At 37.0% G+C, this 41,392-nt stretch carries 32 protein-coding genes; 12 read left to right on the top strand and 20 right to left on the bottom strand.

Annotated features, from left to right (window positions below):
* Positions 1-900: 900 nt before the first annotated feature.
* From FW781_RS10515 to FW781_RS10470, 10 genes are all read right to left on the bottom strand, one after another.
* Entirely contained in the window at positions 901-1,470 is a 570-nt protein-coding gene (locus FW781_RS10515; protein WP_149387321.1) for a hypothetical protein, read from the bottom strand.
* 9 nt (positions 1,471-1,479) lie between these two features.
* On the bottom strand, positions 1,480-2,004 hold the full coding sequence (locus FW781_RS10510) for a hypothetical protein (RefSeq protein WP_149387320.1): 525 nt from the start codon (positions 2,002-2,004) through the stop codon (positions 1,480-1,482).
* The gene (locus FW781_RS10505; RefSeq protein WP_149387319.1) at positions 2,001-4,754 is read right to left on the bottom strand and encodes a COG1470 family protein; all 2,754 of its coding nucleotides are present in this window, start codon (positions 4,752-4,754) and stop codon (positions 2,001-2,003) included. The genes FW781_RS10510 and FW781_RS10505 overlap by 4 nt, the downstream gene beginning before the upstream one ends.
* Positions 4,747-5,547, bottom strand: a complete 801-nt coding sequence (locus FW781_RS10500; protein ID WP_149387318.1) for a WxL protein host-binding domain-containing protein — start codon at positions 5,545-5,547, stop codon at positions 4,747-4,749. The genes FW781_RS10505 and FW781_RS10500 overlap by 8 nt, the downstream gene beginning before the upstream one ends.
* A 104-nt stretch (positions 5,548-5,651) precedes the next feature.
* Positions 5,652-6,230 (bottom strand): hypothetical protein, encoded by a 579-nt coding sequence (locus FW781_RS10495; protein WP_149387317.1) that lies wholly within the window; start codon positions 6,228-6,230, stop codon positions 5,652-5,654.
* Between the two features lie 176 nt (positions 6,231-6,406).
* The gene (locus FW781_RS10490) at positions 6,407-8,746 is read right to left on the bottom strand and encodes a phosphocholine-specific phospholipase C (RefSeq protein WP_149387316.1); all 2,340 of its coding nucleotides are present in this window, start codon (positions 8,744-8,746) and stop codon (positions 6,407-6,409) included.
* Positions 8,747-8,828: 82 nt separating this feature from the next.
* Complete coding sequence (locus FW781_RS10485) at positions 8,829-10,349, bottom strand: SusD/RagB family nutrient-binding outer membrane lipoprotein (protein ID WP_228720172.1); 1,521 nt, start codon at positions 10,347-10,349, stop codon at positions 8,829-8,831.
* An 18-nt stretch (positions 10,350-10,367) separates the two neighbouring features.
* Entirely contained in the window at positions 10,368-13,526 is a 3,159-nt protein-coding gene (locus tag FW781_RS10480) for a SusC/RagA family TonB-linked outer membrane protein (RefSeq protein WP_149387315.1), read from the bottom strand.
* A 316-nt stretch (positions 13,527-13,842) separates the two neighbouring features.
* Complete coding sequence (locus tag FW781_RS10475) at positions 13,843-15,447, bottom strand: BamA/TamA family outer membrane protein (RefSeq protein ID WP_228720171.1); 1,605 nt, start codon at positions 15,445-15,447, stop codon at positions 13,843-13,845.
* Positions 15,448-15,597: 150 nt separating this feature from the next.
* Entirely contained in the window at positions 15,598-16,386 is a 789-nt protein-coding gene (locus FW781_RS10470; RefSeq protein ID WP_149387313.1) for an SDR family oxidoreductase, read from the bottom strand.
* A 396-nt stretch (positions 16,387-16,782) separates the two neighbouring features.
* On the opposite strand from FW781_RS10470, the gene FW781_RS10465 reads away from it, so the two are divergent.
* The 3 genes from FW781_RS10465 (at position 16,783) to FW781_RS10455 (ending at position 23,112) form a co-directional block, all read left to right on the top strand.
* On the top strand, positions 16,783-19,671 hold the full coding sequence (locus tag FW781_RS10465; protein WP_149387312.1) for a SusC/RagA family TonB-linked outer membrane protein: 2,889 nt from the start codon (positions 16,783-16,785) through the stop codon (positions 19,669-19,671).
* A 25-nt stretch (positions 19,672-19,696) separates the two neighbouring features.
* Positions 19,697-21,205 carry a RagB/SusD family nutrient uptake outer membrane protein gene (locus FW781_RS10460; RefSeq protein ID WP_149387311.1) on the top strand — a complete coding sequence of 503 codons (1,509 nt, stop codon included), beginning with the start codon at positions 19,697-19,699 and terminating at the stop codon, positions 21,203-21,205.
* 74 nt (positions 21,206-21,279) lie between these two features.
* Positions 21,280-23,112, top strand: a complete 1,833-nt coding sequence (locus FW781_RS10455; RefSeq protein ID WP_149387310.1) for an alkaline phosphatase — start codon at positions 21,280-21,282, stop codon at positions 23,110-23,112.
* Positions 23,113-23,338: 226 nt separating this feature from the next.
* On the opposite strand, the gene FW781_RS10450 is transcribed toward FW781_RS10455, so the two are convergent.
* From FW781_RS10450 to FW781_RS10430, 5 genes are all read right to left on the bottom strand, one after another.
* Complete coding sequence (locus tag FW781_RS10450) at positions 23,339-24,322, bottom strand: phosphatidylinositol-specific phospholipase C (protein WP_228720170.1); 984 nt, start codon at positions 24,320-24,322, stop codon at positions 23,339-23,341.
* 237 nt (positions 24,323-24,559) lie between these two features.
* Positions 24,560-25,243, bottom strand: coding sequence for a hypothetical protein (locus FW781_RS10445; protein WP_149387308.1), 684 nt, complete (start codon positions 25,241-25,243; stop codon positions 24,560-24,562).
* 80 nt (positions 25,244-25,323) lie between these two features.
* A complete protein-coding gene (locus tag FW781_RS10440; RefSeq protein WP_149387307.1) occupies positions 25,324-26,547 on the bottom strand; it encodes a 3-phosphoshikimate 1-carboxyvinyltransferase in 1,224 nt (407 codons plus the stop codon).
* 71 nt (positions 26,548-26,618) lie between these two features.
* Positions 26,619-26,945: a nucleotide pyrophosphohydrolase gene (locus tag FW781_RS10435; RefSeq protein WP_047385875.1), complete on the bottom strand. Its 327-nt coding sequence runs from the start codon at positions 26,943-26,945 to the stop codon at positions 26,619-26,621.
* Positions 26,945-28,354: a hypothetical protein gene (locus tag FW781_RS10430; RefSeq protein WP_149387306.1), complete on the bottom strand. Its 1,410-nt coding sequence runs from the start codon at positions 28,352-28,354 to the stop codon at positions 26,945-26,947. The genes FW781_RS10435 and FW781_RS10430 overlap by 1 nt, the downstream gene beginning before the upstream one ends.
* A 184-nt stretch (positions 28,355-28,538) precedes the next feature.
* Here FW781_RS10430 and FW781_RS10425 point away from each other — a divergent pair, with 184 nt between their 5' ends.
* The 9 genes from FW781_RS10425 (at position 28,539) to FW781_RS10385 (ending at position 37,738) form a co-directional block, all read left to right on the top strand.
* Entirely contained in the window at positions 28,539-28,790 is a 252-nt protein-coding gene (locus FW781_RS10425; RefSeq protein WP_027375398.1) for a type B 50S ribosomal protein L31, read from the top strand.
* 104 nt (positions 28,791-28,894) lie between these two features.
* A complete protein-coding gene (locus FW781_RS10420; protein WP_149387305.1) occupies positions 28,895-30,055 on the top strand; it encodes a putative sugar nucleotidyl transferase in 1,161 nt (386 codons plus the stop codon).
* Between the two features lie 100 nt (positions 30,056-30,155).
* Positions 30,156-30,665, top strand: a complete 510-nt coding sequence (locus tag FW781_RS10415; RefSeq protein WP_047385893.1) for an RNA polymerase sigma factor — start codon at positions 30,156-30,158, stop codon at positions 30,663-30,665.
* Positions 30,640-31,317, top strand: coding sequence for a hypothetical protein (locus tag FW781_RS10410; RefSeq protein WP_149387304.1), 678 nt, complete (start codon positions 30,640-30,642; stop codon positions 31,315-31,317). The genes FW781_RS10415 and FW781_RS10410 overlap by 26 nt, the downstream gene beginning before the upstream one ends.
* 16 nt (positions 31,318-31,333) lie before the next feature.
* Positions 31,334-32,620 carry a DUF4252 domain-containing protein gene (locus tag FW781_RS10405; protein ID WP_228720169.1) on the top strand — a complete coding sequence of 429 codons (1,287 nt, stop codon included), beginning with the start codon at positions 31,334-31,336 and terminating at the stop codon, positions 32,618-32,620.
* Positions 32,621-32,631: 11 nt separating this feature from the next.
* Entirely contained in the window at positions 32,632-33,135 is a 504-nt protein-coding gene (locus FW781_RS10400) for a DUF4252 domain-containing protein (RefSeq protein ID WP_149387303.1), read from the top strand.
* A 36-nt stretch (positions 33,136-33,171) separates the two neighbouring features.
* Complete coding sequence (locus FW781_RS10395) at positions 33,172-33,876, top strand: hypothetical protein (RefSeq protein ID WP_149387302.1); 705 nt, start codon at positions 33,172-33,174, stop codon at positions 33,874-33,876.
* Positions 33,877-34,064: 188 nt separating this feature from the next.
* The gene (gene guaB, locus FW781_RS10390) at positions 34,065-35,525 is read left to right on the top strand and encodes an IMP dehydrogenase (RefSeq protein WP_149387301.1); all 1,461 of its coding nucleotides are present in this window, start codon (positions 34,065-34,067) and stop codon (positions 35,523-35,525) included.
* A gap of 347 nt (positions 35,526-35,872) precedes the next feature.
* Positions 35,873-37,738: a GEVED domain-containing protein gene (locus tag FW781_RS10385; protein WP_149387300.1), complete on the top strand. Its 1,866-nt coding sequence runs from the start codon at positions 35,873-35,875 to the stop codon at positions 37,736-37,738.
* Between the two features lie 53 nt (positions 37,739-37,791).
* Here the strand turns inward: FW781_RS10385 and FW781_RS10380 are convergent, their stop codons facing one another.
* The 5 genes from FW781_RS10380 to ruvC form a co-directional block, all read right to left on the bottom strand.
* Positions 37,792-38,001 carry a KTSC domain-containing protein gene (locus FW781_RS10380; protein WP_228720168.1) on the bottom strand — a complete coding sequence of 70 codons (210 nt, stop codon included), beginning with the start codon at positions 37,999-38,001 and terminating at the stop codon, positions 37,792-37,794.
* A gap of 83 nt (positions 38,002-38,084) precedes the next feature.
* Positions 38,085-38,777: a T9SS type A sorting domain-containing protein gene (locus tag FW781_RS10375; RefSeq protein WP_149387299.1), complete on the bottom strand. Its 693-nt coding sequence runs from the start codon at positions 38,775-38,777 to the stop codon at positions 38,085-38,087.
* Between the two features lie 5 nt (positions 38,778-38,782).
* The gene (locus tag FW781_RS10370; RefSeq protein ID WP_149387298.1) at positions 38,783-39,376 is read right to left on the bottom strand and encodes a phage tail protein; all 594 of its coding nucleotides are present in this window, start codon (positions 39,374-39,376) and stop codon (positions 38,783-38,785) included.
* Positions 39,377-39,549: 173 nt separating this feature from the next.
* Positions 39,550-40,620, bottom strand: coding sequence for a DUF4407 domain-containing protein (locus FW781_RS10365; protein ID WP_149387297.1), 1,071 nt, complete (start codon positions 40,618-40,620; stop codon positions 39,550-39,552).
* A gap of 151 nt (positions 40,621-40,771) precedes the next feature.
* The gene (gene ruvC / locus FW781_RS10360) at positions 40,772-41,326 is read right to left on the bottom strand and encodes a crossover junction endodeoxyribonuclease RuvC (protein ID WP_103291755.1); all 555 of its coding nucleotides are present in this window, start codon (positions 41,324-41,326) and stop codon (positions 40,772-40,774) included.
* Positions 41,327-41,392: the final 66 nt, after the last annotated feature.

Here is a 41,392-nt window from a genome sequence, read left to right as displayed (position 1 = left end):
GAGTAGGCCGCCGCCAGTTTTTATTTTATTTTTAAAAAATCCTTTATCATCAGATAAAGGATTTTTTTTGCTTTATAGCTATATATCTATATACCTACAGCTTGTATACTTAACAGGACAGAGCATACAGTACAGCTGAACACAGGGACTCATAAATAATGGGTAATCAGTAATGATAGATGCTATTGATTATTCATCCTTAGTGCTGATATTTTTCTTTGCTGTCACTATTACCGTTTACCATCCCCCCAATTGTCACTCCGCAGGAGTCTCAACAATACCTTTTAAATTTTATAAAGATGCATCAACTCTAAGTTTGGGCTGAAGCCATATGGAAATATTGCTTTTACATGAGAACGGGCTAAAGCCCGCTCCTATTGAATAAATATTAGTTTAACCGCAGAGGACGCGGATTTTCGCAGATGATCATGGAGAGCTTTTGATGAAAAAAGGATAAATCATTTCTATTGAATATAATGAATCTGTATTAAGCAGAACTCAAGAAAACGTAATGCAAACCCCCGGAACTCGCAACACGCAACCCGAATCTCGGATCCCACCACTCATAATTCATAACGCATCATTCATAATCCGTCTCGTCCCCTAGCCCCGATAGTAATGGTTACCCCGCAGCTTGCGTAGGAGAGTTGCAGGTTGGAGAGTTGGAGAGCTTTAGCGTGAGGTGTATGAATGGATAGCGGGAAAAGGCTCCTGAAATATTATTATTCTTAAGCTCATACACCGCCTATCTTATATAAAATATAGTCTACCTACGATCATAAGATAAAAGCAGCCGGAATCTGTCTTATTATACTCATATAGAAACAAAAAACCGCTTCAGTAAAGAAACGGTTTCCATTTATGGCATTTTGATTTTTTAATACTATTTAAAAACAGTTATTAATTGGGACCTATCGTGAAAACTACCTGTGTGTTATAAGTTGTTGCAGGAACTATTACAGAAACACCACTTATTTGAAGCTGCCCGTTGATAGCCGAATAAGTGACACTATTACCCAATCCCAAAACTCCCGAAAAATTTATTGTAAAGAATGCTGTAGCTACAGCTTGTGGTATTTCTACATAGGTTGTGCCACCATTGATAGTTGCAGTACAGCCAAGACAAAGTCCGCTGATATTAGTTGTCCCGCCACTCCTTTTGGCATAAAGGTGTAAATTGCTGTTCCATGTGGTAGGAGTATGGTGCACACTTACTCTGGCTGCTCCACTTGTGAGTAGATTTAGGAAAGACCCGGGTAATGTACCGGATAACGTGATCAAATTAGTTGCACTTTCATACGTTCCGGCATAGTTGGTTCCGGCTTCTGTAATAGTTGGTACACTTACAGTCCAATTACTGCCGCCCACATTTATAGTTTGTGCACCAATGAAGCTGCCAATCGTTAAAAGGATGCTGCTTACATATTTTTTTAAGCGTATTTTTCTGAAAAAGCAACTAATGATTTTCATTTTTCAATTTTATTCTGTGATAGTGTAGACAATTACAACAGCCGTATTAGCTTGTGCAATTAAGTTAGCATAAGTATTGGTCGTTAAAGAAATGGTGAGAGCATGGCCATTATTGGCTCCATTGCCTGTATAGGCACCTCCGATCCCGCTAATAATTGTAACAGGAGTTGTGGTAAGAGTAACCTGCCCTGAGGAAGTTCCCCGAGTTCCTGCTCCTGCTCCGGAAGCGGCGGCAGCCTGTAATCTTATATTAACCCCTGCAATAACTTTATTGACAGATGCTGTAATTCTTCTGGTAAGCCCTCCGGGTGCAATAGCGGAAGTGTAGTTTATCCATTTTGAGGTATTGGGAGTCGGATTACCAATGGCATTTCCTGCTTCGGTGGGGGAAGTGAAATTGAGCGTAAAATTTCCTGTGGGCTCTATATCCATTAAAGTTACGACAGGTAAAGTCATAGTGACAGTAGTCTGGGAATAGATTAGTCCTGACAAGATAAAAGACGCTAATAACAATAGGGAACGGATTAAAATCATTTTTTCTTTTTTATTTCATTATATCCTACCTTTAAGGATTCCTGCTGGTATTTTATTTCTATTTGTTGTTTGACAATATGAATATTTAATTTTTTTGTTTCTGAAGGATTAAGCGTAAATTGAAATTTGTCGTTCGAGACTTTATAACGTTTATCAAGACCATTGCGATAGACTTTAACCGTCCAGTCTCCAGGTCTGAGATAAGTAAAATCAAAATCCTCACCAATAAAGCATATTTTGCGGTAGGTCTGATCCTTGCCTGTAGCTTCTATAATAATACTTTCTTTTTTCTTTTTCTCTTTTTTAGCGAGCAGTTCAATAAGTCCGGTCTGATCTTTATCTTCTGTTTCTATAAACTGAATATGACCTTGAACACTAGCCGCTGTCGTTAATCCGAAATTAAAAATATTTTCTTTGTTACTCAGAGAAAGCGCTGCCGGAAAAGCCAATGTGGGAATATCATTGATCTCTGTTGTTGAACGGTCGATCTCCAGAAAATAATTGCCTGGAATCACATTTTTGAATACATAATTTCCTTCCTGATCGGTAACTGACAAATAACTTCCCAGCATTAATCTTATCCCTTCTGTCTTTTTTATCCCAAGATTACTGATATTTCCGGATAACGAAATATATTCAGCTGTTTTCTGTACCGGAACATTGGGACGCCATGTATAGCGCATGGAGAATATAAAATCTTTATCCCCAATTTCTCCTCTCTGTAATGAATATCTGCCGGAAAGATCAATTTCATTTCCGGGAAATAGCTGCTGGTGGAAGAGAAGTTCAAATAAATTTCTGTCTTTAAAATATTCTTCAGGCATATAATTGTTCTGATAGAAAATACTTAAAGTAGTCTGATCAGAAAAACGGCTGTAAATTCTTGCTCCATAATAAAGCTGTTTCTGGTTCTGCAGCTGGTATCTCGAACTGATGGCATAGCTTCCGAATACATTAAAATAGGTTCTGAATTTTTGAAATGAAAGATTCGCAGAATAAAAACTTGAATTACCACTAAATCCTGTCAGATAATTGTCTGTTTTGCCAAACTGCCCTTCAACATTCACTTGAAACATTCCGATCTGCTGATCAATACTTACCTTGAAAAAGCGCTCATAGTAATCAAACTGTTTGGGTTCTAAACGATCCTGGTACTTTTGATAACCGCTGTTAAGGATAACGGACCCATTGGAGCGGTATTTATATTGTACGCCATATTGTAAATACTGTCTGTAGGGAGCTGCTAAAAACAGAGTATCTCTCTGAAAATTTTTCACATCCTGTGTATAGTTGACAAAAGCACTGAGCTTTCTGGAAATTTTGTAATTAATGTTTCCGTTAAAAGTATTTGTATTCGTAAAATATCCTGCAAATTCAGGACTTGCTTTTACATACATTAAACTTCCGCTGAACTTTTCAAAAATAGCATCAGCCTGCAGCATATAAGCGGTTCCATCCGTTTTTTTTGTTTTACTGTAGGCCAATTCTCCGGAAATATTAAGGTTTCTTGAGATCTTGAATTTTCCTTTGGCATAAGGAAGATGAGCATCAGAATCAAGCCTCAGATCTCCATATCGGATTTCCTCTTTTCTTGGAGTCTTGTAAAGATATCCGACCGAAAGTTCTGATTCTTTCCGGATTTTGAAGGTGGAATACATATTAAATTCATCCTTAATATCTCTGAAAAACCTGGGATGATTATAAAAACCGCCCAGACTCACTTTATTAAAATCATACCGGATTTCTGCCCCGCGGCCATATCTTGCGAACTCTGTTAAATAAGATGAAGAATACGTTTTATCACCAAGATGAATAAAGAAGTTATCCCGTTTATAATTTACAAAATATTCTTCATACTGGGTAAATGTATTGAGATCTACAGGGTTGTGGGTAACCGCCCGGAATTCAATCTGGTTTTTGTTGTCTTTATCCAGTGTTCCTTTACCATAAATTTCTCCCTGAAAACCATCATTGTAAACCCCCATATTCTGCATTCCTATGAAAGATAATGAAAGAGCAACAGGAAGTCTGTGATAAATATCGTTTTCAGATGGTTTTACTGATATCACCTGAGTACTTACATAAACACTTTGAGTTTCTTTAAGATTACCTTTTGAGTATACCGAAAGATTAAGGTTCTGGAATTCATTTTGACTGAGTTCAGGGTTTGTTACTTTGTGTATCGTAATGATTTTTGACTCATTGGGTTCCAGTACTAATGAAGCCTCATTGTCAAGAATGGCATTTTTACTTTCAAGATGAATATCCTCTGTTATATTGCCATTATTTTTTAAAAGAAAAGAAGCTCGGATCGTTTCTCCGGCCCTTACAAACTCGGGTGAATTCAGAGCAGTAAGGGAAATATTTCTGTTTCCTGAAACTGTTATTTTTGATGTTTTCGTAAAGGATATCCCGTTATTCCGGTCAGTAATGCTCAGTGATACAGAATAACTGCCCTGGCTTGTTTCTGTTGCAATACGCAAAGGGACCAGATAAGCTGATATTTCATGGGCAGCGATCTGAAATTCTCCTTTTGCTAAAATGGGTGTTATAGAAGGACTTGAAGTAGTAACTGATATCTCATAAGTCCTGTTTTCATCCGAATTATTTTCTAATGTAAAAGGAATAGAAGTTGACATTCCCGGTAATATGCTATCTTTTTTACTGGACAATCGGTTGGATTGCTGTTGAGAAAAAATAAATATCGGGAATAATAAGATGATAATAAATAAAGTCCAAGTTCTAATCATTTTTTACTTCTAATTCCACATTGAGTGCAAATGCATTCTCCTCTTCATCCGTAGCTATTATGGCGGCTTTGTATTTGTCCGGTGGTATTTTACTGATATCGATGTAAAATGTTTTGGAGGTATCAGGCAGCAGTCCCATTGTTAAACTTGAATACGTTCCTATTTTTTCACCCGTTTTACGGTTATAGATTTCTATGGCTGTTGTCGGTTTGCAGTAAAGATTCCCATTATTGGCTATGGCAATCTTCACAGTTTGCTTTCCCTCCTGTTTTTCTACTTTTACACTTTCAAACTTAAGGTCCGGTTTGGCCTTTTCTGTTTCAAAATCTGTAATGACCTGGATAGCGTAGCGTATCACAGAAGTGATGTTCACTCCTGCTTTATTGTCGCTGGGCTTTATATCCTCTACTGGTTCTACAATAATGACACTCCAATAGCTTCCGGAATCTCTGGCTTGATTGGGTACCGTAATCTCATAAAAGACCTCTGTTTTCTCCTTACCTTTCAGAGTAACCAGGTTGGTATTGAGTTTTATCCATTCTCCATTCGTCCGTTTATTTGTATGCAAAGCCGAATAATTGATCGTTCCGTCAGCATGGTAAGCAAAGTCCTGTAAAAATAATTTTACACTCTGGGGAGTATTGCTTGTGTTTTCAATGGCTACCTTTCCTTTGTAAACCTTTCCGTTTTCAATTTTGTAAGAATGCGTAAGCCCGTTGAGAATCACAATGCCCGCATGTAAAAAGCTAAACTGCAAAATCAAGATGATCAAGAGAAGAATACGCTTTATCATTATATAAAGTTTGGAGTTAAATGATGAGTAATACAAAAACAGGAAGAAACTGAATGACAATTTCTTCTTGTTTTTGAAATAGAGAATAAAATGTATTTTAAATTCTAATTATCTGATATTGTATAAGTAACGGTAGCTGCTACAGTGGCTGTCGCCTGTAAATCTGCATAGGCTGCTACCCCTCCAGGGCCACTTCCTGCAGCAATTGCATACGTAAGATTGTGTCCGTTGTTGGCACCATTTCCTGTATAAGCACTTCCGATTCCTGAAATGATAGTCTGGTTGGCAGCACTTAATGTCAACAGACCAGCAGATGTTCCCAATGTTCCTGCTCCTGCTCCGGTAGCTGCTGCTGCTGTTACCTGAAGATCAACTCCGGGAATGATAGCATTCATTGTTACACTTATATTACGGGTAGGATCTGCAACAGATTTAATGGATGAATAATTAAGCCATAAAGTAGTGTTGGCTGTTGCCGGAACGATAGGATTTCCTGCTTCTGTAGGCGCTGTAAATCCAAGAGTAATGTTTTTTGTGGCAGACGGCTCAATATCTACCAGTGCAACTTCAGGAATAGAAATTGTGACTGTATGATTGTCTGTATTGGTATCCTGCGCGCTCAGATTTACAGACAGAGCAATCGCAAATAAAGACATTGCAATAGTTAAATTTAATTTTTTCATGATGCTAATAATTAGTTAAGTGAATATAACAAAATTCAGCATATTGTGAAAAAAATATATTATAATTTTTATATTGATGATTATTTACGTTATGTAATGCATTATATTTAAAAAATAACTCAAAAAAATCCTGTACCAATATGTACAGGATTTTTATCAATATTTTAAACATTTTTTTATGCCCAATGTGGATCAGAAACAGAAACTTTTCCGGTCTCTATTCTTCCGGCAAAATGCCATAGATATTCATTAAATGTTAATTTCAAATCATACCAGCCTTTATATTTATCGAGATCGATAATGATTTTTTCCTCCGGCTTTTGCACCGTGATTATTTTTTGAGTTTTTCCGTATAAGTCTTCCAAATGGATAGATTTATTTTTATTATTTCTGATAATAAGCTCCACCTGATTTTTTGAGGTCATATTTATCAGAATGATCTCCAGCTCGGGAATATTATTCCCCTTGAACTTCCTGAAAAAGCCATTGGGACCAAAAATTTCGTAATCATAAGCTCCGGAATGTACAGGATGGGACAATTCTTGTTTTGAATATAGGGCATATGAAAAATGATAATGGGTACTATTGAATTGAGTTCTGTCATAGATTAATAATGGAACTCCATTCTCTTTTAAATTGGTCATTTTAATCTGCTCACCTTCCAAATTGACGTGGAAATGATACGGAAGCGGATTTGAAGGTTTTAAACCCCTTTCCTGAATCTCAAGTAAATTACCGTTAAGTTCATTTTCAGAATACCATTTCAGATCCGGGACAGGTTTGTTTTTAGCCGCATTGATGGTCTTGGCATACTCTTTCTGATCCAGGTAATTCATCTGTGGAGCTTTTACATTGGAAGAATTGAAGGCGGATGTAAGATCTCCGCATACTGCTCTTCTCCAGTCACTGATATTGTCAACATGAACATTTTTCTTATATTTTTTCATGATGAAATTTTCCAGGAACTGCAGAACGGAAGTATGATCTGATACTTCAGAATTTACAAAACCTCCTTTTGTCCATGGTGAAGCAATAATCATTGGGACTCTGTAGCCTAATCCAACCGTTCCTTCGATCTTTTCATAATTTTTTAGAGAAGGATTCGACATATATTCCTGGGACTGATCCACATATTCCACCCCTTCTTTTCCGTTCATATCAATAGGCTGGCTCGGATTTACAGGCGGTGCAAAAGGCAGTACGTGATCAAAATATCCGTCGTTTTCATCATAATTGATGATAAATATTGTTTTTTTCCAGGTTTCAGGATCTTTGGTAAGAATATTCAAAACCTCAGAAATATACCATGCACCGTACCATGGTGATCCCGGGTGGTCTGAGAAATGTTCAGGAGCTACCAGCCAGGAAACCAGCGGGAGTTTCTTCTCTTCCACATCTTTTCGGAACTGGAACAGGACATCACCTTCCGGAACAACCAGCCTTTCCCCGTTTTCATCCTTCCCGATTTCCAGTTTCCAGTAATCCGGATCATTGGAGTTGGTGGTGAAGGCTTTTTCGTGAAGGTTTTTTTCTTCTTTTGAAAGTTTTGAATAATTGTCCGGATGATATTTCACCTGATCTTCCTGAACTTCAGCGAGCATAGTTTCCAGCCTTTCTTTCTGTTTAGGATTTTTTTCAATTTCCTGCTTCAGATACGCTATGATATTAGGAATATTCTGGTAATATCCTTTTGAAAATTTAACGTTGAATTTTGAAAACCATTCAATAGGATTATCCGTAAAATTACTCAGCCAAGCTTCCTGCTCTCCGGACATTCCTTTTGGAAGACTGATTTCATTCTGATAAATTCTCCACGAAACATTCTGCTGTTCTAAAATTTCCGGGAAGCTTTTCCATTTGGCCTGTCTCGCTTTGTCATAGTCAATATTTTCATTCACAACATTGGCCTTTACTTTTCCGTTTTGCTGTTCCCTCAAGGTTCCGGACCAAAGGAATAATCTGTTTGGAGTAGTCCCGGTAAGTGAAGAGCAGAAATACTGATCGAAGATGGTAAATGCATCTGCCAGCTGATAATAAAACGGAAGGTCTTCACGGTTATAATATCCTAATGTCAGTGGAATATTTTTGTAATCTTTATTTCCAGAAGCTTTAGCCTGAAGCCATTGGTCATATTTTCCCTTGTTCAGCGCTTTTTGCTGATCTGCCCATGAATGCGGCAGTGAGCTCATCCAGGTTGATTTTGTATTTCTCAAATCCAGACGGGCAGGAGATGCATATTTTCCCTCATCATTCTTTTGAAAGAAAACAGAATGTCCATCCTGTTTTACAAAGGCTCTTTTATCTAAAAAACCTCTTACTCCTTTGAGCGCACCGAATGCATGATCAAATGATCGGTTTTCCTGCATCAGAATTACCACATGTTCCGCATCATAAAACGTAGACTGGGCAGCAGGATCAATAGCCAGAGCTTTTAAAATGGAAGGATGCAGAACACTTGAAGTTCCTAATCCCGCTAATAAAAGACTTGATTTTTCTAAAAATTCTCTTCTGTTCATATTCAATCGTAATAAGAAAGAAACCGCAAGTTAATAGGATTTTCCTGCGGTTTCTTTGTTTTATATAAAATTAATCAGATTTCTACTGTAACCACCAGGGTTTAGAGTTAATATTATCATTTCCTCCATATTGGGCACTCAAAGCAGCTTTTAAATTATTGCTGTTATAGCTGTATTCCGATTGCGGATATCTGAATCTGAAAGGAGCTGCTACTCCTGCTTTTAGGGGATAGTTGGGATATCCTGTTCTTAAATAGTCATAATAAGAAGTCCATTGTGCCTGATGGAACATCGTCATGTATTTTTGAGTCATGATTTTTTCCAGCTGGGCTTGTAAAGGATCAGCATTATTATAAACAACCAAAGGCGTTGCCAGATACTGATTCACATCAAATCCTGAGAAATATTGTCCCTGGTTTTTTACATAGGTCTGATAAAAACTGAAACTGGCCTTGATCGCATTATCATAATGAGTTTTTGCCGATCCCGAAATCCAGCCTCTTGCCGTAGCTTCAGCCAGAATAAATTCAAGTTCTGAATAACTTAATACAGAAGCTGGTTCATTGGTAGGATCTTTATAAAAACGGTCGTTTACTTTAGAGATATTCTTAGCCGTGATCAGAGCAGCGTTGTCAGAGTAAGGAGAAGTAGGATTCCCTCCGTTATAAGCTGTAAAATCTGTGATGGCTTTTCCTGCTTCTTTTGCTCCTGTAGTCTGTGCTGCAAAAGTGAACAGACGTGGATCATGCCTGTCTTTGAACATATTGATGAAATAATCTGCCATATATAAGCTGGAACCATATCCGCTGTTATTAAACATGGTATATCTGCTGTCTGCAGCATCTGCAAATTTAAGCTCACCATTGTCAGCAATAGAAGTCATTAAAGACTGGCTTCCTGCAATAGAGGCAAATTCTGTAGCAATATTAAAATTTCCTACCGTATTTTTCTTGGATAAAGTGATCAGAATTTTCAGACGGAAAGAATTGATCAGCTTTTTCCACTTTAAAGCATCTCCGTTGTACACAATGTCACCTTCAATTTTATCATTGGTATTAATAAGATCATTGGCTTCTTTTAATTCTGATAAAATTCCGGACATCACGGCTTCCTGAGTGTCATATTTAGGCTGTGTAATCCCGGATTCACCTTTTGCTGCTTCAGAATATGGAGCACTTCCCACTTTTAAACTGATGTTGAAAAAATGATAGGCTCTTAAAAACTTTCCGATAGCCAGATAATTTTTATTTCCTCTCTTCTCCGCTTCCTGCATCATTTTTCCTGTATTCAACAACCCTTTTGTGTAGACTTCAAAAGAAGCATCATTCCACTTCATATACTGATACGAATTTTCACCATCCGTACCAATCATCATTCTTGAAGCATACATATTATCACCATTCACCTGAAATGTATATTTTTCAACGAAGGTCAGTAGGTTTTTAGGATCAATGCTGGCCTGGTCATTAGGATTCTCATTGATGGTATCAAGGCTGGTTTCACAAGAAGCCAATGTCAGAAGTCCTGCAGCAAATATAGACCTCATGAGCCATTTTGCTGTTTTACCTTTTTGCATTTTCTCTTTATTGATATTATTTTTCATTGTTGACGTACTTTTTAGTTAAAACTTAAGATTAAAACCGATTCCGAACCATCTGCTGGACGGATCCTGAATATCATTAGCAATATCTCCACTTCTACCTGATCTGATCTGGAAATCAGGATCCGAATAAAGGTTCTTGGATTTTTTCCACATTGCCAGATTGTAGGCAGAAATATTGGCCGTGAAACCTTTTACCATTCCTTTCGGGTTTAGTAATGAAGAAAAATCATACTCCAATACTACAGATCTCAGCTTGATGAAGGTTCTGTCAAAAACGTTTGCAAACTCTTCACTTTCATCCTGCGTTACCCTTGCCTGGTATGGATAGTTTTGTGCCCAGTCCTGGAAACTGATAGCTTTTGTGTGCGGAGTATAAAGACCGGTTGCAGGATTGTAATTAACTCCATCCGGTACAAAATAATACGTTCCCGGATTTGCATACTCAAGATCTCTATACGCTACAGAATTAGGATGTTTTCCTCCCCACCACATCTTTTCAACAACCTGCGACCTCATCACACCTCCAATGCTTCCGTCAATTCCGATATTTAAAGTAAATTTCTTGTATTTGAAAGTATTGTTGAAACCAAAAGTCCAGTCCGGATTGAAATGTCCCAGGTTACTTGGTGCATTGGCTCTTGTCGGCATTCCTGAATTGGCATCCAGAATGACTTTTCCGTCCGGAGACTTTTGCCATGTGTAATCGTAATAGCTGTCCATTCTTTCACCCAACTTAATGTTTTGATAGTTGGGCATATTATCATAAATGGAAGTCAGTTTTTGTTCATACGTGCTCCAGTTGATCAAGGTTTTCCAGCTAAAATCAGCCGTTTTTACCGGAACCAAACCAAGAGAAACTTCAAATCCTTTGGTGGTGTATTCATTCCCGTTTACATATTGTGACGTGAATCCTGATGATTCTGCCGCTGGAAACTGAAGAATATTATTATAATCAAGTGTTCTGAAATAAGTAGCATCTAAAGTAACTCTGTTATTAAGGAAACCGGCACTTAATCCTAGTTCGTAAGATTTTGTCTGCTCCGGTTTTAAAGAGTTTTCTACATTTAAAGTGGTTGGATAATAATACGTTGGATTTCCGTTGAATGTAATTCCCTGGTTATTCAGATAATAATTTCTGATGGAATAAGGCTGGAAGTCATACGCCACTTTAGCCCATGAAGCAGAAAGTTTCAACATATTGACAGATTCAGGTAATTTTACCAGGTTTGAAATAACAGCACTGATGGATGCCGAAGGGTAGAAGTAAGATCTGTTGGCTTTTGGAAGGGTAGAAGACCAGTCATTACGTCCTGAAATATTGATGAAGAAAGCATTGTACAATCCTATGTCAATCGTTGAATAGGCACTATAAATCAACTTTTCCTTTAGATAAGTATAGTTTTTAAGTGCTCCGATAGAGTTTTCAAAAGTGTACACTTCAGGAATTTTCAATCCGTCCGTAGATCTTTCATTGTTATTATTTTTGAAATAAAAAGCTGAACCTCCGGCATTGATGGTGAAGTCAAAGTTTTCAGATATCTTTTTCTTGTAAGTAGCCAGAACATCATAGTTAAGATTCCATGTCTTATTATCCTTCAGAATATATCCTCCGCTTCTTGGCGCACTGTAATTAAAATAGGAATAAGGACTTAGTATTTCTGTTTTGCTGTGGTTTTCTACAAGGGATATTTTTCCCTTTATCGAAAGATCCTGAGTCGCTTTATATTCTAATCCTGTTTGGGCATTGATGATATTGGTTCTATTCTGATTTTTATAATACTCCGCTCCGAACCAAGGGTTGTTGTACCATGCATAGTTCCAGTTGGCCTGCGCTCTTCCTTCCTGTCCCGGAATCCACATGTGATTTTTCAAGGCTTTTCCGTCTACATCGCCTCCCATCCAGATCAGAATGGTATACATATGTCCGCTTGGGTTGTAATCGTAGTTAGGAATATTAGGGGTGAAAGCCTGATTGAAATTGAATTTCGTATTAAAGATTAATTTTTCTCCAAGATGATTTTCAGAAGAGAAATTGAGCCCATATTTTTGAAGATAAGAATTAGGAACTCGGTCATCATAATTCATGAAGTTTCCTGAAAACCTGTAGATATCTTTATTATCTCTATAACTGATGGCGAAATTATTATTGTTGATAACCGCAGGCTTTAAGAACGTGCTTAAGTTATCATGGTATTTCCAGTCAATCGGAACTCTCTCATATCTTGATTTATTATCATATTGAGTTCCTGTCACGGCTCCATACCAAGGCACTACCTGTCCTGTTACTTTATCTCTTATTGGGCTGTTCCATTGGGCGATCTGTAAACCCGGAACGAATTTTGGCCCCCAGATCATATCCCCGTCGTTCACACCGCCATCGGCTCCGTCCCAGAATTCGTATTTTCCGTGAGACCCGTTTCCGTATTCAGTCTGGGTTTTCGGAAGATTGGTAAACCCTCCTGTAATCATTGTGTTTTGCGAAAACTCTACGGAGAATCCTTTCTTCTTAGCTGATTTTGTTGTAATCAAAACGGCTCCGTAACGGCCTCTGGAACCGTACAGTGCAGAAGCGGTGGCACCTTTCAGTACGTTGATATTCTCAATATTATTAGGATCTAAATTCTGAAAAACTTCCTTTTCCACAATCACTCCGTCAATCACAAAAACTACATTGGAATTTCCTCTCAAGGTAAATTGCGGTGCCTGCTGCATTCCTGTTGGATTAGACACGTTCAGACCGGCAACCTGCCCGGAGAATAAATTACCAATACTTGGTGTTGTAATGGTTTCAAACTGCTTGGTTCCCACTTCCTGGGTAGAATAACCGATTTTTTCTTTCTTCTTGGCAATACCCAATGCGGTGATGACAACGCCCTCAATCTGTTTTTCGTTTGTTTTTTTTAAGACAACAGAATACTGTTTTTTTGAAGAAACCTCAACGGTATAAAGAGAAAAATCAGGAGCAAAAAACTCAAGAATATCCTTCGGATTTGCAGAAATGGTGAAATTACCATTTTCGTCTGTAATAGCAGTCTTTCCTGTATTTTTGTCGGTGATGTTTACACCGGAAACACCAGAGCCGTTTTCTGATTTTACATTTCCGGAAATATTGCTTTCCTGTGCAGAAAAATATAAAGGAAGTAAAAAAACGGCAAAAGTAGCTAGAGTCTTCTTCATTTTTTTGAAGGCAAATTTAGCAGAGCACTGTTACCAGTATTTTAATGAAGTATTAAAATAAAAATACGATTTTAATATTTTTTAACAGGAAGAGTTAATAGAAAAGTAAAGTGAAAACTATCCTTTGTATGGGAATTTTTGTTTTATTATATAAGTATTATTATAAGGCAGGAAGCTGGAAGTTACTGGGGTGTTGTCAACCTCTTGCAATCCTTAGTCATAAATTTTGAAAAAACTTCGATCTTATGAAAGAAACCAATTGCGAAACCAATACTCCGATAACTTCTATCCTCAAGCTTCCTTCCTCCTTTCTTTTTTAAAACCTGCTCAGGATTCCCCAATGAATTTTCGTGTCATTAAACTTAAACGGATTTCCAAATTCGTTACCATTAGACAACTGGAAACTCATCAGACCAATTGGAATGAAGAAATTGAAACCGAGTCCGACACTGTAGAGTTTGGGCCTTACATTTAAGGATTTATTATTGAGCTGGCCATATTGCCCAAAGATATCAAAGAAGGCCTGGCTGCCGATGAGATACCGGTATTCCAGACTTCCATAATAGTAGAAGTCGGCGGCGAGTGATTTTTCGTTGAATCCCCGCATGGAGTTCCAGCCCCCGAAACGATATAATTCGTTGGTGGTGAATTCTACTTTAGAATCCATCATGGCACCTTCTCCTTTAATGTTCAGGAAGTGGTTTCCTGAGATATGGTAATTGTGTTCCCCAAAGAAATAAAACTGGTTCTGGTTGGCTTTGATGTTATCTTTGGAATAGGTTGTTGTTAAAAAATCGTAACCTGCATTGATCCTTGTCTTATAAAGGAAAAGGTCAATATCAGTAGGCTCAGTCATTTCAAACCATATCCCTATCCCTTTTTTGTTATAATCTTTTCCCTGAACGTACAGCGTGTCAATAATGGTAGAGGATTCCAGGGTTGCTCTCAAACCTAGTTTGTTACGGTTGTTGATATGGTAATAGAAAGCAGGCAGGAATTTTACATTGGCAAAGGTAGAATCCTGGCGGTAGATATTCACTTTTGCATTCATCCCGACGTTCGATTTGAACAGGTATGGAATATCCACCTGAAGGTCGAAAGTCTGTCCTCTATCCGGGTTTCTCTGCCAGTATAAATTGACGGTTTCAAAACCATTAAACATATTCCTGAAATTCACATTCATTGTTCCGTTTAGCGTAAACTTGGAAGTTTTGTCATTCCCGAAACCGATGACCCCGTCAAAAGTATTTGTCTTTTTCTTTTCCAGAAAGAGGTAAATACTTGTAGAATCTTTTGTAAATAAAGTTTGTGGCTGCCTTTCGAGAGTAAGAAAAGGATGACTCTGAAATGTTTTATTGATGGCCAAAAGATTTTTGTCATCGTAATTTTTGCCTTTAAATTCCTTTTCAAGATTTTTGATAAACCTTTTGGGAACTTTTTCATATCCTTTTACAACAAAGCTATTGATCGTTCTTTTATCGTTCTTGTTAATATCAAGTTCTACGATAGGATAACCATTTTTCTGTCCCTTGTATTTGGATTTGATTCTGCTGAAAGAATATCCGTCATCAATATAAGTTTTGTTGATGCTTTTCTTGGTGGAATCTAAATTTTTAGTGAAAAAATCTTTCTGAATCTTTAACTTCTGAACAAGAGAATCAGTAAGGTTAACATACGTTTCATTAAAATTCTTGCCTTTATCAAAGAAAATTTCAGTGCTGTCACCTTTTACTTTTACATCTTTCAGCCTGGTAAAGAAATAATTATTCTGAGCTAATGAGTCCAGAAACTTTACCGCAGCAGTAGAATCTTTTACTTTTTTCCTGACTTTGGTTTCTGTATCAATCAGCCAATACTGCTTCTTCTGCGCTTGTATAAAAACGCAGAACAGTACAAAAAATATTTTCAGAAACAGTTTCAATCCCAAATATATCTACACCATAGGTAGCGATGAAATTAAGTGTAATTAAGATAAAATTTAAAGCGAAGCTTATCTGAATGATTCTTTACAACTTAATTCTCCTTAATGGTTTAAAATTTTATTATCAAATAGCTTTCTATACAACTGAAACTAATCCAGTTTATTATATTTCTTCATCAAATTCTCATAAGTTCCCTGTGGAAGGATCCATTTCAAAGGAACCCCGATTTTCTGCCCGAATTTACCAAAATAATAATGAGCTTTCCATTTATTTTTTGCCAAAAGTTTTTCAATGTATTCTGCAACTTCTAAAGGATCAGTTCCGTCATTCACATGAGAATTCATCAGAGCATATACTTTGTCAAAAACATTTTTGTAAGGCTGGGAAACCTGTGCAATCACTCTGTTGTCTGCAATATTGGTTTTAATATCTCCCAGATGCAGTGAACATACATCAATATTCCAGGGATAAACTTCATATCTCATTGCTTCCGTTACTTTATCCAACGCCGATTTTGAAGCCGAATAAAATCCGCGGAAAGGCAGTCCCATTTCACTTCCTATACTGGAAACATTGATGATTTTTCCAAATTTGTGCTCACGCATTTTCGGCAGCACAGCGCTCATCATCTGTACAGGTCCGGCAAGATTCAGGCTGAACAATTTTAAAATATCTTCTTTCGTAGAATCTTCCACTGCGCCTACCATTCCCATTCCGGCATTATTGATCAGAACATCAATTCTGGATTCTGTTTTTAAAACCTCAGCGATAGCATTCTGAACAGCTGTGTTATCGGTCACATCAGTAGGTATAGATCTGAAATACTCACTTTCTGTATGCTTTCTGCTTAATCCGTATACTTTATGTCCTTTTTTACCAAAATATTCGGCCAATGCAAACCCGATTCCTGATGAGGTTCCTGTAATAATGATGGTCATTGAATTTGTCTGATTTTATTGTTTTTATTTTTCTTCTGATGCCAGTGAGACGTTTTTAAAGGTCTGTGTTCAAAAGTAAAATCTATTTTCAGCAAATGTAAAAAAAGAAAAATGAACTCAGTTATTTATTATTCCTGAAATAATTTTTAATAATTTCCTGATCTATTGCTCTTAGTTGGTGATAAACTTAAGATAAACTTAATCTCAATTCTACGTGGAGTATTGGAAGAATTGTTACTTTTATTTACTTATATTATTGAAATACAGTATTTTGTATTTTGAGTGTGGTAGGCAATAACTGTAAAAAGCTAAAATTTATTAATAAAAACATAAGAAAACCTTAATGAGGCATGGGAGCAGACTAATCTAATTTTGCACCTAATCAAAAAGGAGATCATGAATGTATTTAAAATCCCTGTCTCAGTAACGTATTTAACGGGAAGGGTATTACTTATTGGTGCAATATCAGCTTCACCGATGTTCCTCGCTCAGAAAAAAGACAGCTTAAAAGAAAAATCCATCGATGAGATTGTTGTTGTTGGATACGGAACACAGAAAAAAAGTAAAGTTTCCGGCGCTGTTTCGGAAGCTTCACTGGATAAGCTTACTTCCAGATCTTTGTCTGGTGTAGGAGAAGTTCTTCAGGGTAAAGCTCCCGGAGTAACTGTTGTGAATGAAGGTGGAGATCCTAACGGCTCACCTAAAGTAAATATTCGTGGTCTGGGAGGAATCAATGGAGAAACTCCTCTGTATGTGGTAGACGGGGTGGTTTTCAACGGAACGCCCTCTATTAATCCAAATGATATACAGGATATTTCTGTGCTTAAAGATGCTTCTGCAGCCATTTACGGAGCAAGATCTTCCGGAGGAGTTATCTTAATCACTACTAAAAAGGGAAAAAAAGGAAACCTTACGGTAGATTTTGATGTGAAATATGGGGTAAACCAGACATGGAGACTAAAAGAGTCTCTGAATGCAGCGGAATTCCAGGATGTAATGTACAAAGCATATGAAAATGCCGGGAAACTGGGAAGCTTACCCATTGCTTTTAATCCCAATCAATATCCGGACGGAAGAATTACCAGAACAGACTGGATGAAAGAAATTTTCAGAACAGGAACAATTCAGGAATACAATGTTAATCTAAGCGGAGGAAGTGAGAAATCCAGATATTTTGTGGGAATGAACCATAGAAACCTGGAAGGGATCTTACTGAATACACAGGCAAAACGATACAATTTCAGAGTTAATTCTGAACATAAAGTAAAAGACTGGCTGACGATTGGAGAAAATATGTATTATAATTACTCTGATGGAAATACAGCTGATACAAAAAGTGGTTATACAGGAGCTTTGGTGGCTGCAATGTACTATCCGCCGAATGTTCCGGTATATACACCCAACGGAGCTTTTTCCGGATTACCAATTGATGTGGCAGGAGGTTATGGAGATATGATCAATCCGGTGGCTTACCTTAAAAGGATCAGCATCAGAAATCCTACTCATGAAATCTTGATCAATCCCTATGCAGAGATTACGTTGGCTAAGGATTTAAAATTCCGTTCTAACTTCTCACAGACTTTTAAACTGGGTGATGTAAAAAACTTTACCTACAGAGTACTGGAAGTCGGGAAGATCTTTGATACGAATAATTTAGAGTACCAGTCCAACAATTCATCTACAGCACTTGCAGAGCAGTTGCTTACCTATAAAATTGCTGCCGGAAAACATAATTTTGATTTCCTGGGAGGTTTTACTTTCCAGAAAACAATTGATGATGGTTTTGTGGCGAAATCTTATGACTTCAGGAGTGAAGCTGAGGTTTTCCAACATCTTCAGAATGCTGCAGATACCAATAAAGATGTTTCCAGTTACAGATTCAAGCAGTCTTTGGTTTCTTACCTGGCGAGAGTAAACTATGACTACGCCGGAAAATATATTGTAAGTGTATTGGGAAGGCGTGATGGATCTTCACTGGTAGCGAAGCAAAACAGATTTGCTAATTATTATGCAGTATCCGGTGCGTGGGTGGTTTCGAAAGAAAATTTCATGAAGGATATTTCATGGTTATCAAGCTTAAAACTGAGAGGAAGCTATGGTATTCTGGGTAACCTTGGAGGAATTTCTCCACAGGCTGTTAATCCATTAATGACCAGAGACAATAATGTGATTTTCGGACAGGATCCTTCTCAGAATATTGCTTATTATGCTACCACACGTCCGAACCCAGATCTTAAATGGGGGAAATCTGAACAGACTAACTTCGGGGTAGATGCTTCATTTCTCCACAATAGCCTTTCCTTACAGTTTGATTACTTTGTAAAGAACTCTAAAGACCAGATCTTCAACGTAAGCTTACCAAGTACGGCAACGTATAATAATCAGTATGTAAATGCAGGATTATTCCAGGATAAAGGTTACGAGTTAGGAATCAATTACAACAAAGTAGTTTCTGATGATTTTACATTCTCTGTTGGAGCAACAATGAGTCAACTAAAAAATACGGTGAAACAGCTTGCCAATGTGGATGAGATCTTTATCAATGATAATGGAGTAAGAGGAGTATTGAAACCAACCCGGGTGAAAGTAGGCGATCCTCTCTATTCTTTCTATGGTTACAAGACTGGCGGAATTTTCCAGACTCAGGAAGAGATCAACAATTATAAAGATGCCAACGGAAATCTTATTCAGCCCAATGCAAAACCTGGAGATATTAAATTCCTGAAGAAAGAAGGAAATACAGGAGCTCTTAATAATAATGACTTTGTTAATCTTGGAAGCCCATATCCAAAGTTCTCTTATGGATTTTCTTATAACATGACATGGAAAAACTTTGATCTGAACTTATTCTTCCAGGGTGTATACGGAAATAAAATATTCAACGGGATGAAGTTTATTTCTTTGAACCCGGGTGGAACAGGTCAGAACTACAATATGGATAAAGATATCCTGAATGCATGGACTCCTCAGAATACGAACACTGATATTCCAAGACTGGTACACGGAGACCCAAGCGGTAATTATTCCAAAGTATCAGATTTTTATGTGGAAGACGGATCTTATCTAAGACTGAAGAACCTTACCATCGGGTATTCATTGCCAAAAGAATTGTACAGTAAACTGGAAGTAAACAAGGTGAGAATCTATATGACTTCCAATAATCTGTTTACAATAACGAAATATACAGGATTTGATCCTGAAGTAGGAATGAATTCTTACGGAGTAGATACCGGAAGATATCCTCAGGCACGCTCATTCATCTTTGGGGTGGAGATCGGATTATAATTTTTAACGAACAAAAAGTAAAAAAATGAAATTTTTCAATACAATATTTTTAGTATCAGGACTAGCTGTAATGCTTTTATCATGTACAGGAGAGTTGGACGTTCAGCCGGAAGGAACACCTACCGAAGCCAGTTTCTGGAAAACGGAAAATGATCTTATTACCGGAGCAAATGCAATGTACAAACCTTTATTTGATGGAGAGTTTTACGGAAGAGGATTGTTTTGGTTTATCAATGCCAGTGATGATATGGTAACCGGAAGAGCTAAAAGTGAAGCGGACAATGCAAAAAATTTCAGCAGCAATTATATTGCGGCAGGAGATCTTGAAACGCAATGGAACAAAAGATATAATGTGATTGGTGTTGCGAACCGCGTGATCCGTAATGTTGATAATATTCAAACCTCACAGGCTACCAAAAATAAATACCTGGGAGAAGCTTTGTTCATGAGCAGCAGAATGTATTTTGAACTTTCTTATTCTTACGGAAATGAAAAAGCGGGAGTACCTATTATCGACCGTTCAAAAGATCCGGATCCCAACCCAATTCCAAGAGCGGCCAACGTGATGGAAAATTACACTTACATTGTCAACGACCTGAAAAGAGCTGCCGAATTATTACCTACTCAGGCAGAACTTCCTGCAAAAGATTACGGAAGACCTCATAAAGCCGCAGCATGGGCATTGTTAGCAAAAGTATATCTGTTTATGAAAGACTGGAAGAATGCAGAATTCTGGGCTAATGAAGTGATGACAAAAGGAAACAGAGCCTTATTGGGTAATTTTGCTGACGTTTTCAAAGCTGAAAACAACTACAGCTCAGAATATATCTGGTCTATCCCCGGAACGCCTAAGTTTACAGCATGGGGAAGTATTCTTCCGGGAGTAATGCTTGAAAATAAAGGATGGGGAGAGTATAACGGATGGGGATATTTTCAGCCGACAAAAGAACTTTATGACGAATATGAAACAGGAGATCTTAGAAGAAGTGCATCCATCCTGAAAATAGGTGACAAATTTACCTTTAACGGAAAGGAAAGAATATATGCTTCTACCAATTCCCTTACCGGATATCAGTTCAATAAATATATGGATGCTTTCAAATACCAGCTTAACAGTGGTCATGTGAGTGCCAACGGAGATTATCCGTGTACAGATCTTGCCGTTCCGATCATGCGTTATGCCGAGGTTATCCTTATCAAAGCAGAAGCTGCATTGATGCAGGGGAAATCTGCAGACCAGGAAATCAATATGATCAGAGTACGTGCAGGTTTATCTCCGAAAAACGGATGTACAATGGCTGATCTTAAACATGAAAGACGCTGCGAACTGGCAGGTGAATGGGCAGACAGACACAGAGACCTTGTACGTTGGGGAGATGCACAGGCAGCTTATGCCAAACCTCTGCATGGTATCAACGGACAGGTTGTCTGGGCGGCTAGAAACTTTAATCCGGCGGTACACAATGTTTGGGCAGTTCCTCAGGCTGAAATCGTAAACAGTCATGGAATCATCAAGCAAAATGAAGGCTGGTAACATCTTAATCTTATATATTATCCATTATATCATTACAGAACCTTCTGTGATGATATAGCTTTTTTACAGAAATTATGAAACGGAAACTATCAAAAATTTTGGCTGCATTGGCACTGGCTGTGTTCTCCGAAAATCAGGCACAGAATTATTTAAACTACAATGTTGGCAATGCACACTCACATAATGACTACATGCAGGAGATCCCTTTTTGGCAGGCTTATTATGCAAACTTCGGTTCTATTGAGGCAGATGTTTTTCTGGTAAAAGGAAATCTTTGGGTAGCTCATACCGAAAAAGAACTTTCGGCAGACAGAACACTGGAAAATCTTTATCTTGATAATATTTCAAAACAGATTAAGCTGAACAAAGGGAATATCTATCCGGATGCCGGTAAGAAGCTTCAGTTGCTGATTGATATCAAGCAGGATTATAAAACATCACTGGATGCCCTGGTCAGTACATTAAAGAAATATCCCGAAATTACAGGAAATTCAGGTATTAAAATTGTGATTACCGGAGGAAGACCCCAGCCGGCAGATTTTAAAAACTATCCAAACTATCTTTACTTCGATGGAGACCTTGATAAAAATTATTCTGCAGACCAGTTAAAAAGAATAGGAATGTTCAGTGCAGATCTTCCCGGATTGGTAAAATGGAATGGAAAAGGAATTCCAAGAGACGAAGAAACGGCAAAAATTAAAACTGCTGTTGAAAGAGCACATGCTCAGCAGAAGCAGGTTCGTTTTTACGGAGCTCCGGACTTTCCGAATGCATGGGTAAATCTGATGGATATAGGCGTGGATTATATCAATACCGATCATATTCCGGATCTTAAAAAATTTATGAATTCTATCCCGAGAAACTTTTATAAAAATACAAAAGAATACAACACCTATACTCCGACTTATGCATCAGACGGAGTAACTAAAAAAGTAAAGAATGTGATTCTTCTTATACCAGACGGAACTTCTCTTCCTCAATACTATGCTGCTTTTACGGCCAACAAAGGAAAACTGAATGTTTTCAATATGAAAGCAACAGGACTCTCCAAAACCAACTCATCCAATGCCTATATTACCGATTCAGCACCGGGTTCTACAGCATTTGCAACAGGGGTGAAAACTAAAAATACTTTTGTAGGGGTTGACAATATGGGGAAAGCACTCGCACAAATTCCTGATATTATCGCTGAGAAAGGAATGATTTCCGGATTGATTTCTACGGGTGATGTTACAGATGCAACGCCAGCCGATTTCTATGCACATTCGGATAACAGAAATAGCTCCGAACCTATTTTGAAAGATTTCGCAGCATCAAAAACGAAAATTCTCATCGGAGGTCCTACAAGCGGACTGTCTAAGGAAAATCTACAGAAATTTAAAGAAGCGAAGATTGATCTGTTTCAGGATCTGAAATCAGTTACTACAATAAAGAACCGTACCCTGGTTATTGATCCTTTGGCTTCGCAAAGAATAACCAACGGAAGAGGAAACTGGCTTGCTGATGCATTCGATCTTACTTTAAATGATTTAAAGAATAATAAAAACGGATTCTTTATGATGATAGAAGCTTCACAGACTGATGGAGGAGGTCATAGCAACAATATAGAACAGTTGGTTACAGAATTACTGGATTTTGATCATGTGGTTGGTAAGGCAATGAAATTTGCTGATGAAAATAAAGAAACCCTGGTTATTGTGGTAGGAGATCATGAAACAGGAGGTCTCACTCTATTGGATGGAAGTCTGAAGGATGGCTGGATATTCGGAAACTTCAGTACGAATGATCATACCTCTATTCCGTCAAGTGTTTTTGCTTATGGCCCGAATTCAAAAGAGTTCACAGGATTGTTTGAAAATACAGAGATTTTTAACAAGATATTGGCTGCTTACGGAATTCAGAAATAACTTTTACTTTTAATACTTTTACTTTTACAAAGAGAGACTGTTTCAAAAAACGAAACGGTCTTTTTTTGTTTACTAATTTAAAGCTCCCGCAGATTTTACAGATTAAGCAGATGTTTGTGGATAATGTGCGTTATCTGCATAATCGGCGGGAAATAAAAGCAGAATAAAATTCAAAAAGGCTGCCCCAAAAGAGAGACAGCCTTGAGTAAATCTAACAAATAATAATTTAGAAATTGGTCTTAACAATCAATTCAGACAGTTCAGCATTCACAAAGTCAATCGGCATTATCCCAAATGATCCTTGGGTATTCGACTGGAAGAATGTTTTAAGCTTTGGATTAATAGCATTGGATACCGTTGGAATACTTGGGATTCCAAAGATTCCCGGCTTATAACCGCTCGTAAAATTCACGAAAAGCTTACCATTCGTATCATTTTTAGCCTCATTAAGAAGACTGAAGATTCCGTTCCACTTATCATCATTGTTGGTAACCTTATAATAATCCTGAACTTTCAATTGTACCCCGGAATTGTTGATGTCAAACGTCGTATTATCTGCCCATGGAGAAGCATTGATTCCTTTAGTTGTCCCTGAAGAAAACCTTCTCAACAATTTGATCTTTCCTCTTACAGCCCCTAATGTAGGAATGTTTGAACCAAGATCCCATTTAGAAGGGTTTTTCTGTACATAAGAATCAAAGGTCTGCTCAAAAGTTCTGGTGGTGTTTGATGCATCATATTCTTCCTTTACAGACATGATAATGGTTTCAGAAGGATTATTTTGAAGGAATGTATAGCATGCATTTAAAACATCATCAAAATTCAGATTTTGGTAAATCGCACCGTGATGAATGGTGAAAGCATTGTCAATATGTCTGCAACGGATATCCAGAAAACGTACTCCTGCATTAAGTTGTTCTGCAATGCTGAGGTCTTGAGTTTTAGCCGTACCCGATACAACAGGGGCATCTACACGTGCTCCGGAATCATGAGTCCCGGGAATGGAGATTTTTGAAATGGAAATATTATCCTGAAGGCCAGACATCCAGCTATTCATGGCGATAGGTAATAATGAAGCTTTATTGCTTGTTTTTGCTAAAGAAGTCAGAGGGGGTTCATTAGAATCTCTTTCTAGTATGCTGTCATTTGAACAGGAAAAAAAGATAGACGCAGTCACAACCCCAAGAGTGATGGCTGTAAAACGTTTCATGTTTTGTTTGAACATAGTTTTTTTTATTTTTTAATGCAACTTAAAAATAAGGATATATCAAGACATGAGGAGTTAATTTAACTTTAATAGATAATTAAGTTGCTATAAAGTCAGGAAGTTGGGGAATGGATTGTGGGAAAAGAGAAATCGATAATAGTTAAATAGTAGTGGATTTACAATAAAGCAGCTATGATAGATCAACCGCCTAACAGTAAGCTCCAGCACCCAGCTTCAATCTTAAAACACAAAATCCTCCTTCAATCCGGGAATTTTGAACTTGTGGTCTCCGATAAAGAAATCATTCATTTTAATAAGAGCCGGGAATTTATGAGTAAACTCTTTGTGTGAGTTTTCGGGGACTTTGGTGTCATCATCACAGGACGAATACTCCCTGTCAATAACCACTTTGTCTGTAGAAAAATTGATTTCATTCGTAAAACTGAAATCACAGGTATCTTCAAAATGATCATGTGAACCTATCAGATAAAAATCTCCGTTCTGAAATCTGAAGGTATGCTTATATTGCTGGGTATGCCTTGAATTGGTGAAAAATAGCTGTTCAATAATAAGACAGTTATTTTTTATATTGATTTTAAGAGTATTATCAGAAGGATAAAACCCGAATCCGCTTGAAAAAAGGATGGCAGAATTTTCTTTCCATACTTTCAGACTGTTGTTTTCATTTTTCAAAATATAGAAAACCCTTGTATAGTCACTTGTACCTTCCAGTTTTTGTTTGTCTGATGCTTTTACATCCGTATCAAATACCAGAACAGTTTCATCCTTTCCATCTTTGTCGAGATCACCTTTAGCTTCTGCAATCTGGATATGCCCTTTCGGAACTGAAAATTTTTTCAGATTCTGAGCCCATAAGCTTGTAGCAGATAAAACAACCCAAAAGGAAAAGAAGGATTTTATCATGATAAATAATAGGATTAAAAAAAAGTGGTAATCCGAAATAAAAATCACTTTTCAAATTACCACTTTTTTATAATATTAAATTAATGAGTCAGGATACTTTCAAGATCTTTCCAAAATGCTGGATAAGACTTTTCTACTACATCTTCATCCTCTATATTGATTTCTTTAATCAGACTGAACGGTGCAAAACTCATAGCCATTCTATGATCCTGATACGTTTTGATGGAGATGTTATTTTCCGGCTCTCCGAAACTGATAGATTTAATGGTTAAATCTGTAATTTCTGTTTCAGTACCCAGTTTTTTTAGTTCATTATATAAAGCAAGAAGTCTGTCGGTTTCCTTTACTCTTAATGTTCCCAATCCGGAAATATCAAAAGGTATTTTTAAAGCGGCTGCTGTTACACAAAGTGTTTGTGCAATATCAGGACAGTCATTCATATCCAGGATAATTTTTTCCGGAAAAGAAAAATCTGGCTGAGGTTCCAGCGTTAACTTATGCTCATCTTCGGAAAAAGTTGTTTTGATTCCGAAGAACTTCTCATAGATGTTGGCAATGGCAGAATCTCCCTGCGTTGACTCTTTGTAAAAACTTTTCAGATGGATGGTTTCTCTTCCCAAAGCACAGATAGAATAGAAATAAGAAGCTGAACTCCAGTCACTTTCCACTTCATAATGTACAGCCTCAGAATTGTTATCAGTAAACGGTTCTACTTTGATGATATTCCCCTCAAAACTGCTTTGGATCCCAAATTTTGTCAGTATATCAAGAGTCATTTCAATATAAGATCTCGATGTAACTTCCCCTACAAGATTAATTTCCAGTCCGTTTTCAAGTTTTCCTGCAACAAGAAGCAGTGATGTGATAAACTGGCTTGAAATATTGGCTGGAACATTCACAGAAGTTTGGGTAATCTTTCTTCCTTTAATTTTTAAAGGGGGAAATCCTTCATTCTCCATGTATTCAATTTCTACTCCAAGATCTCTCAAAGCACTTACAAGGTTCTTGATTGGTCTTTCTTTCATTCTTCCCGAGCCGGTAAGAATTGTTGTTTTACCTTCCTGGATAGAATAATAAGAAGTAAGGAAACGCATGGCCGTTCCCGCATGATGAATGTCTACCACTTCAGTATCCTCAGATAATGCTTTTTTCAGCAACTGAGTATCCTGAGAATTGGATAGATTTCCGATTTTTATATTGCTGAACAGACTTTCCAGAATCAATAAACGATTCGAAATACTTTTCGAACCGCTGATCTGTACTGTTTTTCCTCCTGATAATTTTGATTTTTCTAGCTTCTTCATTATGATCTACATGATATTAAAAAAATTATGAGTTACAAATTCATTTATAATTCATAACTCATCATTTATAATTATTTCAATTTTTCATTATTCTGATGCCGGTCTTTATCCCGGTCCGTCTTGATTTTCATTTTTCTGTCAAAAGCGTCCTGCAGGTTCACTCCCGTCTGGTTGGCCAGGCATAATGTAACAAAAAGCACATCGGCCAGCTCTTCACCAAGATCTTTTGTTTTATCACTTTCCTTTTCGCTTTGTTCACCATACCTTCTGGCAATGATTCTCGCTACTTCACCTACTTCTTCTGTCAGCATCGCCATATTCGTAAGCTCATTAAAGTATCTTACGCCAATGGTTTTGATCCATTCGTCAACCTGCTGTTGTAACTGGGTAATTTCCATTATTGATAAGCTCCTAGCGTTGGGTTTGTAGTTCTGGATACGCCGACAATATCGAAAGGTACGGTTGCCGCAACAGCTGCATTTCCTTTTCCAAGAGCTGGAGAACCTGGTTTTACTCTTAAATTCATTTTAGCCATAAAATAGTTGACAAACTGTGGATCAGTATTTTTCGTTGTTTGTACCACGTTTGGATTATTGTCAAAAGTGAAACCTGCTCCTGTTGCACTTGTATATTTTATTAATGAATTTTGAAGTAAAAATTCAAACTGCTGTCCCGGAGTCTGTTCAAAATGAATGGCATCATCCCTATCAGAATATATGATGCTGTTTTTAATATCAAGCAGCTGTAAAGCGCCCTGTTCTGATTGTCCTGCATCATTCTTCCATTCATTGGCTGCAAAAATGCCACTTCTGTCAAAAGAGCTCATCGTTTTGGAATAGTTGGCAATCGTAGCGTGAGTATAGCTGTGTTTTCCTCCTCTGAAAATACCAATGCAGGATAAACCACAATTGTTCATCACAAGATTATTGGCATTCACAGTAGAACCTACAGCATAAATGCCATATTCAAAGAAAGTATGAATAAACGAATTGGAGATGGTAGCATTGGTTTGTTTCATATCAAGACCTCTTGTTCCTCCGAAAAGTCTTGCATGGTTCATCTTAAGCGTAGAATTTGCTTCCATTTTGATAGAATTCCAGTTTTTAGGAATCGTATCATAATAAGGATCATTTCTGTCTCCACGAAGAATAACCTGATCGGCCTGAGTTCCGTTGATATTTAAAACAGCTCCTGAAGAGACTTTCATTCCGCTGTTTTTGTGGAAGTAGACCTTAGTTCCAGGATTTATGTCCAGTGTTACACTTGGGTTAATGGTAAGATTTCCGTAGATGATCTTTGCTTTATTGTTGTTCCAGGTAGTAGAATTGGTAATTTCATTAGGATTGCCGGGAGTCTGAATAAAAAACTCGGCGTCCTGAACTACAGAAAATAAAGTCACATGCTGTTGTCCTGCAGGTCCTGTGAAAATAACTTTGTCCTCAGCAATCGCTTCCGGTCCGGTAGCTTCCGGGGCAATTTCAACAAAAATATAAAGACTGTCTTTCTTTCTTAAAGGAACATTTTGAAAATCATATCCAGGCTTTCCATCTACGTTGATTCTATATAATGAAGCGGCACCTTTCTCAAGATTCACTCTTGGGATCATGATATCCTTATCTTCATTATTATATACTTTTACAACATAGGTTTCTGAACGTACCTGATGATATACCGTATCACAGAATACTGTGTCTCTTGAAAAACTTAGCTGCTGTGTAGGGCTGTCAAACGTAATATCATCTTTATTACATGATACTGCTACAAGTAACATCCAGAAGGAAAAAGCCAGTAATAATTTGAATTTCATTGAAATTAAAGTTTAAGTAAGTTCCAAATTTAACGAAAATACTTTGAATTTCTTATCAATAAAAAATTTTTGAATGCAGTATTTGGAAATTAGAAAAAATGTTGTATTTTTGCAACCTAAAATTTAGCAGAGAAATATCCATTACTATTTCGAAAGCAAACTTAATTTTTTTAAAAATAGTATTATGAAAAACGGAATCCACCCAGAAAATTATAGACTTGTTGTTTTCAAAGATATGAGTAACGACGAGGTGTTTCTTTGCAAGTCTACTGCAGAAACAAAAGACACTATCGAGTTTGAAGGACAAGAATACCCATTAATCAAAATGGAAATCTCTTCAACTTCTCACCCTTTCTACACTGGTAAAGTAAAACTAGTTGACACTGCAGGTAGAGTTGATAAGTTCATGAACAAATACAAAAAATTCGCTAAGTAATTTTTGTACCATTTAAAATATTAAAGTCTTCCAATTTTTGGGAGACTTTTTTTATTGTAAATTTGTTAACCTTGAATTTTAAACCTTAAACTTAAAACTGAGTGATGCAATTAGTATTTTCAGACGCACAATATTGGGAAGACTTTCTTCCGCTTACTTTTACCCGACCTGTTGCTGCCATGCGATGCGGAATTCTTACATTCTCTGAAAGATGGCAGAAAATCCTGGAAAACACGGAGATTTCCTATTTCACGGAAACGTATCTTCAGGATAAATTTAAAAGTCCGGAGGAAAAGGAAAGTCTCTTTTTAGTTCCGAATTTCATTCCTACAGAAACCGTAATTCAACAGATTAAAGATCTTAAGCAGGGAGAAGCATTGGTTTATGAAGACGAATTGATCGCTGCTAAAATCAATATGAAGGATTTCTCTCTGAATCAGATTGAAAAAATGACAGACATTAAGGAGGAACTTATTTTCTTTAAAAGACCAAAAGATCTGTTTACCTATAATCATCATGCTATTGATTTTGACTTTGATCTCCTTACCAAAGGAAGAACTTCGCAGGAATTATCTTCAACCAATGGCTTTTTAGGAGATAAGAAAGATCTGTTTATTGAAGAAGGAGCTTATATTGAATTCTCCACAATCAATACAAAAACAGGTAAGATTTATATTGGTAAAAATACTGAAGTGATGGAAGGCTGCCATCTTCGCGGTCCGATAGCACTTTGTGATGATTCCAAATTTAATCTGGGAGCAAAAATCTATGGAGCAACTACGGTTGGTCCGCATTGTAAAGTAGGAGGCGAAGTGAATAACATCATTATATTCGGATATTCCAGTAAAGGACATGAAGGTTTTGTGGGTAATTCGGTGATTGGAGAATGGTGTAATTTCGGAGCAGACAGCAATTCTTCGAATATGAAAAACAATTACGGGAACGTAAAATTCTGGAATTACAGAACCAAAGCTTTTGAAGATACGGGCTTACAGTTTGCGGGTTTGATCATGGGAGATCATTCCAAAACAGCCATCAATACCCAATTGAATACCGGAACAGTAATTGGGGTAGCCTCCAATATCTTCAAACCAGGTTTTCCACCCAACCTTGTGGAAAATTTCTCATGGGGAGGATTGAAAGATGATGAAAGATTCAGGCTGGATAAAGTATATGAAGTGGCAGAAAGAGCTATGGCGAGGAGAAAAGTTCCTTTAACAGAAGAGGATAAAGCAATCTTGAAACATATTTTTGATACGTATTAATTCGATTATAATAAAAAACTTCAATTTTTTTTGAAGTTTTTTTATTTTTGATGTAATAGATCTGTAACGGCAGTTGTCTTACCTATAAGAAACAAAACTCATGACCCAAGAAACTTTCAAGAATACGGTGTTTATTCTCAAAGACGAGATGTATCGTTTTGCGAAGCGGTTTGTCATGAGCAGTGATGAAGCAGAAGATGTAGTGCAGGATCTCATGATAAAGTTTTGGCAGAAGAGGGATGAGCTGGGGCAATTCGGGAATTTTAAATCCTATGCGCTGAAGTCTGTCCGGAACGAATGCCTGAACCGGCTGAAGCATCACGATGTAAAGATCGGCTTTGCGGATATGCAGCTTCACCGCTCGGAGCTTTATAGTATGGAAGTTGATAACCTTAAGGAACATATTATAGGATTTATCAATCAGCTCCCTGAAAAACAGAAGATGGTCATCCACTTGAAAGATGTAGAAGAGTATGATGTTTCCGAAATTTCTGAAATGCTGGAAATGGAGGAAAATGCAGTAAGGGTAAACCTGATGCGTGCGAGACAAAAAGTAAAAGAACAAATCTCACAACTGATGAGCTATGAAAAAAGATCAATTACAAGATAAATACAACGAAGTCTTCCGGGATATTAAGGAAGAAAAAATGGACTGGAGTTTTGAAGACTTTCTTCAGACTGCAGAGGGTGCGGAACATGAACAGAATACTGCACCTATTATTCCATTGGAAGAAAAGAAAAAGCCCTCCTTTCCTAAATGGTTCTGGATGGCCGCCAGTGTAATGCTGGTCTTCAGTATCGGATTTTTCCTGAATAACAATAATAAGGATGCGCAGGATAAAGAAAAACTGGTAAAAGATGAAATCTTAAAGCAGAAATCCGGATTCATTGAAGAAAACAGTGATCATCAGGAACAGGTTGCCGTGAATCATACCGATTCTATTTCCGGAGTGAAAAAAGATTCTGTTTTTCAGGATAATCAGGTAGCAGAAAAAGATGTACTGGATGAAATTCTGCCAAAAAGAGGAAGACTTAAAAAGGAAACAAGACCCAGATATGTCAGCAATACCTCAAACAGTAAAAATTTAAGTGATTCTGTATCTGCATACAATGACTCTTATGTAATTGTAAACGGCAAGAGAATCAGCAGTGAAAAAGAAGCCATAGATGTTGCCAGATACTCCTTTATGAAATTAGGAACTGAGTTTAAGAAAACAGTAGCATCTTCTCAAAAAAATGAAAATCTTGACAGCGAATACTAAAAATCAGAACAATCCCATGAAAAAAATATTTTTTATCATAGCCGTAATGCTAAGCAGCTTTGCAACCTATTCTGCACAGACTGAGAAATTAGACAAGCTTTTTCAGGATTTTGAAAAAAAGGGAAGAGTAACCTCTATCAATATTAAAAAACCGATGTTCAAGCTATTGAATACCATTGATGTTGATGATGCCTATATCGGGAAAATAAAACCCATTTTGAACGAAGTGGATGGGCTTAAAATTTTGATTATTCCTAAAATTACCTTTCCGGATCGTTTAAAAGATGAAAATCTTGCCAATATTAAAATGAACGAGGATAAAACGGCGAGAATAAATGATGCCTTAAAGTCATTAAACTTTAACGAGCTGATGTCTATGAGCAGCGATGGAACTTCTATGAAATTCCTGGCCGAAGATGAAAAAGATAACTATCTTGAAAATCTTGTTTTCAACGTTGATTCCAAAGAAGAGAATATTATTTTTATTCTTAATGGGAAAATGAAATTATCTGATGTTAACAAGATCATTAATTCCGGTGAAACAACCACTTCTTCTGTGACAACTTCCGTGAGAAATGATCTTACTTCGGGGAATACATCATCCTATCTGAACGGAGATAACAGAAATGTAGGTGAATTCTCAAAAATAGATGCCAGCGTAGGAGTGAATGTTACCTTTAAACAGGAAAATACAAGAAGTGTAAAAGTTATTGCGGATGCAGATAAACTTCAATATGTAATCACAAAAGTGGAAAACGGAGTTTTAAAGATATATGTTGACAATAAAGGAGTTCGGAACCTGAGATTTAAAAATTTAAACGTTAATGTTTCGGCACCAAATATTAACGCGATCAAAACATCTTCAGGAAGTATATTTACTGCAGTGAACTCTGTAACGGAAAATAACATTGCGATTGATGCCACCTCAGGCTCTATCATTAAAGGAACATTTAATATAAAAGAGGCTGCAGCCATTGAAGCGAGTTCAGGGTCTGTTTTAAATATGGAAATTACGACTCCCAAGCTGGTTTTAGATACTTCCAGTGGAGCGAGTGTAAGCCTGTCGGGAACAGCAACCTCTGCAGTAATTGATACAAGCAGTGGTACATCTTGTAAGGCAGATGATCTTAAGATTGCTACAGCAATAGTAGAATCTACTTCAGGGGCAAGTCTTTCTCTGTTGGTTACTGATAAACTAAAAGTAAGTGTGTCTTCTGGAGCAGCCGTAAAACTTAAAGGGGATCCTGAGCTCGATGCTAAGGTAGATAAAGTTTCGGGAGGAAGCTTCAGACAAATCAAATAAAAAACTAAACTATGAAGACTCTTAAAAACATTTTTCTGGCTATTCTGACAATAGGTATGCTTCAGTCGTGTATCGTATCAGAAAAACCGAACATTGACTTTTTCCAGAATTCAAAATATGATTTCAAAGGAGCCCGGTTTGCAAGTATTAATGTCCCCATGGTTCTTGCTAAATCATATATTAAGAAGGCATTAAGGGAAGAAGGCGAAAGTGAGGAAACAGTTAATCTGGTAAAGAAAGCTTCAAAAATAAAAGTTCTTACTGTAACCAACGGGAGTGAGGAAATGTTGAATGATTACACCCAATATTTGAGCAATAACCATTACGAAGAATGGGCTACTATTAAGCACGATGGGGATAATGTCAATATACGGGTAAAACAAGACGGGGAAGCTATTAAAAATATGCTGATCACTGTAGGCTCCAATAGCCGGGATATGGTTTTTGTAGATGTGAAAGGAAACTTTACTCCTGATGATATCTCAAAGATGATCAATTCTGTTTCCGTTAAATAATTTTCGGTAATAAATCTCCCCAAAAACTTTCACAGCATGGAAAAGTTAATAAGAGAAGTCCGTATCCTTAAAATCTATGCCGTTGTACTTACCATATTATGTGCAATGTTTTTCTTTCTGGCGTTTAAAAATCAGTCTTCTAACGAACGTTTTAAGGAAATAAATGTAGAACGGATCAATATTGTTGAGAAAGACGGAACGCTAAAAATGGTGATCAGTAATAAAGAACGCCAGCACCCTGGCTTGGTAAATCATAAAGAATTGAAACCGCGGGAGAGAGAAGCGGGGCTTATCTTCTTCAATTCCCTGGGCGACGAATGTGGAGGGCTTGTTTATGATGGTAATGACAAAGAGTCTGGAATGGTGTACTCCGTAGATCAGAGAAATACAGATCAGATCATGCAGCTTCAGTACTTTGAAGGTGCGGGGAAAGATAAAAAGAGAGTGTATGGCTTAAAACTTTGGGACCGCCCCGATGATTTCCCCTTGGAAGATATTATTAAGTTTGAAGATTCTCTGAAAAAAATAAATGATCCTGCAGTCAGCAAAACGGCCTATGCAAAACTTCGGGAAGAAGGAAAACTGACTAATGAACGATTTTTTGCCGGTAAGACAGCCGATGGTGATGTAGGGATATTTATCCGTGATACCAAAGGCAAAGTAAGATTAAAATTGTACGTTGATAAAAATAATCAAACCCATATTGAGAATTTGGATGAAAGTGGAAACCCTGTCAAATAGACCTTAATATGGATGCCTTAATATATAATTAAAGTAGTTTCTACATATTCAATTATTTTGTACCGTAACCGTTCTGATAAAAAGAACGGTTTTTCGATTTAAGTTATTGATTATTAAATTTTATTTAAACTATCAAAAAGGATTTTCATATCTCACTAAAATAACCTAATTTTGCAAAGAAAGTAAAGATGTCTATTCATAACAAAATTGTAGAGACAGCCATCACTTTCGATGACGTTCTTCTAGTCCCTTCTTATTCAGAAGTTTTACCTAACCAGGTTTCATTAAAATCAAGACTTACCGACAAAATCACGCTGAATGTTCCGATAGTTTCCGCTGCGATGGACACTGTTACTGAAGCAGATCTGGCAATTGCTTTGGCAAGAGTCGGAGGGTTGGGCTTTATCCACAAAAACATGACAATTGCTGAGCAGGCAGCTCAGGTAAACCGTGTAAAACGTTCCGAAAACGGAATGATCTCTGATCCGGTTACTCTATCTAAAGATCATACTTTAGGTGAAGCTAGAGATCTTATGTCAAGATATAAGATTTCCGGTCTTCCGGTAGTAGATCCTAATAATGTACTGATTGGAATTATTACCAACAGAGATGTAAAATATCAGGAAAATCTTGATATGAAAGTGGAAGAGATCATGACCAAAGAAAATCTGATCACTTCAGACAAAGATACCAACCTTGAAAAGGCAAAAGAAATCCTTCTTAAAAACAGAGTTGAAAAACTTCCGATTGTAGATAAAGATAACAAACTTGTAGGTTTAATCACCATCAAGGATATTGATAATCAGTTAGAGTATCCAAACGCTAATAAAGACCAGAGCGGTCGCCTTATCGTAGGTGCAGGAGTAGGAGTAGGAGAAGATACTTTGGCGAGAATTGAAGCCTTGGTACAGGCAGGAGTTGATATCGTAGCAATCGATTCAGCACACGGTCATTCTAAAGGAGTTTTAGATAAAATCTCAGAAATCAGAAAAGCATATCCAAACCTAGATGTTGTAGGGGGAAATATTGTAACTGCAGAAGCTGCTAAAGACCTTATTGAAGCTGGAGCCAACGTACTTAAAGTGGGAGTAGGCCCGGGTTCTATCTGTACAACAAGAGTAGTTGCAGGAGTGGGAGTACCTCAGTTGTCTGCAATCTATAACGTTTACGAATATGCTAAGTCACAAAATGTAACGGTAATTGCTGATGGTGGAATCAAACTTTCAGGAGATATCGTTAAAGCGATTGCAAGCGGAGCAGGAGCAGTAATGCTTGGTTCTCTTTTAGCAGGTACAGATGAAGCTCCAGGAGAAGAAATTATTTTCCAGGGAAGAAAATTCAAGTCTTACCAGGGTATGGGAAGTCTTTCTGCAATGAAAAGAGGTGGTAAAGAGAGATATTTCCAAAGTGAAGCTAAGAAATTCGTTCCGGAAGGAATCGAAGGAAGAGTTCCTCATAAAGGAAAATTGGAAGATGTAATTTTCCAGTTGACAGGAGGTCTGAGAGCGGGTATGGGATACTGTGGATCTAAGGATATTGAAACCCTTCAAAAAGATTCTAAACTGGTAATGATTACAGGAAGCGGATTGAAAGAATCTCACCCGCATGATGTAATTATCACACAGGAAGCTCCGAATTATTCTTTATAAAATTATAATTGAATTTATATATTAAAAACCGCACAATGAGTGCGGTTTTTTTATTTTATGATTTTAATTTAATATTATGATTCATAGGGACTTACTTTTATAGTTTTATTTTTCAAGATTGGTTTTTTGCTTGTTTTTTTTGTGTTTTATTAATAATACTATAAATTAATTAAATGCTGTTTGAAATTATGTAAATTTTATTTTGGAGTTATAATGTAACAATTATGAGTCTTTTTCTACTAACTGTAATAAAATTTTAAATTTTGTGCAGGTTATTGATAATAAATATTATTGATTGATGCTTGAGATTATAAATTTTCAATCTATTAATTTTTTTAAATATTGTAATGAAGAAATCTATCCTTTGTGGGGCATTGCTACTATCCCTTTCAGTATCAGCACAGCAAAAAAAAGATTGGTGTGACTTTGATAATGAGCAGAGAGTACACCAGAAACAGAATGCGGAAATTGATGAAATGGTTCGCAATATGCGTAACAAAATTATTAGCGGTAATCAAAATACTGCTGCTAAAAATGGAAGTACGTATAAAATTGTAAACGGAGTTTATGAAATTCCTGTGGTAGTACACGTAATAGCGCCTACCGGTGCTGCTATTGGTACAGCTTACAATAAGAGTGATGCACAAATTCAGGCTTGGCTGGATCATTGTAACCAGATGTATGCAGGTACGTATCAGTGGGCTCAGGGAATTCCTGCAGATTTTGGTAATGCTGCTACGATGCCGATTAAATTGGTATTGGCTAAAAGAGATCCTAACTGTAATGCCACTACCGGGATTGTTCGATATAACGGAGGAACTCTTGCAGGGTATGATACTTATGGAGTAAAGCGTAGTGGTGCTAATGGAGTTACTACAGCACAAGTAAAGACTATTGCTCCACACTGGCCTGAAGCTTCTTACTTTAATATTTATATTATGAACAAAGTAGATGGAGGTGGAACCTATGGTATTATGGGATGGGCAGGACTGCCTCAAAATGCTGATGCTAACTACGAATCCTTTATGAAATCTTTTGTGGTTACGTTACAGGATGATATTACATTAGCACACGAATTTGGACATAGTATGGGGTTGTTGCATACCTTTGGAAATGCAGATCCTGATGCACCACAAGGAGATGCTACCACAAATTTTTGTCCTGCAACAACTAATAACTGTGCTACAGATGATGATCAGGTTTGTGATACAGAGAGATCAAGAAGCTTACTGAATGATCCTGCACCTACTAACAATGATATGAATTATTGTACAGGAGCAAACTATCAGGGAGTACAGTATAACATGATGAATTATACCAATCCAATAGCATTCAAGTTTACCAATGGACAACATGACAGAGCTGCTCTTTATTTCTTCTTAATGAGAGGGTCGCTTAGTACTTCATTAGGAGCAACAGCTCCTTCTGCAGCAGCTGCGATAGGAACGCCTATTGCTGCTACATGTAATCCAGCAGGAGTAACCAATCCGAATAATTACTTTGTGGGACCAACTTTAGTAAAATTAGGCACTATTAATAACGCTACTACAGGATTTTGGCAGAATAATGCTAGTTTTTATGAAGATTATACGGGGGCAGGCTGTCTGAAAGCTACCTCTACAGAACTTTCAGCAACAGGGACTCATAATCTTCAGGTAAATGTATCAGATTCAAATAATGAAGTAAGAGTTTGGATTGACTATAATAATAACGGAACATTTGAAGCTTCTGAACTTGTGGGTTCTGCTGATAATATTGTAGCAGACCCGGTTACGTTAATAGGAACTTACAATACTACCATTACAGCTCCTGCTTCAGCAGTACTTAATACTCCGCTTAGAATGAGAGTACTTGTAGATGATGAGAATTCTAACATGACTCCTTGCGGACAATTAAAGTACGGACAGGTTGAAGACTATACAGTGAAATTTGTTACTAACTTAGGAACAAACGAAGTAAAAGCTGATAATAGTGATTTAACAGTGTATCCTAACCCTGTAGCAACCGGAGATAAAATCTTCATTAAAGCTAAAAATGGTAAAAATCTGAAAGTTTCTATTTCTGATATGGCAGGAAGATTGATAGCAAGCCCGTCTGCAACTGAAGAAGGAAATGGTGTTTTCAAAGTAGATCAGCAGTTAGAAAAAGGAGTTTATATGATTCAGGTTTCTAACGGGAAAGATTCTAAAACTTCAAAATTGATCATTAAATAAATTGATCAAAGTTTTAAATAATACAAAAGTCTCCATTTCGATGGAGACTTTTTTTATTCAATTTTACGGTATTTAAATCCGGGCTTGATCACTTTATTTAAAAATTGCCCTTTGGATCTTGCCTTTTTAAACTTTTCAATAATATCAGAAGGAACTTTAAGATAGTCATAAACCGCTCCTGACTGATATATAATTCTCAATATTTCAGTATCCGGGAAATAAATGAAATGGTGTACAACACTTGAAGGCATACTACAATTCATACAAAAAATGTTCCTTGTCCGGAAAAATAAAAGCTTCCGGTAATTCCGAAAGCTTCAAAGATTTGTTCTTATAAAATAGCAGTTTATTTTTTCACGAATTTAAATTGATGAGTTTGGAAATTCCTGGTATTTATTTTTAATATATAACCACCTGGAATAAGTTGTGAGACATCAATTTTTGAATCAAACGTTTCAGTTTTTACAAGTCGCCCGTCCATATTATAGATTTGGATAGATGATCCGTCATCAATACCTGAAATACGGATGAAATCTGTCACAGGATTAGGGAAGATCTGGATTTTATGTTGAGAAAGATCTGAAGTTCCCAACGTTGTGGTCTGTACGTCACCCGTCATAGTGGAATTTACTGCAGTAAGGTTTCCGCCACATTGTCCGTTAGTCATTACTGTATTTTCTACCCATGTTCCAACGCTGTTGCCTGGAGGTATGGGTACAGAATTATTTCCTGTTGAATTATAATAAATCAGATAAGGAGTTGTAAAAGTTCCGTTCCCTTCATCACCAAGAAATTCCCATCTTGTAAGGGTGTTGTTCCATTGGATTTTAAATTCACAGGTGCCTAATCCATCACAATCTTGTCCGCCGTCAATAGGAGTCGTCATATAAATGTTTTTGTTAAAAGCGTCTACTCCGGTTTTGTTAAAAGTATATGTGTTAGGCGGGCTGCTAAAAAGGTTAGGACATCCACTAAATGTTATGGTCTGTGCAAAAGCTGAGCTTCCGGCGAACAGACATAATAAGTAAAGAATTTTCATAACCGTTAATTTTGTGATGGGAAAACTCCGGCCAATGCAATGATGCATTTCAGAGTGATAAAGGGAGGTCTGTTTTCATGAGGCTGGCTTCCTCCTGTGTTTCCTACCATTGTGCTTTTCATCGTAGTATTGGCTGCTGCGTCGGAATATTCTTTATCAAGAATTTTAGTGTCTGCCAGAAGATTATTTGTTGGTGAATTTTGATTTCCTTCCGCTGTTACGGCACTTACAGTATGATTGTGAGCTGGCATTTGTGTTATCAGTAACGTTACACTTTCGGTTCCTCCGGTTTCTCCCATAGTATAAGTAGTGGGTCCTCCCGGAGCCTGTCCGTTATGAACAAGTACCCTTCCCCTCATATCAGGCAAAGCAAAGGTGGTTGTTCCATTCCCTCCATACGTAGTTCCTAACAATGAAAAAAGTGCTTGATTTTGAGCGATGGGCAGGATCTGCCCATTACATTCTGCCCAGTATTTTGGGGCAAAATTATAAGGTACAAAAGCTATTTGTCCTAAAAAAGGTTCTGATGCCTGTGCTTTTAGGGCAGGAGCAAATGCACTGCATATCAGCAGCGTACATGCAAAAATTAAGTTTTTCATGATAGCAAGAATTTTAAGTAGTATAAAATTAGAAAATATTTTACATAAAATACTTGATTAAAAGAAAAACCTTTCGTAATATAACAAAAGGTTAGATTTTATTTATTGAAAAATAAATTATTATAGATTTTTTCTCTAATATTTAATGACTGATGATATATTGAATTATCACTTTAATTTTTCAGATTATCCTTAAAATCATCAATCCTGAAATCTGTCAGAGCATTTCCTTTTTCAATTTTTTCTTTAGAATACAGTCTGAAATCATTTTCTGTTTTTTCTAAAAGATAATCATAAGGTCCTATATGAGAAATTAATTTTACCAGAACCGGAGATATTTCGAGACAGATAAACAGTCCCATAATAAAAGTTGCTGCCAGTCCTATAATAGCTGAATTTTTACCCAGTTCATCCAATGCCTGAAGCCTTGCTGCAAATCCATTGAATTTATCCTCAAAAGTCTCTGTAGATTTTCTTTCAGTTTCCAGATTCGTATATACCTTGGATATTTCTTTATCCAGATATTCCAGTCTGGGTGCAGCTTGTTTCTGATAATTCTCAAGATCCTGTCTGCGCTGCTCTTTTAATTCCTGTTTACGTTTGGCATTCGGCCCGTAACCCTCTTTTCCACTGGTTAAACCCGATTGTTTTCCCAGAATTTCTTTTTCAAGTTCTACCGAAGCAGAATCATAGGCTTTCTGATACTGTGCTACTTTTCCTGAAATCTGCTGTTTTTCGGTTTCAAAAGGTCCGCTCTGCTGAAGAATCCTTCCACTCATTTCACCCTGAAGCTGCTTTTTATTCCTTTGAATAATGGTATTCAGCTGTTTATTTACCTCTTTTTCAAAAATTTTAAGTTCTAATGGTTTAGAAATAATAATCCCTAAAAATGTAGCAAGAATAAGACGGGGAATAGCCATCAGAATCTGATTCCACCATGTTCCTGTTTTTTTAATGGAAGAAACGATATAACGGTCAAGATTAAAAATCATCAATCCCCAAAGAATTCCAAATCCTACGGCTGCCCAAATGTTGTCAAAAACGGTATACATAGCATAACCTGCAGACAAAGTAGCAAATACTGCAGTGAAAAGTACAATCCCTCCAATCCCTGAAAATTTATTCCATTCACTCGGAGTCTTTCTTAAGATATGAATGTTCCCGCCGGAACATACCATCAGAAATTTTTGGAACCAGTTTATTTTATGAGTCCCTTGATTTATAGTTTGTTGGTTTGTTTTCATAACTGAAAATTTATACAAAGGTAGTACTAAAAATCATACCAATGTAAAAGATAGTATTATGTTTTACCAAGTAACTGTAAATGTTTTCATAAAAAACTGTTTTTAAGACAATTAAAATTACTTTTTGAAATTTTCAGGGAAAAGATCAGGATTATTTCAATCTATCAGGATTCTGCTTCAAAAAACTCTCCCATCCGGAATACGATTTGGTATCTGCTATGGTTCCGGAATTAAAATGATGACATACTGCAACAGCAAGTCCATCGGAGGCATCCAGGTATTTTGTAGGGAATTCTTTTAAATTAAGAAGATTCTGAAGCATCCCTGCTACCTGTTCTTTACTGGCGTTTCCGTTTCCGGTGATAGCCATTTTGATTTTTTTCGGAGAATATTCGGTGATGGGAATATTTCTGTAAAGGCTTGCAGCCATGGCAACACCCTGTGCGCGGCCAAGTTTAAGCATACTCTGTACGTTTTTTCCGAAGAAAGGAGCTTCAAGAGCTACTTCATCAGGATGAAACTCATCGATAAGAGACAGCGTTCTTTCAAAAATATATTTGAGCTTTGTTTCGTGATTGGGATATTTTTTTAAGATCAGTTCATGAATGGAAACCATCTCCATTTTTCCTTTTTTGACGGAGATGATGCCAAACCCCATTATAGTTGTTCCCGGGTCAATCCCTAAAATTATTTTCTCTGAAATCATTGCTTCAAAGATAAGACTTTCTGTGTTTTAAGTTGAAAAAAGTATTTGTAATGATTTTCATTCATA

It is taken from the genome of Chryseobacterium panacisoli (genome assembly GCF_008274625.1).
Classification (GTDB): domain Bacteria; phylum Bacteroidota; class Bacteroidia; order Flavobacteriales; family Weeksellaceae; genus Chryseobacterium; species Chryseobacterium panacisoli.
The sequence above is the reverse complement of the archived record's forward strand: the minus strand, read 5'-3'. Positions and strand labels throughout refer to the sequence as shown.

Bases quoted from the DNA above. Each gene is read 5' to 3' on its own strand.
- FW781_RS10515 (WP_149387321.1), bottom strand. From the start codon at position 1,470: ATGAAAATCATTAGTTGCTTTTTCAGAAAAATACGCTTAAAAAAATAT.
- FW781_RS10510 (WP_149387320.1), bottom strand. From the start codon at position 2,004: ATGATTTTAATCCGTTCCCTATTGTTATTAGCGTCTTTTATCTTGTCA.
- FW781_RS10505 (WP_149387319.1), bottom strand. From the start codon at position 4,754: ATGATTAGAACTTGGACTTTATTTATTATCATCTTATTATTCCCGATA.
- FW781_RS10500 (WP_149387318.1), bottom strand. From the start codon at position 5,547: ATGATAAAGCGTATTCTTCTCTTGATCATCTTGATTTTGCAGTTTAGC.
- FW781_RS10495 (WP_149387317.1), bottom strand. From the start codon at position 6,230: ATGAAAAAATTAAATTTAACTATTGCAATGTCTTTATTTGCGATTGCT.
- FW781_RS10490 (WP_149387316.1), bottom strand. From the start codon at position 8,746: ATGAACAGAAGAGAATTTTTAGAAAAATCAAGTCTTTTATTAGCGGGA.
- FW781_RS10485 (WP_228720172.1), bottom strand. From the start codon at position 10,349: ATGAAAAATAATATCAATAAAGAGAAAATGCAAAAAGGTAAAACAGCA.
- FW781_RS10480 (WP_149387315.1), bottom strand. From the start codon at position 13,526: ATGAAGAAGACTCTAGCTACTTTTGCCGTTTTTTTACTTCCTTTATAT.
- FW781_RS10470 (WP_149387313.1), bottom strand. From the start codon at position 16,386: ATGACCATCATTATTACAGGAACCTCATCAGGAATCGGGTTTGCATTG.
- FW781_RS10465 (WP_149387312.1), top strand. From the start codon at position 16,783: ATGAATGTATTTAAAATCCCTGTCTCAGTAACGTATTTAACGGGAAGG.
- FW781_RS10460 (WP_149387311.1), top strand. From the start codon at position 19,697: ATGAAATTTTTCAATACAATATTTTTAGTATCAGGACTAGCTGTAATG.
- FW781_RS10455 (WP_149387310.1), top strand. From the start codon at position 21,280: ATGAAACGGAAACTATCAAAAATTTTGGCTGCATTGGCACTGGCTGTG.
- FW781_RS10450 (WP_228720170.1), bottom strand. From the start codon at position 24,322: ATGAAACGTTTTACAGCCATCACTCTTGGGGTTGTGACTGCGTCTATC.
- FW781_RS10445 (WP_149387308.1), bottom strand. From the start codon at position 25,243: ATGATAAAATCCTTCTTTTCCTTTTGGGTTGTTTTATCTGCTACAAGC.
- FW781_RS10440 (WP_149387307.1), bottom strand. From the start codon at position 26,547: ATGAAGAAGCTAGAAAAATCAAAATTATCAGGAGGAAAAACAGTACAG.
- FW781_RS10435 (WP_047385875.1), bottom strand. From the start codon at position 26,945: ATGGAAATTACCCAGTTACAACAGCAGGTTGACGAATGGATCAAAACC.
- FW781_RS10430 (WP_149387306.1), bottom strand. From the start codon at position 28,354: ATGAAATTCAAATTATTACTGGCTTTTTCCTTCTGGATGTTACTTGTA.
- FW781_RS10425 (WP_027375398.1), top strand. From the start codon at position 28,539: ATGAAAAACGGAATCCACCCAGAAAATTATAGACTTGTTGTTTTCAAA.
- FW781_RS10420 (WP_149387305.1), top strand. From the start codon at position 28,895: ATGCAATTAGTATTTTCAGACGCACAATATTGGGAAGACTTTCTTCCG.
- FW781_RS10415 (WP_047385893.1), top strand. From the start codon at position 30,156: ATGACCCAAGAAACTTTCAAGAATACGGTGTTTATTCTCAAAGACGAG.
- FW781_RS10410 (WP_149387304.1), top strand. From the start codon at position 30,640: ATGAAAAAAGATCAATTACAAGATAAATACAACGAAGTCTTCCGGGAT.
- FW781_RS10405 (WP_228720169.1), top strand. From the start codon at position 31,334: ATGAAAAAAATATTTTTTATCATAGCCGTAATGCTAAGCAGCTTTGCA.
- FW781_RS10400 (WP_149387303.1), top strand. From the start codon at position 32,632: ATGAAGACTCTTAAAAACATTTTTCTGGCTATTCTGACAATAGGTATG.
- FW781_RS10395 (WP_149387302.1), top strand. From the start codon at position 33,172: ATGGAAAAGTTAATAAGAGAAGTCCGTATCCTTAAAATCTATGCCGTT.
- guaB (WP_149387301.1), top strand. From the start codon at position 34,065: ATGTCTATTCATAACAAAATTGTAGAGACAGCCATCACTTTCGATGAC.
- FW781_RS10385 (WP_149387300.1), top strand. From the start codon at position 35,873: ATGAAGAAATCTATCCTTTGTGGGGCATTGCTACTATCCCTTTCAGTA.
- FW781_RS10380 (WP_228720168.1), bottom strand. From the start codon at position 38,001: ATGAATTGTAGTATGCCTTCAAGTGTTGTACACCATTTCATTTATTTC.
- FW781_RS10375 (WP_149387299.1), bottom strand. From the start codon at position 38,777: ATGAAAATTCTTTACTTATTATGTCTGTTCGCCGGAAGCTCAGCTTTT.
- FW781_RS10370 (WP_149387298.1), bottom strand. From the start codon at position 39,376: ATGAAAAACTTAATTTTTGCATGTACGCTGCTGATATGCAGTGCATTT.
- FW781_RS10365 (WP_149387297.1), bottom strand. From the start codon at position 40,620: ATGAAAACAAACCAACAAACTATAAATCAAGGGACTCATAAAATAAAC.
- ruvC (WP_103291755.1), bottom strand. From the start codon at position 41,326: ATGATTTCAGAGAAAATAATTTTAGGGATTGACCCGGGAACAACTATA.